Consider the following 57671-nt stretch of genomic DNA (forward strand, 5'->3'; position numbering starts at 1 on the left):
TGGCTATAGCAGCAGTTGGAATAGTATCTACTTCCAGAAATTTTATAAATACAAGTTTTATAGGATTTAACCAGGGGAGACAGCCCATACTATCTTATAACTATGGAGCAAAAAAATTTGACAGGGTGAAGGAAACTTTCATATTATCCACAAAGATCACATTTACAGTGGCCTTAACCCTTGTTTTTATAGTTGTAGGAAATTCAGATACAGTAGCTAGATTTTTTGTGAACGATGAAAAACTTATAGAATTTACAGGTCATGCAATAAGATTGAATCTATTTATGATGGTATCTACAGCTCTCTACCTGTCAGGTACAAATTATTTCCAGGCAGTGGGAAAGGGGAAAAAAACTACTCAGTTATTGACCATAAGGTTAGCGGTACTGACTATACCTCTTATATATATATTACCTGTATTTTGGGGGTTAAATGGTGTTTGGCTTGCATTTCCAATTTCAGATACAATAGCTGCAGTAGTTGCTATGTATTTTATGAGGAAAGAATTTAAGGAAATGAAGAGTAATCCTTCGGTTGAATCGATTTCACTTTAGGATAAAAATTATTTTTAAATAATTATTGATATTATGAGAATTTTGTTTTACCTTGTATTTTTACTAAAAAGTAGTTATAATTATAGATATAAAAATATTAGTTTTTTAAAAATGATTCTTAAAGATAAGAGGATGGTCTGCAATGAAAAAAAAAATTACAACAGATGAAATATATAATATTTTAAAAGATAGAATTATTCAAATTAAATACGAACCTGGAATAGTTTTAAATGAGGTTGACATTGGAAATGAATTTGAAATAAGCAGAACCCCTATAAGAGAGATATTCCAAAGGTTAAACAGTAATAAATTACTTAAAATTATACCAAGGTATGGGGCCCAGGTTTCACATATTGATTTTAAATATATGAAATCAATATTTGAAATAACCAGAGAATTTGACAGCCTTGCCACAAAGCTATGTGTAGATAAAATTTCAGAAGAAGAAATTTCTAAATTAGGAGAAATATATAATAACCTTCTTCAGTATAATATTGAGGAAGATTATCAAAAAGCTATCTCAGAGGATGAAAAATTTCATAAGATAATTTTACATAATTGTGGGAACACATGTCTGGAAGAGATACTTTCAAATTTACATATTCACACTGAACGATTGTGGCACTATTCTGAAGATCATATAGACTCAATGGAAATTTTCACCGAAACATTGGGGAAGATCTTAGATGCCATAAAGGAAAAAGATAAAGAAAAAGCAGAAAAATATGCCCGTGAGCATATAGATGTTTTTGTTGAAAAAATCAAAAAAGAGATGCTTTAAATAAAAATTAATAAAAAAAATCCGAGAATTGTTTCTCGGATTTTTTTTATTATCCTGGGAATTATAAAAAGGTTTAATACATTAAACCTTATAAATACTATGGTTGAAGCCAATATAGGTATTGATTTTATTGACTTTAATTTTGTGAAAAAAAAATCAAAAAAAATTTGGAGAATATAAATTTGTATAGTATACTCCTGTTATAAGAAAGAAATACAACAAGTATACAACAGATAAAAAGAAAGTATTTTAAAAAGAGGGGTGATTCTTTGGGATGCTTAATAGTAAGTAATAATCCAATGGTTAAAGAAAAATTTGATAATGTTTATTTTATTGAAGGCACATCAAGGGAGTTATTGGAAAAGGTAAGAGATTTGGTTCATAGTGGGAGTGAGTTATTGACTCATCCACTGGGAGCCAGCTTGAGAATGATGTTTTCACCATGTTTTTCTGTAGTAGTTAGGGAAAAACAAGGGAGTTTAAATTGTTTTCACGCAGAAATCATTGAATCAAGTATTGAAAAATATAATCAGCATATGGGGGTGAGAGAAGAGGATATTAAAAATTCTAAAGATTATGCAATCGTTGACTATAAGCTTTTAGAATCTGCACTTGGGGAAATTAAATAATAATGCAATGTCTTTTTAAAAAATTTGGAGGTGTCATTTTGAAGTTAGAACATAGAAAAATTAATATTAAGGATATACAGTTTGGGGAAAAAACAGAAGTAGTGAATGGAGTGTTATTTGTAAACAAGGAAGAAGTAGTAGCTGAGTTAAAAACAAATAATAAAATTAAAGAAATAAAAATTGATATAGCAAGACCGGGAGAAAAAGTAAGAATTATTCCTGTAAAAGATGCTATTGAACCAAGGGTAAAAATTGAAGGGGACGGAGATCAATTTCCAGGTGTATTAGCAAAAGTTACCCAGGCAGGAGAGGGAAAAGTCAATATATTAAATGGTGTTGCAGTAGTAACAATAGGAGATATTGTAGGATTCCAGGAAGGTGTAATTGATATGTGGGGGGAAGGTGCCAAATGGACTCCATTTTCTAAAACATTAAACTTAGTAGTAGAAATTATTCCTATCGACGGTTTAGAACCTCATGTTCATGAAGACGTTGTCAGAATGGCAGGATTAAAAGCCGCTGCATTTATTGGAGAAGCAGGAAGAGAGATAGAGCCAGATGAGGTTGAAGTTTATGAAACTGGAAGTATGGCAGAAGAGATAGCAAAATATCCTGACTTACCAAAAGTTTTATATGTAGAGATGCTAATATCTCAAGGATTATTACATGACGGTTATATATATGGGGTAAACAGTCAGCAGATATTGCCGACATTATTACACCCAAATGAAGAGTTGGATGGAGCGGTAATCAGTGGAAACTGTGTAGCAGCCTGCGATAAAATAACAACTTACCAGCATCAAAATAACCCGGTTATGAAAGATTTATATGCAAAACACGGAAAGGAATTAAACTTTTTAGGAGTAATCTTAACTCCAGAATTAACAACTTTAGACGGAAAACTTAGAACATGTGATTACACAGCTAAATTATGTAAGATGGTAGGAGCAGACGGGGTTATTGTATCGGAAGAAGGGTATGGAAATCCAGATACAGACCTATTAATGATCTGTAAAAGATTGGAAGATTCAGGAATAAAAACAGTTTTAATTACTGATGAATGTGCTGGAAGAGACGGAATGTCACAATCACTTGCAGATACAGCAAAAGAAGCAGTTGCGGTAGTTTCAGGAGGAAATGTAAGTCACCTGGTTACTCTACCACCTGCAGACGTAATTTTAGGAAATATGGAAGCCATATCTACATTAGCAGGAGGATGGGAAGGTTCACTTCTAGAAGATGGAAGTTTTCAATGTGAGTTAAACGCAATAATAGGAGCAACATCAGAGATTGGATATCATAATTGTACATCTAAATTATATTAATAACTATGACTGGAGGGGAATATATAATGGAAAAAAAGTTTAAAGTAGTATATTATTTGAATCAGTTTTTTGGTCAAATAGGTGGAGAAGATAAAGCAGGAATGAAGCCTCAATTTATAGAGGGAAATGTAGGACCGGCAACGGCTTTTGATGCTCTATTAAAAGGAGAGGGAGAGGTAGTTGGAACTGTAATTTGTGGAGATAACTATTTCAATGAAAAAAAAGAAGATGCTATGGGAGAGATTAGCAAAATGATAAAAGACGCTAAACCGGACATAGTTGTAACGGGGCCAGCTTTCAATGCAGGAAGATATGGGATGGCATGTGGAGAAGTTGCCAAATATGTGATAGATGAACTGAAAATTCCAGCAATAACAGGAATGTATATTGAAAACCCGGCAGTTGAACTTTGCAAAGCTAAAGTTATAGTTGCTGAAACAGGAGCTTCAGCTGGAAGTATGCGTAAAGCTTTAAGTTCAATGGCAGCAATTGTGAAAAAAATAGTAGCTGGAGAAGAGTTAGGATTACCTAAAGAAGATGGGTATATTCCTCAAGGGAAGAGAAAAACAATCTTTGTGGAGAAAAGAGGATCTGAAAGAGCTGTAGATATGCTTTTAGACAGATTAAATGGAAGAGAATTTACAACAGAACTTCCAATGCCTGTGTTTGATACAGTAGATCCGGCAGATGCGATTAAAGATATAACTAAGGCGACTATTGCTTTAATTACAACTGGTGGAATGGTGCCAAAAGGTAACCCAGACAGGATTCAATCAGCCAGTGCCCAAATATGGGGAAGATATGATATAAATGAATTTGATAGTCTTAAGGAAGCAGGATTTATTACTATTCATGGAGGATTTGACCCTGTGTATGCAAATGAAGATCCAGATAGAGTAGCACCTCTTGCAATGTTAAAAAAACTTGAAGCTGAAGGTCAAATAGGAAAGGTAGAGAAATATTTCTATACGACTACAGGAACAGGAACATCTGTAGGGAATGCCGTTAAGTTTGGAAAAGAGATGGGTGAGTTACTCAAAGCAGACGGTGTGGATGGAGTAATCATGACTTCTACCTGAGGAACTTGTACTCGTTGCGGTGCAACGATCTTGAAAGAAATAGAAAGATTTGGAATAGCGGTAGTTCATATGTCTACAATTACCACTATATCTAAATCAGTAGGTGCAAATAGAATTGTTCCGACTATTGCAATACCACATCCGGTAGGAAACCCAAAACTTTCTTCTAAGGAAGAGGGAGAATTAAAATATAGTCTTGTAAAAAGAGCCGTAGATGCTTTAGCTACAGAGGTTTCTGGTATAACAGAATTTGAATAAATAATTGATTATTTTTTCTTGAGCCCGTGGTAAAGGGCTTGAGAAAAAATATTTTTTTCTCTACTTAAAAATGCCCTACTTAGGAAGACTACACAATTATCGATTATTCCCTTTTAAAATCAGTCTTTCAGAGATTAGGGGTAATAAAGTGTCTTTAAAAAAAAGGAGGTTTGGATGGTAAACGAAAAAATCAATAAAAAAACTGTCATGATGTTTGGTGGAGCTATAATTGCTTTTCTGATAGGTTCAGGATTTGCGACCGGACAAGAGATCTTACAGTATTTTGCCGGTTATGGTTACTTAGGATTAGCGGGTTCTGCTGTTATTTTTATGCTCTTAGTATATGTCTGCTCTAGTTTTTTAGAGGTTGGGCACAGGGAGAAATTTGAAAAAGGTAACGACATCTATAAATACTATTGTGGAGAAAAATTAGGGTTCTTCTTTGATTATTTTTCAACAATATTTTGTTTTATGTCTTTTGTAGTCATGGTAGCAGGTGCATCTGCTACCATGACTCAGCATTATGGGACACCGGCGATAGTTGGTGGACTTTTAATAGTTTCTTTGTCTTTAATCACAGTCCTTAGAGGATTGTCTAGGATAGTTGAAATCGTTGGAAGAGTCGGGCCTATTATAGTTGCTATCGCAATTTGTGTAGGTCTTGTAGCTATCGTCAAGAACTATGCAAACCTAGATCCCAAAACAGTGTCCTTGTCCATAGAATCTTTGAAATCTTCTGAAAAACTGGTGAAGGCATCATCATCATGGTATTTAGCTGCTTTTTCATATGTTGGTTTCTGTATGCTTTGGTTAGCCGGATTCCTGGCTTCTTTAGGAGCCAAAGCTCAAAGTTCTTTAGAGGCTAAATCTGGAGGGATCCTTGGAGGAGCTCTTTTCTCCCTGGCAGTAGTGGTTATCACCTTGGGGCTACTGTCGTCTATCAATACGACAGCCGGTACACAAATTCCAATGCTTTACTTAGCGAACAATATTCATCCACTGTTTTCCAGCATATTTGCTCTAATAATCTTAGCAGGAATTTTCTCCACAGCAGTTCCTTTACTTTGGAGTGTCTCAGCGAGATTTACTGTAGAGGGCACAAAGTCCTTTAAGGTTCTTACATGTTCACTAGCTACTTTAGGTTTCTTTGTTGGAATATGGCTTCCTTTTGATAAACTTGTGAATGTTGTTTATGTTATAAATGGGTATCTTGGTGGTATCCTGTTGGTGATAATGTGTTACAAGAGTATTAGTAGAAGGTTAAAGAAGAAAAGTGTAACCCTTGTCAAGGACACTGAAAAAAGAGTGGGACAATAATTTATGCAACTAAAAGATGATTTCTGTATTCTACAGAAGTCGTCTTTTTTTAGTCCCATTGACACCTATAGTTATAATAATTCATGTATCTTGAGTTTTTTTCTAGCTTCATCTAATGTTTTTAATTGTTTTAGATTCATTTTATCTTTCATATGTCCAAAGAATGATTCTATTGGAGCATTTTTTTATACACTATTTATTTGGAAATTAAAAAAATATCAAGATGAAACAAATATCGGAGCAATTAAATTAAAGGTTTTTAACTGATGGGTTCCATTGGTAAGGCTTGTAATACCAGCTGCCATAACTACAATATTTATAGCAGGGTTATATTAAAGTAAATATAAAAACGGTTGTTGATTTAAAAATAGAAAGGATCAAACCTGTTGAATAAAGATTAGAAGCGGCTATTATTTTTTTAAAATTAATCGCTTTTTCATTTTTCTTGAGTTATACTTGAATTAAGACAGAAAATAAAGGTTAAACATTAGGAGGGAGAGAGATGAAAAGACTAATAATATTAACTATGATATTGGGGACAATGTCTACTATGGCAATGGCAGGTGCGAAGGGCGGCCGGGAAGGGCAGCTTAGTTTTATTCCTAAGATCTCTATGGGGAAAGATGTCGGATCAAATGATATAGATGGAGAATTTAGGGGATTAAATGCAGACATATTATATGGTGTAACTAAGAACTTTGAGATGGGTGTAAATATAGCCTGGGTTCCATATGGTATAGATATAGGAGATACTACAGGGATAAAAAGTTATGACGATACTTTAGATGCCTTTGGGTTGATGGGTGTAATGAGATACAGCTTTAATCAATTGGATCTATTGACTCCCTATGTCAGTGCCAAGGGTGGATGGATGTTCGGGGATGCAAAAATAGTGGGACAAAATAATGTAACTGAAAAAGTAGAAGGAAAGTGGGCAGCAGGAGTAGCAGCAGGGTTAGAATATAAAAATGTTAATCTAGAGATAGGATATCAAATAACAGAGTTTGAAGAATCTATCGAATCTACTTTAGCTGAAGGAACTTTTCAAGAAAAATTGGTTTATGTATCTCTAGGGTATAGGTTTGAATAATAGCTTAAATAAAAAAGGAGAAAATTCAATTGAATTTTCTCCTTTTAATATTAAGAAAGATATAAAGTTATTTAAAATTCAAACTCCACAAAAATCTTAATTGTAATTATTTCCCTTCAAAATGTCTTTCTAATAAACCTTTGAAAGCTTTTCCATGTCTAGCTTCATCTTTAGCCATCTCATGTACTGTATCGTGGATTGCATCAAATCCTAATTGCTTAGCTCTCTTAGCTAATTCAAATTTACCAGATGTAGCACCGTATTCAGCTGCAACTCTTAATCTTAAGTTTTCTTCAGATGAATCTGTTACTACTTCTCCTAATAATTCAGCAAATTTAGCTGCATGTTCTGCTTCTTCAAATGCAATTCTTTTATATGCTTCAGCAACTTCAGGATATCCTTCTCTGTCTGCAACTCTTGACATTGCTAAGTACATCCCAACTTCTGTACATTCTCCTGCAAAGTTAGCTTTTAATCCTTCAATGATCTCTGCATCTCCACAAGCTAATCCTTCTCCTAACTTATGTTCAGTTGCCCACTCTTCAGTAGCGCTCTCATCATAAGCTACGAATTTATCTTTTCCAGCTTTACATACTGGACAGACTTCAACGTTTGAATCTAATACTTCTCCACATACTGTACATCTTACTTTTGCCATCTTTAACCACTCCCTGTATATATTTTTTATTTAAACTTCACAACTTTGTATTGATTACAAAAGTATAATAACTTGTTTACCAGATAATGTCAACAATTATTTTATAGGAATCAAAAGATAGTAGATCGAGTCAGGATTATCTATACCCAGGTATGATTCATCATAGAGTTCAAAGGAATTAATCCCTCTTTCCATATCTGGGGTAATCTCTCCTCCTACCATTGTAAAGGTAAATACATCGGTATAAAATTTTTCTATTGTTTTATCATTCATAATTCCCTTGGAACTAAATTTAGCATATTTTCCACCGGGGATAGTTATTTCTTTTTTTGTGAACTCTTTTAAAATAGGAGTATTTATATCAGCACAAGCTGAATAATCAAACTCCTGGGTAGTTATATCGAAATTTTTAGAGACTCCATAGAGAGCTCCAGCAGCTTTATAATCAATGGATTCAACAAAGGTCATCCATAGGTTATTGATAAGACCTTCTTTTTTATTTGTTGTTGTAATATGCTTTTCAATACCAAAACATTTTTGTTCCTTAAATTCTACATTTTCAAATTTCATCCTGCCTCCTAATTAACTATATATATTAAAATATCTTTCATTATAAATATACTCCCATTTATAAAAAATACCAAGAATAAATATTTTTGACAATTTAAAAGTTAGATGGTAAACTTTTTATATAGGGTATTGGGGTATATTTCTAAAGTGAAAAATTAACCGATTTATATTCCTGCACGATTTTAAATGTTGGTTAGATCTCAAAGGATTAGAACCTTCGTATTAAAAAATGATTTTTTAATTAATTATAAATTATTGATTTTATATTGGGCCAAAAGGTCTTCAAGGAGTGAGGAAGATGAAAACTATGGTACTAAAATTAACAGGCTTAGGGTGTGGAAAGTGTAAGAAGAAAGTGGAAGGAATCGCAAATAATATAGATGGTGTAAGTAAAGGAGTAGTAGATTTAGAAGCATCTGCTCTAACTATTGACTTTGAGAGTGAAATTTTAGTTGATTTTGACCATCTGAAAAAAGAGATAATAAATGCAGGCTATGGAGTTTTGGAACAGGGAAAAAATAAGGAAGAAAATAATGAGTTACATACTATAAAAAATAGTGAGAGTGTTGGGTCTGAAAAAGAGCAATCTATAATAGAAAATAAAGTTTTAGTAACTGAAATTATTGAGATAGGAGGGATTACCTGCCAGGCATGTGTGAGGACTATTGAGACGAAGACAGGAAAGTTAGCCGGAGTAGAAAAGGCAGATATAAATTTTTTAACGAGTAAATTAGAGATAGTTTTTGATTCTACAAAGGTAAATCTGGATACCATAAAGAAAACAATTGAATATGCAGGATATGAGGTTATAGAGGAAGGTTTCATAGAAGATATAACTCTAAAGATCGAAGGGATGACCTGCCAGTCGTGTGTTAGGAGTATAGAGGTAAACCTGGGGAAGGAACAAGGTGTCGATGAAGTTGTAGTAAATTTAACCACAGAAAAAATGAGGATAAAATTTAATAAAAAGGAGATAAAATTATCTCAGATTAGAAAAAAAGTAGAGGCTTTGGGATTTAAAGCCGTAAAGGATGAGAAAGATCCGGGTTTTGATAAGAAAAAATTAGAGTTGAAGAAAAAATGGTATGAATTGATGGGAATGCTTTTTTTTGGAGGGGTAATACTGTATATAGCAATGGGATCTATGTTGGGAGCCTCTCTGCCTGGAATTATTGATCTGGATAAAAACCCAATGAATTTTGCACTTATTCAGCTATTATTTACAATACCGGTAGTTTATTTAGGAAAAAGATTTTATTTGGTAGGATTCAAAGTTTTATTCAGGAACCCCAATATGGACAGCTTGATAGCCATTGGTACAGGAGCAGCTATATTGTACAGTCTATATGGAACCCTTGAAATCTATATGGGGAATCTAACCATGGCTCACCATCTATACTATGAATCAGCAGTGGTGATATTAGCTCTTATCTCTTTGGGAAAATATTTAGAGGATGTAAGTAAGGGTAAAACCTCGGAAGCTATTAAAAAACTAGGAAGTTTAAGACCTAAAATGGCAGCTCTAATGAAAGATGGAGAGATCATAGAGGTAGAAGTAGAAGAGGTAGAAGTAGGGGATATTGTACTGGTTAAACCTGGAGAAAAAATTCCTGTAGATGGGGTTGTTATAAACGGTCAAACCAGTGTAGATGAATCTATGCTGACTGGTGAGAGTATACCTGTGAAAAAAAGGGCAGGAGATAGGGTAGTGGGAGCAAGTATAAATAAAAATGGAAGTATCCAGATAGAAACAAAGGCTACAGGAGAGGATACGACCCTGTCCCATATAATAAAATTAGTAGAGGATGCCCAAGGATCTAAAGCTCCGATTGCCAGAATGGCAGATATAATATCAGGATATTTTGTACCTGTGGTTATAGTAATTGCAATGGTTTCATCAACTCTATGGTATTTAGCAGGAAAATTAGGATGGATAGAGTTAAATAACGATCCAAGTATATTTGCTCTAACTATATTTATAGCGGTATTAGTTATAGCTTGTCCATGTTCTTTAGGACTTGCAACTCCTACAGCTATTATGGTAGGAACTGGTATGGGAGCTAAAAACGGGATACTAATAAAAGGTGGGGAAGCATTGGAAACTACCCATAAGCTGGATTATATAATTTTTGATAAAACAGGAACTATTACCCTTGGAAAGCCTAAAGTAACGGATATAGTGGAATCTGAGAAAGACGGAGTAATAGATAAGCAAAGATTGTTGCAGCTGGCTGGATCTCTTGAAACCCATTCTGAACATCCTCTGGGAGATGCCATAGTAGAGGAAGTAAAGGCAAGAGGGATGAAACTTTTAGAGGTAAGTGGATTTAATTCAGTAACAGGAATGGGAATAGCAGGAGTAGTAGAGGAAAAGGCCATCTTGGTTGGAAATGAAAAATTGATGGTAAAAAATAATATAGAAGTGTCGCCTGAGGATAAAGAGAGGATAGATCAGCTGGCTAAACAAGGGAAGACGCCTATGATGGTTGCTATAGAGGGAAAATTCAGCGGGATAATAGCAGTGGCTGATCCAATAAAGGAAAGCAGCAGAAAAGCTATTCAAAATTTAAAAGATATGGGAATCCAGGTAGCTATGATAACTGGAGATAATAAAAAAACAGCAGATGCAATAGGGGAACAGGTAGGAATAGACATGGTGTTGTCTGAAGTGATGCCAGAGGATAAGATAGAAGAGGTAAAAAAATTACAGGAGCAGGAATATAGAGTAGGGATGGTAGGAGACGGGATAAATGATGCTCCTGCACTAGCTCAGGCAAATATAGGAATAGGAATAGCTTCTGGAACAGATGTGGCTATGGAGTCAGCGGATATAGTACTTATGAAAAGTGACTTAAAGGATGTGGCTGTGGCCATCGAACTCAGTCGTGCTACCATTAAAAATATTAAGCAGAATTTATTTTGGGCATTTGGATATAATACTTTAGGGATACCGGTAGCAGCAGGACTACTCTATATATTTGGCGGACCATTACTAAATCCAATGATAGCAGGAGCAGCCATGGCAATGAGTTCAGTTTCTGTAGTGAGTAATGCACTCCGATTAAAATTGTTTAAAAGTAAATACTAGATTGTGATAAGGGGATATATTTTCTTTGGAAAGGCTAAAGGGCGTTTTTTAGAGGAGATAATAAATTTTAAATGTGAGGGGACCATAAAAGGAGGGGATGAGATGTCAACATGCTGTGCAGATAAGAAGTCACACCATAATGAGGAGTTAAAGAAAAAATTAAAAAATAGATTAAACAGGATCGAGGGGCAGGTCAGAGGGATAAATAAGATGGTAGAAGAGGATATATATTGTGATGATATCTTGACTCAGATATCTTCTATAAGGAGCGCTCTCAGCGGAACGGCCAACCTCTTACTGGAAGCTCATATGAAGTCATGTATGATTGAGCAGCTGTCTGAGGGGAAAACAGAGGTTATAGATGAACTGCTGGTAACTATAAAAAAGATGATGAAATAGGGATAAATATATTGAAAGGCTGAGTAATTAATTTTACTTGGTCTTTTTTATATTATTTAATCCCTTGATAATATTAGGAAATTAACATATAATTTTAGTAATAAACTACAAGCATTTTAGGAGAAATTTATGATATTGATGATAGATAATTATGACTCCTTTACCTATAATCTGGTTCAATATTTAAATGAATTAGGGGAAGAGGTAAGGGTGTATAGAAACGATGAAATAAGTCTGGATAAAGTCAGAGAATTAAACCCTGATATGATAGTGATATCTCCCGGGCCTAAAACACCAGATGAGGCAGGAATAAGTATAGAAGTAATAAAGAAATTCTATAAAACTATACCTATATTAGGAATTTGTCTGGGACACCAATCTTTGATTCAGATATTAGGTGGAGAAATAATAAAAGCTAAAACACCAGTCCATGGGAAGGTAGAAGAGATACCTCATATTGGAAGAGGAGTTTTTAAAGGCCTTAAAAATCCAATAAAGGTGACAAGGTATCACTCCCTTATAGCCGACAGTAATAAATTACCCGAAGAGTTGATGATTACAGCAGAAACTGTAGATGGTGAGATAATGGGAGTAAGGCATAAAAAATATCTTTTGGAGGGAGTGCAGTTCCACCCGGAAGCTCTCTTAACAGAGTGTGGACATGAGATGCTGGCTAATTTTTTGGCAGAAGCAAAAGAGAGGAAGACTTTAAATTAGGAGAATATCGATGAAGAGAGCGAAAATAATAGAGTTTAAAAGTGATTTAACTAGTATGGAGTTATTTGAAGCTGTTAAAAAAAATGGAAACTATCCGTTTTTTTTGGATAGCGGAATGGATAGTAAAAAATTAGGAAGATATTCATTTATAGGTGTAGATCCATTTTTAATGATAAAGTCAGAAGGAAAGAGAGTAAGTTTAGAGGAAGACGGGAAGACAAGAACAATAGATGGGAACCCCCTGGATATTTTACAGGAGAAATTAGACCTGTATAAGATCGAGAGGGAGGAGATCCCCTTTGTAGGTGGAGGAGTAGGTTATTTTTCCTATGAATTATCCCACTTAATGGAAAAACTACCAAATACAGTGAATAAAGAAGTGGATATTCCTGAAATGGTAATGGGTTTTTATGACGGGATCATAATAATAGATCATAAAGATGATAAAAAATATATAGGGGCAATAGGATTTAAAGAAAATATAGAGGAAATAATAAAAAAAACAGAAAATAGTATAAAAGAATATGAAAATAAATCAAAAATAGAAGAAAGAGAAAAAAAGATTCTAAAGAATAGAGAGATAAGTTCTAATATGACAGAGGATTATTATCTGTCATCTATAAAAAAATTAAAGGACTACATCTATTCTGGAGATATCTATCAGGTTAACTTCACCCAGAGATTTGAGTGTGATTTTGAAGGAAATTCCAATGAGTTATATAAAAATTTAAAATCGATAAACCCGGCTCCATTTGCTGCATATTTAGATTTTGGAGAGGGAGAAATAATATCCAGCTCCCCGGAAAGATTTATAAAACTGACTGATAGGACTATAGAAACCAGGCCTATGAAGGGAACTAGACCCCGTGGAAAATCCGAAGCAGAAGATAAAAAATTGAAGGAAGAACTAGTAAACAGTGAAAAAGACAGAGCTGAACTCCTAATGATAGTAGACCTTATGAGAAATGATATCAGCAGGGTGGCTGAAACAGGAAGTGTAAAGGTAACAGAGTTATTTCATCTGGAAGAATATGCCACTGTATTACAGATGGTAGCCACAATACAGGGGAAATTAAAGGATGAATTATCGGCAGTAGACATAATTAAAGCAACATTTCCAGGGGGCTCTATCACAGGCGCTCCTAAAATAAGAGCTATGGAGATAATAGATGAACTGGAAACAACAACCAGGAATATATATACCGGGAGTATCGGATATCTAGGATTTGATGGAAATATGGATCTGAATATTGCCATCAGAACAATAGTTTTAAAGGATAAGAAAGCATATTTTCAAGTAGGAGGAGGGGTCGTCTGGGATTCAGACCCCCACGAAGAATATGAAGAAAGCCTGGTAAAGGGCAGGGCATTGGTGAAGGCATTAAACATAACTTAGGAGTTGAGTATGATGAATTACATAATTTCAAATAATAAATTTATATCATCAGATGAGTTTAAAATGGATATAGAAGATGGTTTGCTATATGGATATGGGGTTTTCGAGACAATTTTATTAAAAGACAAGAAATTAATTTATTTAGAAGAGCACTATAACCGATTGATTAAAGCTGTTAAAAGACTTAAGATAAATATGGATCTTAATTTTGAGAAATTAAGCCTGTATTTAAACCTTTATATCCAAAAAAACTCCTTAGAAAATTCTGTTTTGAGGGTAACTGTCCTTAAAAACTCAGACTCCTTTGATATACTGGTGACTCACAGGGAAAATAAATATAAGAGCTCAAAATATAGAGAGGGATTTAAGATGGAAATATCTGAATTTAAAAGAAATCCCAACTCTATCATATCTGGTATTAAATCTGTTAATTATCTAGAAAATATATATGCCCTTAGGGAAGCTAAAAACATTGGCAGTGATGAAGTGTTATTTTTAGACTGTAAAAACTATATATCTGAAGGGGCAACTTCTAATATATTTTTTATCAAAGATGGAATGATTCATACACCTACAAAGGAATGCGGTCTGTTAAAGGGGATAATCAGGGAAAAACTTATAGAGATTATAGATAAAAATAAACATTTAGAGTTGAAGCAGGGATTTTTTTCACTAAAAAAACTATTGGAAGCAGATGAGGTGTTTTTGACCAATTCTATAATGGGAATTATGCCGGTATCAAAGATAGACCACACAACTTATGATTTAAAAAAATATCGTATAACGGATCTATTGGCAGAGGAACTTAGAAAATATTAAATTTTAAGGAAAAGATAGACTAAAGATGAGAAACTCTGAAAATAAATAAGATACTAGGAGGCATAAGATGAAAATACGTAGAAAAATAACGGTATTAATAGGAATACTGCTTATAGCAATAGTTTCTGTTGCCAGAGTAGACACAGAAAAGAAAGAACAGATGAATAAGGTATTATCGGATATATCTTTTTCTCTGGAAACAACTCACTATAAAGATTTAGATATAGATGATCAATTTTCTAAAAATGTATTAAAAAATTATCTGGATACATTGGATTACAACCATCAATATTTCACCCAGGCTGAGGTCGATGAAATTTATAAAAAATGGGGAAACCAATTAGATGATGACTTTCTAAATGGGAATTCCAGAGCAGCTTTTGAGATCTATGATGTCTATAAAGAGGCTGTAGAAAGGGTAAATAAATATCAGACTAAATTATTGAAAAACCCTAAAAGTTTAGATTTCACTCTGGATGAAAAGTTAGTTTATGACAGGGAAGATGAGCCATATTTTGTGACAAAAAAAGAATATGAAAGCCACTGGAAGAAGATGTTGAAATCATCGATTCTATCTCTAGAGGACTACGAAGAACTGACATATGAAGAGAGTATTGTTAGGATGAAAAGCAGGATGGAGACAAGAAAAAAATTGTTGGAGAAGAAAACTACAGATGATATATATTCATATTTTGTAAATGCTTTTTTAAAGGAATATGATCCTCATACAACCTATCTTTCTGCCAAGGAAATAGTGGATTTTAATATGAGTATGAAGCTGCAGCTTTCAGGGATAGGAGCGGTACTCACTGGGGAAAAGGGATTTATCAAGGTTGTAAAAATTATGCCTGACGGACCTGCTGCAAAGGGAAAGGAACTCCAGCCTGAGGACAAAATAATAGCCGTAGCCACAGATGGGAAGACATTTGAAGATATAATGGACTGGCCCCTGGGAGATGCAGTAAACCTTATTAGAGGGAAAGAGGGAACAACTGTAAAATTAAGGGTAATTCCAAGCGGGAGTAAAACAGCAAAAGAATATACTTTTGTAAGGGAAAATGTGAAATTAGAGGATAAGGGAGCCAGATATTTCATAAAGGAAGCTAAATCCAAGAACTCAAACTATAAGATAGGAGTAATCAATCTGCCTTCATTTTATATGGATTTTGATGCATATAGTAAGGGGGATAAAGATTATAAGAGTACTACCAGAGATGTAAAAAAAATTATTGAAAAATTAAATAAGGAAAATATAGATGGGCTGATCATAGACCTTAGAAATAATGGCGGAGGATCTCTCAGTGAAGTGAATAACCTTATGGGATTATTTATACCCTATGGTCCTGTAGTCCAGGTAAAGGAAGGAGGTCGTGTAAGTTATTTAGGGGACAGCGACATGACAACTTATTTTGATAAACCGGTAGTAGTAATGGTAAACAGACTCAGTGCATCTGCATCTGAAATTTTTGCAGCAGCAATGCAGGATTATGGACGTGGACTAATTGTAGGAACTCCTACTTTTGGAAAGGGAACAGTACAGACTATAAAACAGTTAGATCTTGGAGAGTTAAAATATACAAATGGTAAATTTTATCGTATAGATGGTGGCAGTACACAGCATAAAGGGGTAACGCCGGACATCTTATTTCCTCCTACATATGACAGTGCAGAGGTAGGGGAGAGTTCACTGGATAACCCACTCCCGTGGGATGAGGTAGACTCTCTGATAAATGGAGAAAATAGTAAAAATAACAATAAACTAAAAGAATATTTATCTAAAAAACATAAGGAAAGGATAGCTAGTAATCCCGACTTTATCTATAATATCAAAAGGTATGGTATTATCGAGGAGATAACAAAGGATAAAGAGGTATCTTTGAATAGAACAGTCAGAAAGATGGAAACTAAGGAATTAGAAGATAAATGGCTTAAAATAACTAATGAGAAGATGGTGGCTAAGAATGAACCACAACTTAAGGATTATAAAGCCTTGGAAGATTATAATAGAGGTAGAGCTAAAAAAGATGAACTTGAACTACTAAAAAAAGACGGTGAAATTATAGAAACTGTTAAGATATTAGCAGATGAGTTAGCCATAGGAAGAAAAAAATAAAAATTAAAAGCCTGAGTTTTGTATCTTACAAAACTCAGGCTTTTAAAATAAAAAAATACCAATAAATTACTATACAGTTACCGTTAGAAAAAACTTAGAATAAAATTAAAAAAAACTTAGAATATTTTTTTTAGAACTATTAACTCCAATAAAATAGGGAAGTATACTTAGTTTGTAAGATACAGATGAGGGGGGATTTTATGACAACAGTTACGGGAAAAAAAGAAGGACATCCAAAGGGATTTTGGTTGATGTGTTTCACTATTTTATGGGAAAGATTTAGTTATTATGGAATGACAGCTATATTGGTCTTATTTTTTACAGCAAACTTAACTCAGGGTGGGTTGGGGATGGACGTAAAAACTGCCACATCTCTTTTTGGTTTTTTTACTGGATTTATCTACTTAACACCAATAATTGGAGGGTGGCTGGCAGATAATTATTTAGGACAGCAAAAATGTATATTTATAGGGTGTGTGCTCATAGGAGTAGGAGATCTGATTTTATTTGGAAGTCAGAGCCAGACATCATTATACATTGCTTTGATAACTATAATAATAGGAAATGGTTTTTTTAAAGCCAGCGGAACTAATATTATAGGGAATTTATATCCTAAAGAGGATACAGCCAGGAAAGATGCCGCTTATAGTTTACAATATACGGCAGTTAATTTGGGAGCATTTTTAGCACCTTTAATAATAGGTTTAGTTGCGGATAATTTATTTTCTGTAGTTGGAGCAGATGGAACTATTATATTTTATGGGTATAAAGTAGCTTTTGCATTTTGTGGAGGAGGAATATTACTGGGTGCTTTTGTATTTAAGATGCTGGCTCCAGAATATCTGAAAGAAGTTGGGAGAGATCCTATAGCTCACAGCCATAAAAATAAAGATGGGAAGGTTATTAAGGAACCTTTAACAAAAGGTGAGAAAGATAAAGTATACGCTCTATTAATAATATGTGTTTTTGTGACAGTGTTTTGGACAGCCTTTAACCAATCTTATACCTCTTTTGCCCTTTACGCAAGGGATTTTGTAGACAGAGGTGTTGGAGGGTTCGATATACCTGTACCCTGGTTTACATCACTTAATTCAATTTTATGTGTGACAATAGCTCCTGTATTGGGGATTATTTGGATTAAATTATCCAAAACAAAAAGAGGGGACTTGTCTATTCCAGTAAAGATGTCTCTTGGGATGCTCCTTATGTCTTTAGGTTTTGGAATTATGGTTCTCTCTGTATTATCGACTAATGGAACTTCGGATCCTAGTGTCAAAGCTGGGTTGATATTTATAACAGGAACTTATTTTTTCAATACTGTAGGAGAACTTTGTTTATCTCCAGTAGGAAATGCCATGGTAAATAGGCTGGCTCCGGCTAAATATGCTACTTTATTTATGGGAATGTGGTTTTTAACAAACTTTTTTGCCAGTATATTCTCCGGTATAATAGCAGGATTTACTCAAAATTTTGGATTTTCTACAATATTTAGTGGAATAGGAATTTTGTTATTTATAATGTCAGTTTCATTGTTTAGTTTAAGAAAACCTCTTCTTCGATTGATGGGAGAGGAAAAAAGAGAAGCTGTATTGAAAAAAGCATAAGAAAAAAGGTGTTTTCCTCAAAGTGGGAAAACACCTTTTTTAATTAATAAAATATACCGCTGGAAAGATATCTCTCTCCAGTATCCATAATAAGAGTTAAGATTTTTTTTCCTTTATTCTCAGGACGTTTAGCCAGGTTTAAAGCTGTAGCTAAGTTTGCCCCAGAAGAAACTCCTCCTAAGATTCCCTCCTCCTTTGCTAACCTGTTAGTGATCTCCTGAGCCTCTTCATAGGAGATAGTAGCTATCTCATCCATAACAGAAGAATCAAATGTAGAAGGGATAAATCCGGCACTCATACCCATTCCCTGGATATCATGGGGACCAGTAACTCCTGTAGAGATGAATGGAGCTCTCATAGGTTCCACAGCAACAGTATAAATATCCTTATTTTTTTCCTTTAAATATTTTGAGACACCTGAAAAACTTCCACCGGTTCCTGTCCCACAGACAAAGATGTCCAATTCATCCTTAAAAGTTTCCCAAATCTCAGTTCCAGTAGAGTTGTAGTGTGCCATAGGATTAGCCGGGTTTGAAAATTGATCAGGAGCAAAACTGTTTGGATGTTGTTTCATTAGATCATCGAGTTTGCATAAACAGCCTTTCATCCCTTGAGACCCGTCAGTTAGAACCAATTCAGCACCATAGGCTTTTAAAAGCTGTCTTCTCTCTACACTTACACAGTCAGGCATGACAATGATCAGCTTATATCCTTTTACAGCACAGACCATAGCAAGGCCGATTCCTGTGTTTCCACTAGTTGATTCGATAATTGTATCCCCTTTTTTTAGCTGCCCATTTTTTTCGGCTTCCTCTATCATATTTAGAGCTACTCTATCCTTTACAGAACCGGCAGGGTTAAAAGATTCTAATTTAATATAGATATCTGCATGGGTATCGTTGATATTATTTATTTTTAAAATTGGAGTTCTTCCAACAGTTTCTAAGATGTTATTTAATATTTTCATTTTTATCCACCTCTATTAGTTATTTGATAATTCTCCTAATAGTATAACATCTATATATAGAACATTAAAGCAACAAAAATAATTATTTTTTGTTCCATTGATTCATTGTAAAACCATGTAAATTAGGTTATTATATATTATAAAGTGTTCTAATAAGATGAATTTTAAAAGAGCGGGGGATAAATATGAAAAAAATAAGAGTTACTATCCCAAAGTATATGGGGGATATACTAAAATATGATGCTGTAGAATTTGGTGTAAGTAAAAATTATCTGTTAAATTATTTAGTAAAAAATTACAGCCTGTTAAAGGGGAAAAATATACCTGTATTTGAGGGAGAGAAGGAAATTGTTCAGTTTAATTTAAATAAGGAAAATGAGGATTTTTATACAGAGATATATAACAGAAGTGAATTTGAAACAGAAGCTTCCCTTATAAGGACTTTAATATATGGGTATATATCCCAGTCTAAGGTTATAAGGGAAAGATTTATATTTGAAAAATTAATAGGAAAGATCCAAAGGGGGATAAAAGAGAAAAAAAAGATAAAGATTAAGTTTGAAACAGCTGAAAAAATTGTAAGTCCATATAATGTTTTATATTCTAGTATGGAAGTGAGTAATTATTTATTTTGTTATTCAGAGGAAGACGAAATTTACAGAAACTATAGATTATGTAATATAAAATATGTATATATATTGGATGAAAAGAGACATAAAGGAGATACAGAGTATCTGGGGAAGGTCAGAGGAGATTTTGACCCATTTCTATCCTATGGAATGTCAGTTGTGATAAGATTAAGTGACAGGGGGCAGGAAAAATACGATAGGATAAAAACCAATAGACCTAAATTAATAGAAAAGTTAGATGACAGGTGGATAGTAGAGGGGTCAGAGGAGAAGATAAAGAGATACTTTGCCTATTTCATGAGTGATGTGGAGATAATATCTCCTGGAAGCTTAAGAGAATGGTTTTCTGCTGAAGCTAAAAAGATAGTAAAAATGTATAAAGGTTAAAAGTATGAAGTTGAATTTTTGGTTACTTTTCTACATTCTAATTATTTTTATTTAAGGATAGAAATAAATTAGGAGCTCGTATATCGAAAAAAGTAATAAGAAGTTTTTTATTAGAATTAATTAATGGTAAGATGAAATAAAATAGCGGTAATTATATATTTATAAATTTGAAAGAATAAAATGGAGGAATAAGATGAAATTTGGTAAAAATATGATTGTAGAGATAGTGAATATAGAAAATGGAGTAAAATTAATAGTAGGAGGAGTAAAGAGTGGAATATCCATCACTCCTACAGATTTTGGAATGGATCTTCACAGGAGAAAGATGGAGGGGGTCACTGTTGATCCCAGGGAAGAGATCGATGTATTACAGGGAATAAAGGATGAGGTTACTACAGGAGAGAATATTATTTTTGAATATCTATATGGAGATGAGTTGTCAGCTGTGGTTTTAGCCGGAACCATAGCAAAGAAACATATACCGTATGAATTAAACGCATTAGCTGTAGAAATAGGTGGGATAAATACAGCAGAACAAAATAAGGATTATATAACCATTGCTATCCAAAAAATGTTAGGGACAAATGATTCAATAGGAGGAGTAGTAGAGTGTGTTCTACCTTATAATTTGGATCTTAATCCTATTAAAGGTGAGTTTTCGTGGGTTATCCACAGCCTTATGGAGGAGGTTAGTGCTATTGAATTCGGGAATGGTGTAAAGGACAGCCGGTCAAGTGCAAAGGATTATGAACTGAGTAAAAATAAGATACAGGTAACTTTTGGACCTCACATGAAAAATATGAATAAAATACCATGTTTAGCAGGTGTAAGAGATGTAATAATAGATTCAGTTTTAGCAGTAGTTCTATTATAGAATAAAAAATTCAAAAACAGGTCAACCTATAAGAAAAATGAAAAACAAGTATATATATAATAAATGTTTATCATTAAATAAGGTGGAAAATTAAAACGGCAAAATTGTTGCAATGTGTTTTTTTAGCAAACAAATTGAAATATATGTGGTCAAACAACTGTTGTATTAGAATTGTATTAGAAAATTTAATTTTAATCAAATACCAACCATATACTAAGTGAATAATTAGTATATATTGGTATTTTTTTTTTGAATGTTTTCACATATTGTATTTTTTTTTGAAATTGATTAGAATGGTTTCATAAAGAAGTAAATTAAATAAAACTAAAAACAATTTTTGGAGGTCAAAAATGAAAAATGGAAAGACTATAGTAATCGGAGTAATTGGATCGGACTGTCATGCAGTTGGAAATAAGATCATTGACCATGTATTAACACAACAAGGGTTTAATGTAATCAATGTAGGAGTTATTTCACCACAAGAAGATTTCATAAACGCAGCAGTAGAAACTGATGCAGATGCAATCATCATCTCTTCATTATATGGCCATGGAGAATTAGATTGTCAAGGATTTAAAGAAAAATGTAATGAAGCTGGATTACAAGATGTTAAATTATATGTTGGTGGAAACATCGTAGTAGGAAAGCAAGTTTGGGAAGATGTAAACAAAAGATTCTTAGACATGGGATTCGACAGAGTATACAAACCAGGAACACCTATTGAAGTTACAGCTGAAGATATCAAAAAAGATTTAGGAATGATTAAATAGTAAAATAAGAAAAATGATGCACTATAAAAATTAGGAGTGGTAGAAATGAATGCCTACTTATTGATTGACTTTGGAAGTACCTATACTAAATTAACAGCCGTTGATGTAGAGACTGAAGAGATATTGGCTACTGCTAAAGACATAACTACAATTGAAGATGACATAATGATCGGCTTTGAAAAAGCATATCAAAAACTTAGATTATGTATAGAGGAAAAGAATATAACATTTGAGGATATTAATTTTATAAAAAAAATAGCTTGTTCTTCGGCTGCCGGTGGATTGAAGATGTATGCAATAGGTCTTGTACCTGAGCTTACAGCAGATGCTGCTAAAAAAGCTGCCCTAGGTGCAGGAGCTAGAGTTATGAAAACTTATTCTTATGAATTAAATCATAGTGAAATTAAAGAGATAAAAAATTCAGATGCCGATATATTATTGTTAGCAGGCGGAACAGATGGCGGAAATAAAAAATGTATCATACACAATGCTAAATTAATAGCAGAAGTAAAGATAAAGATACCTGTATTATTAGCTGGAAATAAGAGTGCTAACGACGAAATTATAGAGATATTTGATGATGCAAATATAGATTATATAGTAACAGAAAATGTTATGCCAAAATTAAATAAGATAAATGAAAAACCAACAAGGGAAGCTATAAGAAAGATATTTATGACAAGGATAGTAGAAGCTAAAGGGATGAAAAATGCCGAAGAATTTATATCTGGAATACTTATGCCTACCCCAGCAGCTGTATTAAAAGCTGCAGAAGTACTTGCTCTTGGTAGTGATGATGAAGAAGGGTTAGGAAACTTAATGGTTGTAGATATCGGTGGTGCTACAACAGATATCCATTCATTGGCAGAGGGGGACCCTAGTAATGCAGGTGTAATCCCAAAAGGGCTGGAAGAGCCTTTTGCTAAAAGAACTGTAGAAGGAGATCTCGGTATGAGATACTCTGCACTATCACTATTAGAAGCAGCAGGAACAAAGAAAATAAGAAAATATCTGCATGATGATCATAAAGAAATTGATGTAAAAGCTCACTGTAACCACAGACATGAAAATATTATGATGGTTCCACAAACACCGGAAGAAATATTTTTCGATGAAGGGATGGCAGGAGCAGGAACTGAAATTGCAATGATAAGACACTGTGGATGGTTAGAAAGTGTATTTACTCCAATGGGAGTAATGTACTACCAACATGGAAAAGACCTTTTAGATGTCAAATATGTAATTGGAACAGGTGGAGTATTGGTTCATAGTGAAAACCCTAGAAACATATTGAGAGCAGGGGAGTTTAATAAAGAGCAGCCTATACACCTACTACCTAGATCACCAAATTATTTAATTGACAGCACATATATATTGTCTGCTATGGGACTCCTTGCAGGAGAAAAACCGGATATGGCAGTAAGAATAATGAAAAAATATCTTGAGAGAGTTAATTAGGAGGATAATATTAATGAATATTAAAAATAAAAAGTGGACAGAGGAAGAATTTTTTAAAGTAAGAGAGGAAGTTTTAAAGCAATGGCCTACAGGTGAAGAGGTAGACCTAGCTGAAGGTGTTCAATACTTAAAGGAATTACCTGATCATAAAAACTTCGCTAAAAAGTTATGGACAGCTAAGCAAGAGGGAAAAACATTAGCACAGCCAAGAGCCGGAGTAGCATTATTAAATGAACATATAGAATTATTAAACTTCCTATCTAAAGAAGGTGGAGCAGATTTATTACCATCAACTATAGATTCATACACTAGATTAAACAGATATGAAGAGTGTGAAAGAGGAATTAAAGAGTCAGAAAAAGCAGGAAGATCATTATTAAATGGTTTCCCAGGTGTAAACTATGGAGTGAAAGGTTGTAAAAGAGTATTAGAATCAGTTGACAAGCCTTTACAAGTAAGACACGGAACTCCTGATGCAAGATTATTAGCTGAGATCACAATGTCTTCTGGATGGACTTCATATGAAGGTGGAGGAATTTCTTATAACTTACCATATGCTAAATCAGTATCTATGGAAAGAACAATAAGAGACTGGCAATATATAGATAGATTAGTAGGATGGTATGAAGAGCAAGGAGTTTCTATCAATAGAGAACCTTACGGACCATTAACAGGAACATTAGTTCCAGTATCAATCTCAAATGCAGTACAGTTAATAGAGTGTTTATTAGCAGCAGAACAAGGTGTTAAGAGTATCACTTTAGGATACGGGCAATGTGGAAACTTAGTTCAAGACGTAGCAGCTATCAGAACATTACAAGAGTTAGCTGAAGAATACTGTGAAAAATTAGGATATGAAAATATGCAATTAACTACAGTTTTCCATCAATGGATGGGTGGATTCCCAGAAGATGAATCTAAAGCTTATGGTGTAATCTCAAACGGTGCATGTGCAGCTAGATTATCTGGAGCGACAAAAGTAATCGTAAAGACTACTCATGAAGCTATTGGAATCCCTACAAAGGAAGCTAATGCCAACGCTATAAAAGCAACTAAGATGGTATTAAACTTATTAGATGGTCAAACATTACCTGATTCTGAAGAATTAGATAAAGAGATCAAGCAAGTAAAAGCAGAGATCAAGTGTATCATGGATAAGGTATATGACCTTGGAAATGGAGACTTAGCTCTTGGTACAATCGAAGCAGTTAAACAAGGTGTAATTGATATTCCATTCGCACCAGCTAAGATAAACTTAGGAAAGATGTTACCAGCTAGAGATAATCAAGGTAGAATTAGATATTTAGAGTGTGGAAATATTCCATTCACAGATGAGATCAAAGCGTTCAATAAAGCTGAATTACAAAAAAGAGCAGATTTCGAAGGAAGAGAGATTGGATTCCAAATGACAGTAGATGACATATTTGCAGTAGGAAAAGGAAACTTAATCGGAAGACCGGAAAAAAACTAATAAAAGACCAAATAATAAATAGATAACAAAATTTTTAATGAAAAGGTAGATTTATAGTCTGCCTTTTCTTGAAAAAAAGGGGAGAGTGAAAGTCACAAAAATACACATACATAGAATTAAAAGGGGGAAAAAATGCAAGTATTTCAAATGGACAATATAGCGACATTATTTATGGCCGTTATAGTATTATTAGTAGGTAGATTTGTAAGGAGTAAAGTTGGGGTATTGAGAAGATTCTTTATACCGGTACCAGTTATTGGGGGAGTTATTTTTGCAATACTAACTCTAATTGGTCACTATACGAATACCTTCGAATTTAGCTTTGACGGCACATTAAAAAGCTTATTTATGATAGCGTTCTTTACAACTATTGGATTCATGGCTAGTTTTAAACTGTTAGCTAAGGGTGGAGTACAAGTTGTAATATTCTTAGTAGCAGCGACAACTTTAGTAATTCTTCAAGATATAGTTGGGATATCACTGGCTAAGGTCTTTGGATTACCGCCATTATTTGGTTTAGCAGCAGGATCGATACCGCTTACAGGTGGACATGGAACTTCAGGTGCGTTCGGACCGTTATTAGAACAGGCAGGAGCAGCAGGAGCTACAGCAGTTGCAATAGCATCGGCTACCTATGGTTTAGTTGCAGGATGTCTAATTGGTGGACCAATTGGAAAAAGACTTATGACTAAGTTTAACTTGAAACCAAATGAGGAATTATTAAAGGAAGAACATGCTGACATAACAGATGAAGATCAATCAGTAGATGTTACAGAACATACATTCTTCAATGCAGCTACAGTTATTATTATTTCAATGGGAATAGGATCAGTATTAGTAGGATGGTTAAAGACAGTAGGAATTACTTTACCTATCTATATCGGTCCAATGTTAGTAGCAGCAGTTATCAGAAACATATCAGATTCAATGAAGAAAGAATTAAATCATAAAGAGATCACTATTATTGGAAATACTTCATTATCATTATTCCTGGCTATGGCACTTATGTCTATGAGATTATGGGATTTAGCGGCTTTAGCAGTACCATTAGTAACTATATTATTAGTACAAACTGTATTAATGGGAGCATTTGCATACTTTATTACATTTAATGTAATGGGTAGAGATTATGACGCAGCAGTAATGGCTTGTGGTCATTGTGGATTTGGAATGGGTGCTACACCAAATGCAATAGCAAACATGGAATCATTTACAGCAGCAAACTATCCATCATTTAAAGCGTTCTTCGTAATACCATTAGTAGGGGCATTATTTATTGACTTTGCCAATGCATCGATAATCACTTTCTTCATGAATATGTTTGGATAAACCTATTAAAATTTTATTAAAAATAGTATAATTTTTATACAATAAAAATTATAATATTAGGAGATAGGATTTATGATAGATAAAAGAGCAATAGGGATATTTGATTCTGGGGTAGGAGGACTGACTGTTTTAAAAGAGATAGAAAAAAACTTACCCCATGAAGATTTAATATATTTTGGAGATAATTTAAGAGCTCCTTATGGATCGAGAGATCCTGAAGAAATCTCAAAATTTTGTCTCAACATAGGTAAATTTTTAGAAAGTCTGGATATCAAACTTTTGGTAATAGCCTGTAATACAGCTACAGTAGTGTGTCTAAAGGAATTACAGGAAAAGATATCGGTTCCTACAATAGGAGTAATAGCCTATGGGACAAGAGAGGCACTGGAATTAACCAAAACAAATAAAATAGGTATTCTCTCTACACCGCTTACGGCAGAAGTAGATGCTTATAAAAATGAAGCCCAAAGGATAAACGATGAGGTAGAGGTCTATCAGATCGGGTGTGAACCACTCGTTCCAATGATCGAATCCGGATGGGAAGATACAAAAGAAAATCAAGCATTAATAAGATCCTATGTGGATCTCTTGCCCACGGAAATAGATGTTGTGGTATTTGGATGTACCCACTATCCTATTATAGAGGAATACTTTATAAGGGAACTAAAGGGGAAAAAGATTGTAGATCCAGCCAAAGAAACAGCATTAGAGGTAGAGGAACTCCTAAAAAAGCTAAAACTCTTAAATAAAAGAGATTCAAAAGGGAAAGTTTCTTTTTACACCTCGGGCAACATCAATAAATTTAAAAAGATAGCAGAAAAAATATTGGGGCGGCCCATAGAAAAAATCAAACAGGCATTAAATTAAATTAATCGAATATAAAAGGAGATGTATCACATGAAAATTATTGATATCATTTGTTCAGCAGGAAAGACAGGATTTTATTTTGACGACCAAAGAGCTATAAAAGCAGGAGCAGGTCACGATGGGTTTGATTACGTAGGACAACCAGTTACAGACGGATTTTCAAGAATCAGACAAGCAGGAGAATCTATCTCTGTAATGTTTATCTTAGAAGACGGACAAGTAGCTCATGGAGATTGTGCAGCAGTACAATATTCTGGTGCAGGTGGAAGAGATCCTTTATTCTTAGCATCTGACTTTATCCCAGTTATCAAAAACGAAATCGCTCCAAAATTAATTGGAAGAGATGTAAATGAATTCAGACCATTAGCTGAAGAGATAGATACAATGGAATTAAATGGAAAAAGATTACATACAGCTATCAGATATGGATTAACTCAAGCTATCTTAGATTCAGCTGCTAAAGCAAACAAGATAACTATGGCAGAAGTAGTAAAGAATGAATATACAACTGACGTAGCAATCAAAAGATTACCATTATTCACTCAATCTGGAGACGACAGAAAGAACAATGCAGACAAGATGATCATCAAAGGTGCAGACATCATGCCACATGCATTAATCAACCATGTTGAAACTAAATTAGGTAAAGACGGGTCTATCTTAAAAGATTACGTAAAATGGTTAAGCGACAGAGTATTAAAATTAAGAGAATCTGAAGATTATATGCCTATATTCCACATCGATGTATATGGAACTATCGGAGTAGCATTTAATCAAGATATCCAAAAGCAAGCTGACTACTTAGCTACATTAGAAGAAGCAGCAAAGCCATTCCACTTAAGAATCGAAGGTCCTATGGACGTTGAAGAAAGAGAAGCACAAGTTGAAGCGTTATCAGCTCTAACTGCTGAATTAGACAAAAGAGGAATCAACGTAGAATTAGTTGCTGACGAATGGTGTAACACATTAGAGGATATTAAATTATTCGCTGATAAAAAAGCAGGACATGTAGTACAAATTAAAACTCCAGACTTAGGAGGAGTAAACAATATAGCAGAGGCAGTTTTATACTGTAATGAAAAAGGAATCGGATCTTATGTTGGTGGAACTTGTAACGAAACTAACAGATCAGCTGAAGTAACTACAAATATAGCAATGGCTTGTGGAGCATTACAAGTATTAGCTAAACCAGGAATGGGTGTAGACGAAGGTATCATGATCGTAGGAAACGAGATGAACAGAGTAGAAGCATTAGTTAATAGCAGAAAATAATTAAAAGTTTTAAGATTAAAGGTAGTTTTTAAAACTACCTTTTTCTTAGTTTTTAATAGATGGAGTAAATTACAATTGGATATGAAAATAAAACTTGAAATCCCATTTCTTGGTGATAAAATTTCAGGTATTAAAATATAGAGGTGAAAATAATGAAAATATTAAAACCAGCTAAGGCAGGGACATTAGAATCAAATGATATCTCAATAATGTTGATGCCAGGGACTAATGGTATAGAGATAGAGTTAGAAAGTATTGTAGAAAAACAGTTTGGAACAGAGATAAGAACTTTAATAGAAAACAGTTTAAAGGAATTAGGAGTAGAAGATGCTACGATAAAGGCTATCGACAAGGGAGCTCTTGACTACACAATAAAGGCCAGAATTGAAACAGCAGTAACTAGGGCAGGTGAGATGTAATGTTAAGAAGAAGTATGCTATTTATGCCGGGAAATAACCCAGGGATGTTACAGACAGCTGAAGTTTTTGGATCGGATTCAGTTATATTGGATTTAGAGGATGCTGTATCATTAGGAGAAAAAGACGCAGCCAGGATCTTAATAAAGGGAGCACTGAAGACTTTTAACTATGGAACTACAGAAGTAGTAATAAGAATAAATCCATTTTCAACTCCATATGCACTAGAAGATATAGATGTAATGGCTAGACTTAAGCCAAACGCTATCTTACTGCCTAAGGCAACACCTGAAGATATGAAACTATTAGATGAGATGTTGACAAAGATAGAAAAGGAAGAGGGATTCGAGGAAGGGTCTATCAGAATTCATGCATTGGTTGAGACTACATATGGTGTAGAAACTGTCTATGAAACAATCCAAATGAGTAACAGAGTAGATTCAGTTTGTTTAGGTGGAGAGGACCTGGCAGCTGATTTAGGAGTTGCAAGAACAAAAGATTCAGAAGAATTATTTTATGCTAGAACAAAGGTAGTAAATGCTTGTAAGGCATTAAAAATAGATGCAATAGATACACCATTTACAGACACCAACGATGAAGCAGGTCTATTGGCTGATACAATTCATGCAAAAAAATTAGGATTTACAGGGAAATTATCTATAAATCCTAGACAAATAAATACAATACATAAAGTATATTCTCCTACAGCTGATGAAATTTCATGGGCTAACAGAGTGATGTATGCTAAGGATGAAGCAGAAAAAGAGGGATTAGGAGTATTTTCTTTAGATGGAAAGATGATAGATGCACCTATTATAAGTAGAGCTATGAACACATTGAATACAGCTAGGGTAATAGGATTAATAAAATAAACTCTTCCTTTTTATAGGATTTTCATGATTATCTAATAAATTTTAATATTCGTTAATCGGAAAAGCGACAACGAGGAAAGAGTCTCAAAAGGAGAATTAAATATGAAAAATATCTTAGGTAGAGAAGTACCTGATAACATAAAAGGTTATGGAGAAGTAAAACACTATGATGGATACTTAGCATCTAAAGGAACAAAAACTAAAAGATCAATTAAATTGACTAATGTTTTACCTGGGGATGAAAAATTACACGATAATTTAGATACAGTACTGGATAAATTACCGTTAAAAGACGGAATGGTAGTTTCATTTCATCATCATTTAAGAAATGGAGATTTTGTCTTAAATATGGTAATGGAAAAGATCGCAGCTAGAGGTTATAAAGATATAACGATTGCAGCAAGTTCAATTTTTCCATGTCACGGTGAATTAGTAGAATTGATAGAAAAAAAAGTAGTGACTAGTATATATGCTGCTTATATCTCAGGACCGGTAGCAGAAGCTATCTCAGCCGGGAAATTGGAAAACCCAGCAGTAATGCATACTCATGGTGGAAGAGCCAGAATAATGGAATCAGGAGACCTGAGTATAGATATAGCCTTTATAGCAGCTCCTACATCAGATGACTATGGAAACATAAATGGTGTAGACGGAAAATCAGCTTGTGGAGCATTGGGATATGCATATACAGATGCAGAAACTGCTGATATTACAGTGGCTATCACAGATAACTTGGTAGAATATCCAAATACAACTATTGATATTCCTCAAACACTTATAGATTATGTAGTAGTGGTAGATGCTATAGGAGATCCAAACGGAATCGTATCTGGAACTACTCAAATTACTAAAAATCCAATCGGATTAAAAATAGCAAATATGACTACAGAATTAATTAAAAACTCCGGTTACTTTAAAGATGGAATGAGTTTTCAGACTGGAGCCGGAGGAGTATCTCTAGCAGTAGCAGCAGACATGAAAGCTGAGATGATCGAAAATAATATCAAAGGAAGTTTTGCTTCTGGAGGGATAACAGGTTATATAGTAGACATGTATAAAGAGGGGTTATTCAAATCACTATTTGATGTACAGTGTTTTGACTTGGCAGCTATAAAATCAGCTAAGGAAAATCCGGGACATATGACTATGTCGGCATCTATGTATGCAAATGCAGACAATAAAGGGTCTGTAGTAAATAAATTAGATGTAGTTATCTTAGGAGCTACAGAGATAGATACAGACTTTAATGTAAATGTAACTACTACTTCTGACGGTACTATCATGGGTGGTTCTGGTGGACATGCAGATACATCAGCTGGAGCTAAATTAGCTATAATAGTAACTCAATTAGCTAACTCTAGAATATCTGCTATAAAAGATAGGGTAACAGCTCTGACTACTCCAGGGGAAACTGTAGATGTAATAGTAACTGAAAGAGGGATAGCAATTAATCCTAAAAGAACAGAATTAATAGAAAGATTAAAGGAAACTAACTTACCGATTATGACAATCGATGAGTTAAAAAATATTGCTGAAAATATGACAGGTAAACCAAAGGAAGTGGAATTTACCGATGAGATAGTAGCAGTAATAGAATATAGAGATGGAACTGTATTGGATGTAGTAAGAAAGGCAAAGTAAAATTTTTTAAGATAAATAATGAAACCCTGTGGAAGAGATTCTTTTTTAAGAGTCGTATTCATGGGGTTTTTTAGATAATTTTTATAAAAGTATGAAAATATATGATAGAATTGATTCAATAAAAAAATTAAGGGAGGAGATATAGTGTTAATCGTGAATTTAACTTATAAAAAATCGTTTGAAGAAGTGGGGAAATATCTAGAAGAACACATGGAGTTTGTTAAAAATGAATTCTCAAAAGGTAGTTTTATAGCATCAGGAAAGAAAGTTCCAAGGGATGGAGGAATAATTCTATCAAAAATAAAAGATATTAAAAAATTGGAAAAGATATTAAATGAAGATCCTTTTATAATTAATGATGTTGCGAAATATGAAATTACTGAATTTACACTGAGTACTACAGGTGAAGGATTTGAGAATTTAAAATAATAAAAAAGGATTTGAAACCACATTTTAGGCTCAAATCCTTTTTAATATTAGCTTCCCTTCTTGAAACTTTTAGGTTTTCTGGAAGGACCTTTTTTACCTCTTCTACTCGGTTTCTTTCTCCCTGTAGAAGTTCCTTTAAAGTCATACTTTTTCTTATTTCTTTCCTCTCTGGCTGCCTGTAACTCACCAAAAGAAGGCTTTGCATCTCTAAGGTGGTAAGGGTGATCCTTCTCCACATAGATAGTTCTGTCTATAGTTTTTTGGATAGTTCTAAGGAATCTTTTTTCCTCTACATCACAGAATGAGATTGAAATTCCTTCGCTCCCTGCTCTACCTGTTCTACCGATTCTATGAACATATGTCTCAGGAATACTGGTAAGGTCGTAGTTTATAACATGGGAAAGGTCATCGATATCTAAACCTCTAGAAGCCAGGTCTGTGGCTACTAAGAACTGGATATTTCCCTTCTTTAGATCTCTGATAGTTCTCTGTCTGGCAGACTGAGATCTCTCTCCATGGATAACGTCTGATTTATATCCTGCTTGAAGTAACATCTCATTGATATCGTTGGCTCTAAATTTGGTTCTGGCAAAGATAATTGCAGAACTTATCTTTTGTTTTTTCAAAACATGAAGCAGCAGTGCCGGCTTATCTCCCTTGTCTACTAAATAGATACTCTGGTTAACAGTATCCACAGTAGAAGATGTAGGGGATACAGATATATCCACCGGATCAATCAATGCAGTTTTTACCAGGTCTTTTATCTCGTCTGGCATGGTAGCAGAAAAAAGCATAGTCTGTCTTTCTTCTGGTAGTTTTGAGATGATCTTACGAACTTCGTGGATCATACCCATATCTAACATACGGTCAGCCTCATCGATTACCAATTGGTCTACCAGTTCTAAGTTAAGGTAACCCTTTGAAATTAAATCAAGTAATCTACCAGGGGTAGCTACGATGATATTTGGTCCTGTTTTAAGTTTATGGATCTGCTTTATAGGTGAAACTCCTCCAAAGATTACAGCACTGGTAACTCTGGTATTTTTCCCATATGAATGAACACTTTCCTCTATCTGGAGTGCCAATTCTCTGGTAGGAGCCAAGATCAATGCTGTCAGATCCTTTGTCTTTCCGTCCAGAGCAATTTTTTGCAGTATTGGAAGGGCAAAGGCTGCTGTTTTACCAGTTCCCGTCTGAGAAGATCCTATGATATCTCTTCCATCCATAATAAGTGGAATAGCTTGTTCCTGTATAGGTGTAGCCTCTATATAGCCCTTTTTTTTAATGGCTTCTAATAATGGTTCAACTAAATTTAATTCATTAAATAACATGTTTTTTCTCCTTGATCTATAAAAATTTATTATTCAATATTTTATCATATATACCTTAATAAGACAAAATTAAATAAATAATAATAAACTGACAGCCATGACTCCCATACCGCTTATCAGTCCATAGATAGAGAGATGATGTTCTCCGTATTTTTGTGCTGCCGGAAGAAGTTCATCCAAAGATATAAATACCATTATACCTGCAATTCCTGCAAATATGATTCCAAAAACTGTATCGGATAAAAATGGCATCAAGATCAAATAACCTACCAAAGCTCCTATAGGTTCAGCCAGTCCGGAAAGGAAGGAATAAAAAAACGCTTTCTTTTTATTTCCTGTGGCGAAATAGATAGGAACTGAAACAGCTATTCCCTCTGGTATATTATGGATAGCAATGGCAACAGCAATGGGGACTCCCAATGTTGGGTCTTTCAATGCCGCTACAAAGGTAGCCAGTCCTTCGGGGAAATTATGTATCCCTATGGCAAGAGCAGAGAATACACCCATCCTCATCATGGCGTGGTTAAACTCATGATGTTCTCCTGTACTTTTATGGCCTTTTTCCATCTTACCTAAGTCATCTTCTAATTCTGTGATCTCACTGATCTCCTCAATTTCCTTTAATTCATGGGGGTTTTCAAAGGACGGAACCAATTTATCGATAACGGCTATGAGAAATACTCCTCCAAAGAAAGAAACTACAGTAACCCATGTTCCCTTTACTACCCCTAGGTCTGCGACTAAAAATATCTTGGCCTTGACGAAGATCTCTACAAAGGATACATAGATCATTACCCCGGCAGAAAATCCAAGAGCTAAAGACAGAAATTTTTTATTGGTTTGTTTTGTAAAAAAAGCTAGTGCACTACCTATCCCTGTGGCTAATCCTGCAAACAAGGTGAGGCCGAAAGCTATGTAAAAATTTTCATGCATAAAAAAATCCCCTCCTAATTGATACTGTTATAGTAATACCAATCAAGCGGGGGAAATCCTCTTATATTATATATTTATTTATCCTTCAAATCCTTCATAGATCTCATCGTCAAAAGAAAAGTCTTCTAAGATTTCCTCTATAAATTCCTTACAGTTTTCCAACTTATACTTAGCTGGCAGAGGAACAGAATCTAAAAATTTAAAATTCTCATTCTCTAAGATAGGTAAAAATGCAGCAATAAGGGGTCTGTCAAACTCACTGATATAAGTATGAGAACCAAATTGGCCGCTGTTTTTCATCTTGTTGATCTCTCTGGCATACTTAGTATGGTTAGAACAGTCATGAATCAGCATATCCCAATTTTCTTTTACAGCAGTTTCCATAAATTTAAGGGTTACCTTCCTAGACCAAAGTGGTGAAAGGTATCCGTTTCTATATGTGTAGAAGTTTTCTCCCATATAGTTATTTAGGTTGTCCGTTCCTAAGTGAAGCTCGGCACAGTTCATATAATCCAACCCGATAGAAAGGATCTCCTCCTTTTTAGCCATGAAATCCTCATAGAATTTAGGAGTCATAGGAGTCTCTATCCCTACCCATTTAAAATATTTACGGGCAGTTCTCATAGCTTCTATAACCTGATCACTGGTGTCAGAGGCATTAAGGTTAAATCTGATCTCGTCCAGTCCGGCTTCAGCTAATTTTTTTAAATTATCGTCTGTACAAAGGGTACCATTGGTATACATATGCTGGTGAACGCCTGCATCAGAGAATTTTTTAACTACATCATAGTATTTTTCTATCTCCATAAATGGCTCTAAGTATACATAGGCGATTCCAGATGGTTTCTTCTGAATAGATAACAACAGGTCGATATCTTCAGTCTCATACAGTTCCTCCCCAATATCCCACATATCCTGAGGGATAGGGTCTACTGAATCCAGTGAATCGTGGTAGTAACAGAACTCACAGGTAAGGTTACAGGTATGGGTCTTTCTGATCCCTCCAAGTCCGTCACCGAAGAGGCAAGAAATACATCCTGGAGGAAATTTTTCCTTTTTACCTACATAGTATGTACGTCCTCTCATATCTTTCAATCCATCTATCTTACTCTGGATCTCAGCTATCTCGCTCATATATGATCTCTCGATCTGTCTTTGGGTAGATCTGATTATATCTTCATACTCCTCAAAAACTTCCTTTGCATCTACGGGAATGTCTGCTAAATATTCAAACCATTCCAATGCTTCTTGCTTACTTATTTTCATCTTTACCTCCAATGTGTTGATGCTGTTTTCATTTTTATATTTCATAAACACAATTCTTAAATATTATAATTTTATTTTTACTCTTAATTATATCATAAAATGAAAGATGTTGTTTACTAAAGAACTTGTTTTATCCCCTGGATTTGTTTTTGAAAGATAAATCCAGATCATGATTTGGGAAGTTAATGGGGGATTTTAAAATTTTATGAAAAATAAAAATTTAAGTATTTTTTAATAATTATTTTGAAATTGATTTCAAGGGGGGTATACTCGTAAGTGAAGAAGTAGGTAAGTGCTTCTCTTTTAGTGGTGATTTCAGAATATTATAATTTTAAATCTATGGAAAAAATAAAAGATATATTACAGTTTATTAAAGAGTCTAAATAAAGGGGAAAGAAATTATGAATATCAGACAGATACAAGAAAAAGATGCAGAATTATTTTTAAATTTATTGTTGGAATTAGATAACGAAACTAAGTTTATGATGCTAGAGCCAGGAGAAAGAAAAAATGATCCTGAGGTAACCAGATCAATAATCAAAAGGAACCTTCAAGATTCATTTATGTATGTTGCAGAGGAGGGGGATAAATTAGTCGGGTTTTTAACCGGAGAAAGAGGAAGTGCCAACAGGATAAAACACACCACCTATATAGTTATCGGAATCCTGGGTGGTCATCGTGGGAAAGGGATAGGAAGGAAACTTTTTGAGGAACTGGAAAAATGGTCCAAAGAAAATAATATCAAAAGACTTGAATTGACTGTAATGATCCACAATGAAAAAGCAGTTAACTTATACAAGAAGATGGGGTTTAAAATAGAGGGTGTCAAGGAATACAGTATCTTAGTGGACGGAAAATTTATAGATGAATATTATATGGGGAAAATACTATAAGTAAAGGGGCGGAATATGGAAAATCAAGCTAGGGAAGGTAAATTTGAATTATCTGTTTTAGGAGCTGTATGGATGGTAGTTTTTTATAATTTTATAGTTATGTTTATTATATTGATCCCTTTTCAAATTGTAATTGAGCTTATTTCTTTTAAAGATATTGGAAATGTTAAAGTAATCATGGATTTATTGAGAGGTACTATTATAGACATTATAATAATAGTGCTGGCTTTAAAAAAAGTTAAAAAGGTAAGTAATGGGAATTTTAAGATAAAATTTATGGATAAATTTAACTATAAATTATTGTTTTCTGTTATTTTCTTGATTGGAGGATATTATTTATTGTATGAAAGTTCAATAGGGATAATGATGGAGAAAGTTCCAGTACCTCAATTTATAGAAGAAGGATTTGAAGAAATGTTTCTACATCCTTACTCTGCTTTTATATCTACAGGAATAAGAGCACCTATCTTTGAAGAAATTTTAATGAGAGGAATAATTCTGACAGGCTTATTGAATAGATACAGTCCCAGGAAAGCTATAATTGCCTCTGCACTGATATTTGGAGCATGTCATCTTAATATCCCGCAGTTTGTAGATGCCACATTAGGAGGATTGATTTTAGGAATGATTTATTATAAAACAAATTCTTTGTTTCTTTGTATCGCTGCACATATGACCAACAATATGTTGTGTACGATTATGGAGTATACAGAACATTCATTCAATATGACTACTTTCTTTATAGGTGTTTTAATTTTCCTAGGTTCAACAATGCTGTTCTTTCGATATCTCAAGGAATTGGATGAAAGTTTAAAAGTAGACAGATCATATAAGAATCAGGAGGTACTATGAAGATATATTATTTCAGCGGATCGGGGAACTCCTACTACATAGCCCAGAAGATAGCTAAAAAAACTAAAGGGACATTGGTAGATATAGCAAAATTAGAAGAAAATACAGTTTTAGAGGGGAAGGTAGGAGTCGTAGTTCCATGTTATGCCTTTGGGGTACCAGATAAAGTGATTAAATTTTTAAAAAGAGTTGAAAATAAATCCACATATTCTTTTTTTATCCTCACATATGCCGGTTATTATGGGGGAACATTCAAACAGGTGGATAACCTGATGTCATTTAACTATAACAATGGGATTAAGATGCCGGGGTCGGACACGGTATTTACCAGTAAAAAAAATAGAGATAAGAAAAATGAGGAGATTTATAGTTTAGCAGATGAAGAGATAGGTAAGATAATTAAAGAGATAAAAACGATGAAAGAGAATAAAATAAAGAGGAGTTTTGAATATTATCTGTTACTCCCTGTATATAAATTAGCCATGTGGTATTTCAGGGGAGCCAAAAGAGGATTTAAAACCAGTGAAAAGTGTACCCTGTGCGGGTTCTGTGAAAAGATATGTCCGGTAGAGAATATAAAGGTAGGAGATAAAGTTGTTTGGAAAAATCACTGCGAGGGATGCCTCAGGTGTATCAACTATTGTCCCTTTGAAGCTATAGAATATAAAAAATATACAAAGGGAAAGTTAAGGTTTAAAAATAAAAGGATAGACATAAGTGAAATATAGAGAAGAGAGGAAGAAAACGTAATTTAATGGGGGAAAAATGCTGGGATATAAAGAAATTTTAGAGATACTGGAAGAAGTTGCAAAAAAAAATGAAAATAATTTAAAGATGATTTTAGAAGAGAAATTAAATGAAAGGGAAAAAAAAGTTTTTAGGTGGCTGTTTAAGGAGTATGAGGATCCTTCAAAGAAGCGTTGGTTTGATCCCCATCATATAATATTTTCAACAAATTTTGCCCTAAGTTTAGTCGAGGAAGAAGATCTTGACAGGTTGATAGTAACAGCAATAATATTACATGATATTGGTTATTTTGCTATAGAGGATAAAAAAAATTGGATTAATTCAAATAGCAGAATTATTCATATGCAGGAAGGAGCTGCATTAGCTTCTAAAATTTTATATGAACAGGGTTTTAATCCGAAAGAGGTAGAAAAGGTTGTTGGGATGATAGCTGTTCATGATAATCCATATATTGGTATACCGATTATAGGTGATGACAGACTTGGCCTGAGAGATTGTGACAGGGCCTGGGTAATGCATCCCCTCTCTTTCTATAAAGACCTAAGTGAAACAGGGAGAAGTTATGAAAATCCAAAGGAATTATTGTTAGATAGAATAGTTCAATTTTATGCTCATGAACATCCATTTGACAGATCAAAGTGGAAGATAGATCTGCAGGAATTAAAAGATAATGGAATGTACATTGAGAAACCTGCTTATGAATTTACAAAACAATATATAGAAAAACAATTTAACGGTAGGATAATGGAGAACAAAGACATGGAGTTATTAAGCAATAGAGAGTTGTTCACAAAATATTTAGAAGAAAACATTATAAATTCAATGAAGGGGAAGATATGAATATTAGAAAAGGGACAATAGGTGATGCAGAAGAAGTTTATAAACTATATAAAGAAGTTTCTCAAATAGAAGGGGGAATAGCCAGGTTTGAGGATGAAGTCACCCGAGAATATGTGGAAGGGTTTATAAAGAGTTCATTGAATAATGGTATTTTTATAGTGGCTGAAAAAGACGGGAATATAGTAGGAGAGATCCATGGATATAAGATAGGGATTCGAGTATTTGACCATATATTGTCAAATATAACTATAGTTGTGTCTCCTAATTTTTGGGGAAAAGGGATAGGAAAGAAAATATTTATGAGATTAATAGAGGAAGGTAAAAAGATAGAAGGGATTTCAAGGATAGAATTAGTTGCTATGGGTAGCAATAAAAAAGCTTTAAAATTTTATGAAGGTTTAGGTTTTCAAGTAGAGGGAAAGATGAGGAACAGGATTAAAAACTCCAAGGGGGAGTTTGAAGTTGGAGTTATGATGGGAATGATATTTTAATACAAAATAAAAATAGGGGTTGAAAAACAATGGGAAAGAATCAAAATGTTTATGACAATGAAATATTCTTTGAGGGGTATAAGGGGATCAGAGAACAGGAATATAATTATAATAAATTACAGGAACAGCCTGCAATAAAAAGTCTACTTCCGGATCTAAAAGGAAGACGAGTTTTGGATCTAGGCTGCGGTTATGGGGAAAGCTGCAATTACTTTATACAAAATGGTGCACAGAAGGTTGTAGGAATTGATATCTCCAAAAAAATGCTGGAAGTTGCAAAAAAAGAAAACTCTCACGAGAATATTGAATATTTAGAGATGAGTATGGATGAAATAGATAATGTAACTGGGAAATTTGATCTGGTATATAGTTCCCTGGCACTTCACTATATGGAGGATTTTAAAAAATTATTGACAGATATAAATAGTCTTCTTAGCAAAAATGGATTATTTATATATTCTCAAGAACATCCCTTAAGTACAGCACATGGAAGTGGGCTGAGATGGACAAGGGATGAGAACGGAATGGGAGTCCACTATAACCTAGCTAATTATATGAAAAGCGGTAAGAGGGAAACAACGTGGTTTGTTGATGGTGTCATAAAATATCACAGGACCTTTTCAGAGATCATAAATACAGTGAATGAGTGCGGGTTTCAAATAGAGAAAATTTTGGAACCACTACCCAGTGAAGAGGATATAAAGCTTATTCCAAAGATGGTACAGGATTTTCATAAGCCTAATTTTTTAGTTATAAGGGCAGAGAAAAGATAAATTATCAAGTTTAAATAAAGTTACATAAAAATTTATAAGAAGAGGGTGTAATATGGAAGATCAAGCTAGGGAAAGTAAATTTGAACTATCTGTTTTAGGAGCTGTATGGATGGTAGTATTTTATAGTTTTATTGTCGGGGTAATCATGGGGTTATTATGGATTCCTTTTAGCCTTATAATTGATACTATTTATAGTAAATATTCTTTTGAAAATATTCAAAATATTAAAGCAGTTATGAATTTATTAGGGGAATCTATTTTAGACTTTATAATAATAGTATTGATTATAAAAAAAGCTAAAAAAATGAGTGAGAATAGTTTTAGGATAAAATATATGGGGAAATTAAACTATAAATTGTTGTTATCTGTTATTTGTTTAATGATAGGGTATTACTTTTGGTATCACAGTTCTATCGGGGTAATAACAGATAAGATCCCCCTTCCTGAATGGCTAAAAGAGGCAGAAATGGAGATGGAATTACATCCTTATTCTACATTTTTTTCTATGGGGATAGTGGCTCCTATTTTTGAAGAATTTCTTATGAGGGGAGTCATCCTAGCAGGATTATTAAATAGATATAATCCTAAGAAAGCTATAATTATCTCTGCACTGATCTTTGGGATATGGCATTTTAATATTGTGCAATCTGTTAATGCAACACTGATAGGATTACTCTTAGGAATTATCTATTATAAAAGCAATTCATTGATCCTATGTATTGCTTTACATATGACTAACAATATATTTGCTGGGATTATGGGGGAAGCGAAAGAATATATGGGATATTCTCCTACTATCATTTCATTTTTAGTAGGGGTAATAATATTCATAGGTTCAGCTATGATGTTCTTTCGATATCTCAGGGAATCGGATGAAAAATTAAAATTGAATAAATTATGTGAAAAAGGGGAGGTTTAGATGATAATACCGGAGAAATTAAAATGTAACGATGAGATAAGGATAATAGCTCCAGCAAGGAGTTTAAAGCTGATAAGTGAAGAATGCAGAGACTATGCAGATAGATGTTTTGCTGAGATGGGGTTAAAGGTAACTTTTTCTAGAAATTGTGAGATAAGTGATGATTTTATATCCTCATCTATAGAGGAAAGGATAGAAGATCTCCATGAGGCTTTTGCCGATAAAAATGTAAAGTGTATCCTCACTGTAATAGGGGGATTTAATTCAAACCAGCTGTTGAGATATATAGACTATGATCTCATAAAAGATAACCCTAAGATACTATGTGGTTATTCAGATATAACGGCTCTTTCAAATGCTATTTATAGCAAAACAGATTTAGTTACTTATTCCGGGCCTCATTATTCTACTTTTGGGATGAAAAAAGGGATTGATTATACCATTGAATATTTTAAAAAGTGTTTATTTTCAAAGGATGAATATAAGATAGGACCTTCAAAGGTGTGGAGTGATGACCTCTGGTTTTTGGAGCAGGAGGAGAGAGTATTTTATGAGAACAACGGTTATAAATCATTGGGAAGTGGAAATGCAGAGGGGAAAATAATCGGCGGAAATCTATGTACTTTTAACCTCCTCCAGGGAACAGAATTTATGCCGGATTTAACAGATACACTTCTATTTATAGAGGACGACGGGATGACTTCACCTGAAACATTTGACAGAGATCTCCAGTCTCTGATCCACCAGCCAAATTTTGAAAAGGTTAAGGGAATAGTATTCGGGAGATTTCAAATAGAATCGAAGATGGAAGAAGATTTGTTTGAAAAAATAATAAGTACAAAGGCGGAATTAAAAAATATGCCTATTATCTATAATGTTGATTTTGGGCATACTACCCCGCATATTACTTTTCCTATAGGAGGTTATGGAGAGATCTCATCAGGTGAAAAGATAGAGATAATAATTAAAAGACATTAGATAAAGGAGTTAATGTTTTAACGGATATAAAAATAAGAAATACAATAGGGGAGGGGAGAATGCTAAATATTAAATTAATTAAACCAAATGAACATTATAGGATTTCATTTTTAAACTATATTAAAGAAATAAAAAAAAGTGGTTCAGAAACATATGAATTATATAAGGATGCAGAAGAAGATTTTAAATTATATATAGAAAAATTAAAAAAGATAGAATTAGGAGTTGGTTTGCCAAAAGGGTGGGTTCCTTCTAGTAGCTACTGGCTTATTGACTCAAGGTGTGAAGTCCTTGGTGTGATAAGAATCCGTCATAGAGTAGATAATGATTACCTGAAAACCATCGGTCATATAGGTTATGAAATTAAAATGACTCGAAGAAAAAAAGGGAATGGAAGTCAAATTTTAAAGATGGGGTTATTAGAAGCTAGGAAGCTGGGAATGACTAATATATTGATAACTTGTGATGAGAAAAATATTGGTTCTGTCCGAATAATTAAAAAAAATAAGGGTAAATTAAAATCCTCATTTATAGATGAAGATACAGGTGAGAAAGTATTGCAATATATTATTGAATTATAGGATAGAGTAGAGAAAATCTTTAAAATACTGTTATAAAAGTTTATACAATGGTTAAAGGGAGGGGTTAATGAAGTATAAATATATTTTATTTGATCTGGATGGGACTCTTACAGATCCGGGAGTGGGGATAACAAAAGCAGTACAATATGCATTGAAAAAAAATAATATAGTTGAGGAATCATTGGATATTCTGGAAAAATTTATAGGGCCTCCATTAAAAGATTCCTTTGTGGAGTTTTATTCATTCGATGAAAAGATGGTTTCAGACTCAATCCAATATTTCAGGGAATATTTCAGAAAAAATGGGATATTTGAAAATGAAGTGTATTCCGGTATCCTGGATCTGTTGGGGGAATTGAAAAACAGGGATTGTAAAATTGCAGTTGCAACGTCTAAGCCTACAGTGTTTGCAAACAGTGTTTTAAAGCATTTTGGAATGAGGGAATATTTTGACCTGGTAGTGGGGAGTAACTTAGATGGAACCCTTGGGAATAAGGCAGAGATAATTAACTGTGTAATTGAGAATTTGAAAATAAAAAACTTGAAAGAAACCATTATGATAGGTGACAGAAAATATGATGTTATTGGAGCAGAAAAAAATAATATAGACTCAATTGGAGTCCTATACGGCTATGGAAGTCTGGAAGAATTAGAAGCTGCCAGCCCGACCTATATTGTAGATTCTATAAATCAGTTGTATAAACTGCTGACCTAGATTATATAAAAAATTTGAGGAGTAAAAAAATATGAAAAAAATAGGAATAATTGGTGCTATGGAGGTAGAGATTAAACTACTGCTGGATAATATAAAATCCCTGAAAACAGAAAAAGCAGGGGGATTTTTATACTATATGGGAAAATTATATGGAAAAGATGTGGTTATAACATCCTGCGGGGTAGGGAAAGTAAATGCAGCTGCCTGTACCCAGACATTGATCAATAAATTTGAAGTGGATGGGATTATAAATACAGGTATTGCAGGAGGATTACATAAAGATGTAGAAGTCTGTGATGTGGTTATCTCCAGCGATGTCACCCATCATGATGTACGAAAAAAACAGATGAAAAACTGGTTTCCTCATCAGGAATATTTTGAAGGGGACAGAAAGTTAATTGCAGCTGCTGAGAAGGCGTTTAAAAATAGTGAGGTTATAGACAGTTCTTGTCATCTGGGAAGGGTTGTAACCGGAGAATGTTTTGTAGATGATAGTAGGTTAAAAGAACAGATTATAAAAGAATACTCGCCTCACTGTGTAGAGATGGAAGGAGCAGCCATAGGGCATGTGGCACATATAAATGATGTGCCCTTCGTTGTGATAAGAAGTATCTCAGATGAGGCAGATGGAGAAGCAAATATGAGTTATGAAAAATTTGAAAAAATCACAGCCCAAAATGCAGCAACGATAGTTATGAATATGATGAAAATACTGTAAAGATAAATTTTTTGGGAGGAGAAAATCATGATAAAAAATATAGTTTTTGATTTGGGAATGGTATTGATTAAATTTAATCCAAAAGAATTTTTAGAGATAAATAACTATGAGAAAAAAGAAAAAATTATGGAGTATATATTCGGACATGAGGATTGGTTAAAACTAGACAGGGGGACTCTGACAGAAAAAGAACTGGCAGAAAAATTAGATGAAAGTGGAAACCTTACCTACGATGAGGTAATGGATATTATGAAAGTAAGAAAGGATATTATGGTTCCCTTTGATTTTAATAAGGAGATCCCTAAAAAGTTGAAAGAAAAGGGGTACCACCTTTATATATTGTCAAATTTTCCAAAAGTTCCATTTGAGGAGATAAGGGAAAGGGATGAATTTTTTAGATATTTCGATGGAGGAGTTGTCTCTGCCTATGTAAAACATCTAAAACCTGAAAAAGCTATTTATGAAAACCTTCTGACAGATTATTCTTTAAATCCAGAAGAGACAATTTTTATAGATGACAAGATGGATAATATAATAGCGGCTGAAGAACTTGGAATATCTGGGGTGCATTTAAAAACTCCGGAGTCTTTAAAAGAAAAACTTAAAGAATTAAAATTATTGTAAAAATAAATAGCATATAAAAAATTATTGAGGAGAGGGGATAATTATGGTTGAAATTTTTGATATTTCTTATGCAGATGTTGAAGTAATTAGGGATCTTTGGGAAAAAAATAGACAGTATCATGAAGATAGTTCGGAGTATTTTAAGGAATCATATGGTTCTATTAAATTTGATGAAAGGATAAAGGTTTTCAGTGAATACAGCGGGGACGCTATAAAAATAAGTGTTGTCAGGGATAAAGACAAATATATTGGGTATTGTATATCGGTGATAGATGGAAGCAAGGGGGAACTAGAGACTCTCCATATAGATGAAACTGCGAGAGGAAATGGAGTCGGGAAGAGACTTGTAGGAAAACACCTAGAGTGGATGAATGAAAAAAAATGTGAAGAAATTGGGGTGACAGTATCCCAGGAAAATAACCTTGCCATAGGGTTTTATAAAAAACTAGGATTCTATCCAAATACCCTCTATATGGAGAAGAAATAGAGAAGTTAAAGGTGGGACAGACGTCATCACCTTAGATACAAAATTAGTCTGTTCTATCTTAATAAAGGAGAAAATAATGAAAAATATAACTATTGAGATAATATCCAAATCACATGCAAAGGAGTTGTTGAAGTTTGAGAAGGAAAATAGAGAATTTTTTGAAGAAAATATCCTCCCTAGAGCAGATGAATATTACTCATTAAAAAATATTGAGAAAGTTTTAGATGAAATTGTAATGGAGCAGGAAAACGGACTATGTTATATGTATTTAATTAGAAATAAATCTAAAGAGATCGTGGGGAGAGTAAATCTATATTCAATTGTAAGGGGATTATTTCAAAAAGCAGAGATAGGATACAGGATTGGAAAAAAATATAATGGATGCGGATATGCAACTAAAGCAGTTAAATTAGCTATTGAGGAAGCTTTCAATAAATATAATTTACATAGAATTGAAGCCGGAACATCACAAAGCAATATTGGTTCACAGATAGTTTTGGTTAAAAACGGATTTGAATTTATTGGAAGGACAAGACAGGTTATTAAAATAAATGGAGAATGGAAAGATGGAATAATTTTTGAAAAAATTAAGGGATAAATAAAACAGGTCAAAGTCTTATTGAATATAAGATTTTGACCTGTTTTAATTGTATTAGTCATTTAGATTCATAAGGTAGGTGCCGTTTTTTAATTTATCTAAAACGACTTCTAATCTTTCCGGTTTACCGAAATAATATCCCTGGAAAATATTAACTCCCATTGCCCTTAAGAAATCTACCTCTTTCTTTTCCTCGACCCCCTCTACGACCACTTTTAAATCTAAATTTTTCCCCAATTCAATAATAGTTTTTATAATTTTCATATTTTCAGGACTCTTGAACATATTAACTATAAATGAACGGTCAATTTTTAAAGTGGTTACCGGCAACTTTGATAAATAGGAAAGGGAAGAATATCCAGTCCCGAAATCATCGATCAAACAATTTATTCCTATTTTTTTTAAGGATTTTATTTTTTTTACGGATTTTTCTATGTTTGTTATAAAATTTTCCTCTGTTAATTCAAATTCTATATTGTGTAGATCATCATATTTATTAATCATCTCATCTAAGAAGAATTCTTTGTTGAAATGATTAGGAGATATATTTAAAGAAACCTTTGTTTTAATCGCTTTAATATCTTTTTTTACCTGCTTGATTAAAAATTCAGTCAGTGAAATTATCAAGGAAGAATTTTCAGCTATATGAATGAACACCTCTGGTGAGATCATACCTTTTTCTTTATGATTCCATCTCATAAGGGCTTCGAATTCTATATTTTTACTTATGATATCTACCTTTGGCTGATAGTATATTTCAAATTCATTTTCGCGTAATCCCCTCTGGATATCAAGTTCTATAATAGCGATCTCTTTTTTATCGTTACCTTTTTCAAACCTGAGTTTTTCAAATAAAACTCTTAACATGGAATTTAAATTTATTTCATTATTCCATTCTAAAAATACTTTTCGTACACTCATGTGGAGTTTTCTTTTTCTCTCAAAATCATATTTTTTTAGAAACACATCAAATCTATTTTCTAACCCTTTTATATTCTGACCATCTAGAGGTTCTATAATAGCAACTAAAAATTGATCTCCATTTAATCTTATTATCTTATCGGTTTCTCTAAAAGTCAGCTTTAATATTTCGGCCAATTTTTTTATCATATTATCGCCTACTGGTGTTCCAAACTCCTCATTGACATAGGTCATATCCATGATATCAAACAAGCCCAAAAACAATTTTTTATTTTCCATGGGAAGTTGTTTTATTATCTTATCTATCTGATCCATTCCATTTTCTCTCTTTAAAACACCGGTAAGTTTATCAAAATTTATATTTTTAATTAAGATCTCTTGGAGTTTTTTTTGTTTTTTTATATTAGTTAAGATAATAGATAGAGATACTACCAATACTAATGAAATTAATAAAGCATATATTGTCAGAGTAAAGAGTCCATTGATTATGGATTTTTTCAGATTGGGAACAGTTGTATCAGCACCTGCTATATATCTCCGGCCGTCCTTTGAAGTCAGCATAAGATATACGGATCTGTAGCTGCCAATATCATCGGAACTGTCGATATAATAAATATCTTTATTATTAAATGCTTCCACGGTCTCATCGATGGAATCATCTTCTACATCTTCAAAAGTCAGCCAGTAAAGTTTGTCTATATTTTTATTTTCGATATATTCATGGTATTCATAGCCGCCACCAATGGAGGTGTAGGTAGGCATACCATCTTCAATTATTATAGTATAGAGGAAATCAACGTTATTTATCTCTGCTAATCTCGTAATTTTTTTTGAAGTTTCTAAAATTTCTTCATGGGTATATGAAGTTTTATTCATTCCATAGAAGTTATATTCCTCCTTTAACAGATACTCCAAATTTTTAGCAGATCTATAAAGGTTATCATCTATTTTTTTTATCTCATCTTTATATATTGAGTTGCCCTTATAAAATAAGAATGAAAATATTACAATAAATAAAAATAAGTATATATATTTAATTTTAAATTCTTTAAACTTCATAAGCTGACTCTCCTCGATAAGATATAGATGCTTTTCCTGTTTATATTTACTGAAATTTCAAGGATTTCCTTTTTCTGTAGATTAAATAATATTAAAGGTTCTAAAATTTAATTAAGACGTATTTAATTTTTCTATTATTTTGAATTTTTATTTTTGGAGGGGTATACTATAGAAAGAAAACAGTAGTTTGATTAGGAGGGTGGTAGTTATGGAGAGTTTAAAACTTCTTTCACAGATAGCATTAACTTTTATAAAATCTGATAATTTTGATTTTAAAATAAAAAATTCCCTGGATAAAATTGGGAATTATTTTAAAGTTTCAAGGATATATATTTTTTTAGATAACGAAGATGGGACAACTACCAGCAATATATATGAATGGTGTAATGACGGGATCATACCTCAAATTAATGAATTACAGGATATTCCCTATGAGAGTGTCCCCTCATGGAAAAATTTTTTTTTAAAAGAAGGGGATATCTACTATGAGAATGTAGAAGACCTGCCTTCGGATATTGCAGATATACTGACCCCCCAGAGAATTCTTTCTATAATTGTTAAACCTCTTTATATTGGCGGGGGAAAATATGGATTTATAGGATTTGATGAATGTGAGGAGAAACAAAAGTGGTCTGAAAAAGACAAAAGACTTCTGGAAACAATTTTAAATATAATTGCAGCTGCGTATAAAGATCATTTTTTTCAGAAGAAGATCAATGCAGAAAATAATAATTTTGAATCGCTATTTAATACCATAGAGGACTTGGTGGTAATAGCTGATAAGCAGCAAGGGAAGATTCTCTATGCAAATGATGCAGTAACAAATAAACTTGGATATTCCTCTAAGGAGTTATATAAAATGAATATGACTGAACTTCATCCACTGGAGAAGAGAGAGGAAGCTGATAATTTTTTTAAATTAAGACCTTTTCATGATGAGAACTATTGTTCCATTGAACTACAAAGTAAAAATAAAGAATATATTTCTGTGGAAACAAGAATATGGCTTGGAAAGTGGGATAATCAGGAGTGTTTATTCTGCCTGTCAAAGGATCTCAGAGAGGAGCAGGAGGCATTACAAAAGTTTGTGAAATTATTTGAAAATAACCCTGTTTTAATGATAATTAGTGATTTAAAAAATAGAAAGGTTATGAAAATTAATAGAGCAGTGATAGATAAACTTGGATATTCGAGAGATGAGCTTATTGGGAAAAAGAATAAGGAACTAAAAATTATTATAGATTCTAAAAAGCAACAACAAATTATTAAAAAACTGAATATTTCAGGGAGAGTAAAGGACTTTGAAGTTCAAGTAAGGTGTAAAGATGGAAATATATTAGATGGACTGCTTTCAGGACAGATAATTGAAATCCAAGGGAAAAAGTTCTCTTTAATAGTTATTGCTGATATAAGTGAACAGATATTGCTGACAAAAAAAATAGAAGAACAAAAAAATAAATTACAAAATGTTATTGAGGGGAGCAGATTGGGAACATGGGAGTGGGAATTAAAAAGTGGTGAATTTGTCGTTAATGAAAGATTCACAGAGATTTTTGGATATACAAAGGAGGAATTGATGCCTATACATATAGAAACATGGATAAGACATACTCATTTGGAGGATCTAAAAAAATCCTATGATTCATTAAAAAGGCATTTTAGTAAAGTATCGAAATATTATAGTGCTGAATTCAGGATGAAACATAAAAATGGAGACTGGATGTGGGTTCTTTCCAAGGGTAAGGTTATTGAATGGGATGAAGAGGGGCAGCCTGTTAAAATGTTTGGGACACACTCTGATATAACAGAAAAAAAACAACTGGAGGAAAAAATAAAAGAGATCTCTATACGGGACCCCCTTACTAATATATATAATAGAAGGTATATTTTTAAACAATTAGAATTTTTATTTTTAGAATTTATTAGAACAGAGAGAAACTTTACAGTTTCTATAATAGATATAGATTATTTTAAGAGTGTAAATGACAGATATGGTCATCAGGCAGGAGACTTTACACTCAGAGAATTTGCTCAAATTATAAAGAAAAATATAAGACCTTATGATTTGTTTGGTCGTTATGGAGGGGAGGAGTTTATTATTATTTCAAAAAATATAAGTAAAGATGAAACCATATTAACGATTGAACGAATTTTAGATATTATCAGGGATCATGAATTTATATATTATGAAAATAAAATAAGGTTGGCATTTAGTTGCGGCATTTCAGAGTGTAAAGAAATAGAAAAAGACAAAATATCTGTTGAAAAGATAATTGAAAAAGCAGATGAGAGACTTTATATGGCAAAAAATAATGGAAGAAACAGGGTGGTTAATTCTGATTAATATTGCAACTTATAGTAGAGATGAAAAAAATGGATTAAATATTATTATAAATTAGCCGAATAAGCTCTTGAAGGATATCTAGTAGGGATTAGATATGTATAGGCAGAGGTATATTATAATAAGCATCAGCGATTTAATCCGCTGATGCTTATTATAAATTATTCATTATATTTTCTGCCCATTTTCTTGCTTTCTCAATATTTTCATCGGTGTTATGTTTTAGCGGATCTCGAAAATCGATCTCTCCTAAGATCTGATTGTCTTTTAACGCATCTTTCATATGGTCAAATATTTTTCCCTTGCCGCCACCGTGGCAGCAGAACAATGCTATTTTTTTACCCGATAATAGGTGGGCAGAAAAAAAAGTATTTAATGCTGGAGCATATGTCCAAGCCCACACAGGTGTACCGATAAATAAAATGTCATAACTGCTGATATCTTTATCTAGAGGAAGCAGTTCTGGCTGTTCGTGCATCATAGCCGCTTTCCCGCCCCGTAGATATTTCATAAATCCTTTCGACTTTAAATCTTCTTTTGGCTTTAATTCCAAAATATCTGCATCTATAGTTTTGGCTATATTTTCAGCTATCATTTTTGTATCACCTTCAAAAGAATAAAAAATCACAATTTTTTTCATAGATCTTCCTCCTCATATTATAAATTATTTTATATACTTGATTATTAAAGGGCTTATAATAAATTCTTCATTATAAATTTAACCTTGTCAACTAAATTTATAAAATTTATATGGACTATGAGGAGGGAGCTGGATATTTACCTTATTAATTCTTTTGGATTATTATTTTCAACAGGGTATACTGTTAGATGAGGAAGGCTTAAATTTTTTCTAAAATATATTTAGGTTATTTTATTAGGAATAGGAGTTGATAAAGGTGGGTCAGATACTGAAAAAATTAAAGGGAGGCGACTTAAGATCTATAGGTAAATCAGATGAAGTAGTTCGAGAAATTTTAGACAATCCCTCCTTGTTCAGAGAAGTTTTTGAAGGGATGTTAAATAATGATCCGATTATTAGGATGAGATCTGCTGATGTTTCTGAAAAGGTATCTGCAAGACATCCAGAATATCTTCAGCCTTTTAAATATGAATTAATTAATGAAATTTCAAAGATAAAACAGCAGGAAGTTCAGTGGCATACAGCTCAAATGTTTTCCTATATAAAAATTGACAGAAAAGAGCGGGATAAAATCATAAAGATATTATTATCTTATATAAGGATGACTGACAGTAATATTGTGAAGGTTTTTTCGATGCAGACACTGGCTGATTTTGCTGAAAGAGATCAACAGCTTAAATCCCAAATAATAAAACTAATTGAAGAAATGATGGAACAGGGGGCTCCCTCATTAATAAGCAGGGGAAAAAAACTAATTAAGAGGTTGAAGAGGGAGGAATAATATGAAAATGATAACTATCGATAAAAATAATATAGACTGTGAACATATCTGCTGTGCCATTGGAAATGATAAAAAAAATAAAAACAGGGCTCAGTCGAAAAAAGAATGGATGAAAAAAAGATTTGACGAAGGGTTAGTCTTTAAAAGGTCCGATGAAAGAGGTAAGGTTTTTATTGAGTATATGCCCATTGAAAAAGTATGGAAACCCATAAGGGGAAAGAATTTTATGGTTATCAACTGTTTATGGGTTTCGGGGAAGTTTAAGGGCAAGGGAGCGGCGACAGCCTTATTGAATGAATGTATAAAAACTGCAAAAACAAAAAAAATGGATGGAGTTGCTGTGGTTACCAGTGCAAAGGTAAAACCGTATTTAACTGACAAAAATTTCTATTTAAAACACGGTTTTGAATTGGTCGATTCAGCTGCTCCTTATTTTGAATTACTGGCATTAAAGTTCAATAAGAAAGGAGAGAATCCAGTATTTTCAGACAGTGTAAAAAATAATTGTTATCCAGATAAAAAAGGATTTACTTATATCTATTCAAATCAATGTCCCTTCATGGAAGAATACGCAGGATTACTTGCTGAAATTTCTATGAGAAGTGAAATTCCCTTTAATGTTAAAAAGTTAAAAAGCTATGAGGAAGCCCAGGAAACCGGGAGTGCCTTTGGAACCCTTGGGATTTATTATAATGGAGAATTTATAACTCATGAATTAATGTCTGAAAAAAAGTTTGAGAAATTTATAGAAAAATTAAAAGGGGTGAAAAAATATGAATGGATATGATGATATATTGCTGGAGCTGGTAGATGATTTTTCAAAACATGAGTCGGTAGAGGCCGTTCTTTTATCGGGATCGAGGACTACTTCTAATTTTGATAGTGATTCGGACTATGATTTATATATATATTCTAAAGGGGAAATACCACTGGAATTCAGGGAAAAGATAGCGGATAAGTATTTTAATTATGCTGAATTAAACAATACAACCTGGGAGCAGGAAGACCAGGGATTTTTCAAGGATATCAATGTTCAGGTGGATATTGTATATAGAGATATAGAATTTATAGAAAGGGTATTGGAAGAGATAGTTGTGAAATGCAAAGCTTCAACAGGTTACAGTACCTGTTTTTGGGCCAATCTTATAAAATCAGATATTCTCTATGATAGAAATGGAAAATTAAATCAGCTGCAAAAAAAGTTTGATGTTGATTACCCGGAACAATTGAAAAGAAATATAGTTTCAAAAAATTTCCCTCTTTTAAATAAGATAATACCTGCTTATACCAACCAAATAAAAAAGGCTTTAAAAAGGGGTGACTTTATAAGTGTTAACCACAGAATAAGTGCATTTTTTGAAAGTTATTTTGATATTATTTTTGCAATAAACATGAAACTCCATCCTGGAGAGAAAAAATTGCTTAAAATTAGTGGAGAACAGCTGGACTATCTTCCGGAAAATATGGACAAAGATATAAGGGAACTGTTTGAAAATCTTCATAGGAAGGAGTTTGATATTATAGATAAACTAGATATAATTACCGATAGACTGGAAAAATTATTGAGGAAAATGGATTTGATGGTGGATTAAAGTAATATTGTAAATTATTGATAGAGGGGAGACCATATGAAACTAAATTATGTTGTGTTCATTTTGTTTATATCTTTTTTATTTTCAGCCTGTAATTCAGAAAAAAATCGATTGCCAGAAAATGGTATGGATAAATTTTTAGGAAAATATGTCTCTGAAGGTTATTTTAGGCATTCAGATGGTTATGACTGGATAAGTGTTTTAATTAGTAAAAAAGATGATAATACTGTTTATATTAGTGTTAAATCTCGTTCAGATAAAAAAAAGCCGACCTGTACCTTTGATGGAGAGGGAATTATGGTAGAGCGCAATACTTTAAAATCAGTATTTAATGAGAAAGTTATTTTATTTGATTTAGAAGATGAAATTTTAAAAGTTTTTATGGAAAAGGAAAAAGACGGAAATCTGCTTTATTTTTTCTGCTCCGGAGGTGCTACTTTAGAGGGGAGGTATAAAAAGATAGATGAGAAATAATTAAAAATGGAGCAGATAGATATCTGCTTCCTTTTTTAAATTGCAGAATTTATATTATCTATTAATATAGATATTGATTTTTTTTTAATAATATACAGGGGGATAAGATGAAAAGATGTGATTGGTGTATAGGAGATGAACTCTATGAAAAATATCATGACGAGGAGTGGGGTAAAATAGTCTATGATGACAAAACCTTATTTGAATTTCTTGTCTTGGAATCAGCCCAGGCAGGACTGAATTGGTTGACTATATTGAAGAAAAGAGAAAATTATAGAAAAGCCTACGATGATTTTGACTATAATATAGTAGCTGAATACGATGAAGAAAAATTTGAAGAGCTGATGGGGAATAAGGGGATAGTAAGAAATAAATTAAAGATAAGAGCTTCTATAAACAATGCCATTAAGTTTATAGAAATACAGGGTGAGTGGGGCAGTTTTTATAACTATCTGTGGAATTTTACAGATAAAACTCAGATAGTAAATAGGGTAAAAAATATAAAAGAAGTCCCGGCAAAAACTGATTTATCTGATATAATAAGTAAAGATATGAAAAAAAGAGGATTTAAATTTATTGGTACTACAATTATCTATGCATATCTGCAGGCAGTAGGAGTAGTAGATGATCATGTGGATGGATGTTTTTTTAAAAAAAGCTAAAGATTTGTAATAAAAAGGTCAGATATAGGAGGAAATATGAAACTAAAAATTACAGAATTAAAAAAAGAAAAAGATAGATATTTAGCGGTGGTCGAATACTTAGATGGAGGTATAGAATTTTATCCTGATGGTAAGGGTGGCCAGTTAGGAGACAGAGGGAATGTAGGAGAAGCTCATGTATTGGAAGTGGATAGGGACGGCAATCTCTTTTTGGATATGGAATTAGAATTAGGAGAGTATGAGTACCTTATAGATATGGACAGACGGTGTGAGATAGGGAAAAATCATACAACACAGCATATAGTATCGGCATATTTAAAGAAAAAATACGACTATGATACTGTAGGATTTCGTATGGGAGAGGAATATTCTACTGTAGATTTCCCTAGTCTAGACCTTATAGACAGTGAAAAAATAAAGGATTTAGAGGAAGAGGTAAACAGGATAATCGGAAAAGACATGAAGATAGAGGTATTAGAACTTTCAAGGGAGGAAGCCAGCCAGATAGAATCCCTCAGGAAATCTATAAGTGATAAGATAGTAGGGAAAATAAAGGTTGTAAAAATAGAAGATTTCGATATGAATGCCTGCGGCGGATTTCATACCCAGAAAACAAGTGAGATCGGATTATTTAAAGTTATAAATTATGAGAAAGTAAAGAAAACTATAACTCGTGTCTATTATAAAGCAGGGAAATCAGCCTATGAAGATTATTATGAAAAACATAATATAATAAAAAAATCTACTACTCAACTGAGCTCTACTGTGGAAGAGATAAATGATAAGATAGATTGTTTGTTGGAAGAAAATAAATCTAAAGCTAAGGAACTGAATAGTCTGTATCACGACTACAGTGAATTGTTGTGTGAAAAATTAAAGGTTAATGCAAAAATTCAAGGTGAAAATAAAATAATTATCTATAAAAAAAATGATGCGGTAACTAAATTTTTTCCTAAGTTTATAGGGAATGAAAAATACTCTGTTATACATGGCGAAGATGGCAATTTTACTGTGATGAGTAGGGCTATAAACTGTGGTGAATTGAAGAATAATTTAGAAAAGCTAGGGTATATTGTAAAAGGTGGCGGGAATTCCGCAAGAATTAATTTGAGAATAGATATAAATATAGAAAAAATAGTTGATATTTTTATGAAATTACTTTAAAATTAAGAGTAAAATTAAATTTTTTATAATATTTCAAAAAAATGAAATTTTGAAATAAAAATATAGAATAATATGGAAGTTAGTAAGTAGGTAAAAAAAGCGTGTAACTATATGAAAATTTAATTGAAATTATGAATATAAAGATTGTGGAGGAGAAAAATGAATAAGATAAACTTATTAGAGTTAGAGTACGATGAATTAGAAGGTGTTGTAATAGATTTAGGAATGAAAAAATTTAATGCAAAACAAATATATGAGTGGCTACATGTAAAAATTGCCAGAAAGATAGAGGATATGACAAATATATCTAAAAAAAATAGGGAATTATTGGAAGAAAAAACTTATATACCTTATTTAAACCTATTAGATCACCAAGTATCTAAAAAAGACGGGACAGAGAAGTTTTTATTTAAATTAGAAGATGGAACTAGTATTGAGACTGTATTGTTAAAACATAAAGATAGAAATACAGTGTGTCTTTCAAGTCAGGTAGGATGTCCTGTAAAATGTAGTTTCTGTGCAACAGGTCAAGGTGGATATACTAGAGACTTATTCAACCATGAGATTGTAAACCAGGTATATACTATCCATAGGAGATTAGTTAAAAAAGGTGAAGGAGTAAATAACTTAGTATTTATGGGAATGGGAGAGCCATTATTAAACATAAATAACACTATAAAATCTATAAGAATGTTATCTGATGAAAAAGGACTTAATATTTCAAAGAGAAGAATAACAGTATCTACTTCTGGAATTGTACCAGGAATTGAAAAGTTATTACAAGAGAAGATGCCTATAGGATTAGCTGTTTCACTTCATGCAGTAACTGACGAAAAGAGAAATGAGATCATCCCTATCAACAGAAGATATCCATTACAGGATCTATATACAACTTTACAACAATATCAAATGTATACAAAGAGAAGACTTACTTTTGAATATATCTTAATAGATGAATTCAACTGTTCAATGAGAGATGCTGATATGCTGGCTGAATTTATGTATGGGTTTGATCATATAGTAAACTTGATCCCTTACAATGAAGTAGAGGGGACAGACTATAAGAGACCTGATAAGGAGAAAATTGAAAAGTTCTACAATCAATTGAAGGAAGTAAGAAAGATCAATGTAACTTTTAGAGGAGAAAAAGGTTCTGACATAGATGGAGCTTGTGGACAACTAAGACAAAAAAACAAAAGGTAGGATACTATGAAAAAATTATTTCGTAATATATTATTTATATTTATAGGATTATTCATATTAGGGGGAGTAGGAGCGACAGTTCTTATTGTGAAAGCATATAGGGAACTGCCGGACCTGGGACAGTTAATAGAAGGGTATAACCCAGTAGTACCAAGTAAAATATATGATGCAAATGGTGAAGTAATAGATATTCTTTATAAGGAAATCAGAGAAACTGCAACTATAGAGGAGATGCCAAAATCTCTTAAAGATGCTTATGTGGCTATAGAGGACAGGAGATTTTATAGTCATCATGGGTTTGATGTTTTGGGAATGGGAAGAGCTATGGTAGTAAATGTAGTTACTATGAGTAAAGCCCAGGGAGCCAGTTCGATAACCCAGCAGCTGGCTAAAAACGCCTTTCTTACCAATGAGAAAAGGATCATGAGAAAGGTAAAAGAAGCTATAATTACAGTGGAATTGGAAAGAGGATATACCAAAGATGAGATCCTGGAAAAATATATGAATGAGATATATTTTGGGTCAGGGGCCTACGGAGTAAAAACAGCAGCCAGGGCATTTTATGGTAAATCTGTGGGAGATATAAATATAGCTGAATCTGCACTTTTAGCCGGGGTACCTAACAGGCCTAATAAATATAACCCTAGAAGGCATCTAAATAATGCAGTAGCTAGAGGAAAATTAGTTCTGGTTCAAATGAAAAGATATAACCTCATAGATGAAGAAGAATATCAAAAAGCACTGTCCCATAAATTTTATAATGAAGGGCAGCTGCCAGATGAGTTGAAAGACTTGTCTATAGAGGAATTATCCAAATTAAATGTTACTGTAATAAAGAGTGTGAGTAAAAAAAGGAGCTATAATACTCCTGATTTTACCAATATAGTAGAAAAAAAATTATTTGAATTATTTACAGAAAAGCAAATATACGAAGAGGGATTAGAAGTCTATACGACCTTGGATATAGGGATGCAGAAGGCAGCTAAATTAACATTTGAAAATTATGAGCCATTAAAAGAAAAAAAAGGTTTAGATGGCGGAATGGTCACTATAGAAGCTGATACAGGTTATGTAAGAGCAGTTATAGGCGGAAAAGGTTTTAAATCTGGAGATTACAACAGAGCTATCTATGCCAAAAGGCAGCCAGGATCAGCCTTTAAACCATTTGTATATTTCACAGCTTTGAGACTTGGTTATCCTATGAATACGGTGATTGAAGATACTCCGCTGGAATTTGGGGAGTGGAAACCAAGAAACTATGGGGGGAATTTCAGAAAAAATTTCACCCTCTTAGAAGGAATGGAAAGGT

General features: G+C 33.2%; 57 protein-coding genes and 1 pseudogene (2 of these 58 running past the window's edge). 49 read left to right on the forward strand and 9 right to left on the reverse strand.

From position 1 onward, the window contains the following. The 6 genes from NRK67_10885 to NRK67_10910 form a co-directional block, all read left to right on the forward strand. Positions 1–554, forward strand: the 3' portion of a protein-coding gene (locus NRK67_10885; GenBank protein UUV17794.1) for an MATE family efflux transporter. The gene continues 799 nt to the left of window position 1, outside the view; 554 of the gene's 1353 nt are visible here — the last part of the coding sequence; its start codon lies off the left edge, out of view; its stop codon occupies positions 552–554. Between the two features lie 142 nt (positions 555–696). Beyond that, positions 697–1335: a GntR family transcriptional regulator gene (locus tag NRK67_10890; protein ID UUV17795.1), complete on the forward strand. Its 639-nt coding sequence runs from the start codon at positions 697–699 to the stop codon at positions 1333–1335. Between the two features lie 269 nt (positions 1336–1604). Next, the gene (locus tag NRK67_10895; GenBank protein ID UUV17796.1) at positions 1605–1964 is read left to right on the forward strand and encodes a GrdX family protein; all 360 of its coding nucleotides are present in this window, start codon (positions 1605–1607) and stop codon (positions 1962–1964) included. Positions 1965–2002: 38 nt separating this feature from the next. Beyond that, on the forward strand, positions 2003–3289 hold the full coding sequence (locus NRK67_10900) for a glycine/sarcosine/betaine reductase component B subunit (GenBank protein ID UUV17797.1): 1287 nt from the start codon (positions 2003–2005) through the stop codon (positions 3287–3289). A 26-nt stretch (positions 3290–3315) separates the two neighbouring features. Further along, positions 3316–4626, forward strand: a complete 1311-nt coding sequence (locus NRK67_10905) for a glycine/betaine/sarcosine/D-proline family reductase selenoprotein B (protein ID UUV17798.1) — start codon at positions 3316–3318, stop codon at positions 4624–4626. Positions 4627–4800: 174 nt separating this feature from the next. Then, positions 4801–5943 (forward strand): hypothetical protein, encoded by a 1143-nt coding sequence (locus NRK67_10910; GenBank protein ID UUV17799.1) that lies wholly within the window; start codon positions 4801–4803, stop codon positions 5941–5943. A gap of 49 nt (positions 5944–5992) precedes the next feature. Here the strand turns inward: NRK67_10910 and NRK67_10915 are convergent. Continuing rightward, a pseudogene (locus tag NRK67_10915) lies at positions 5993–6125 on the reverse strand (IS3 family transposase). Positions 6126–6445: 320 nt separating this feature from the next. Between NRK67_10915 and NRK67_10920 the strand changes: the two are divergent. Then, positions 6446–7033, forward strand: coding sequence for a porin family protein (locus NRK67_10920; GenBank protein ID UUV17800.1), 588 nt, complete (start codon positions 6446–6448; stop codon positions 7031–7033). A gap of 106 nt (positions 7034–7139) precedes the next feature. Here the strand turns inward: NRK67_10920 and NRK67_10925 are convergent, their stop codons facing one another. Together NRK67_10925 and NRK67_10930 are read right to left on the reverse strand one after the other, a co-directional pair. Further along, positions 7140–7691 carry an NADH peroxidase gene (locus tag NRK67_10925; GenBank protein ID UUV17801.1) on the reverse strand — a complete coding sequence of 184 codons (552 nt, stop codon included), beginning with the start codon at positions 7689–7691 and terminating at the stop codon, positions 7140–7142. Between the two features lie 96 nt (positions 7692–7787). Further along, complete coding sequence (locus NRK67_10930) at positions 7788–8261, reverse strand: GyrI-like domain-containing protein (protein ID UUV17802.1); 474 nt, start codon at positions 8259–8261, stop codon at positions 7788–7790. Positions 8262–8559: 298 nt separating this feature from the next. Here NRK67_10930 and NRK67_10935 point away from each other — a divergent pair, with 298 nt between their 5' ends. The 7 genes from NRK67_10935 (at position 8560) to NRK67_10965 (ending at position 18397) form a co-directional block, all read left to right on the forward strand. Continuing rightward, positions 8560–11349: a heavy metal translocating P-type ATPase gene (locus tag NRK67_10935; GenBank protein UUV17803.1), complete on the forward strand. Its 2790-nt coding sequence runs from the start codon at positions 8560–8562 to the stop codon at positions 11347–11349. Between the two features lie 102 nt (positions 11350–11451). Beyond that, on the forward strand, positions 11452–11748 hold the full coding sequence (locus NRK67_10940; GenBank protein UUV17804.1) for a metal-sensitive transcriptional regulator: 297 nt from the start codon (positions 11452–11454) through the stop codon (positions 11746–11748). Positions 11749–11877: 129 nt separating this feature from the next. Further along, a complete protein-coding gene (locus NRK67_10945; protein UUV17805.1) occupies positions 11878–12465 on the forward strand; it encodes an aminodeoxychorismate/anthranilate synthase component II in 588 nt (195 codons plus the stop codon). Positions 12466–12475: 10 nt separating this feature from the next. Further along, positions 12476–13861, forward strand: coding sequence for an aminodeoxychorismate synthase component I (gene pabB, locus NRK67_10950; GenBank protein UUV17806.1), 1386 nt, complete (start codon positions 12476–12478; stop codon positions 13859–13861). Between the two features lie 9 nt (positions 13862–13870). Beyond that, positions 13871–14680: an aminotransferase class IV gene (locus tag NRK67_10955; protein ID UUV17807.1), complete on the forward strand. Its 810-nt coding sequence runs from the start codon at positions 13871–13873 to the stop codon at positions 14678–14680. Between the two features lie 67 nt (positions 14681–14747). Then, complete coding sequence (locus NRK67_10960) at positions 14748–16793, forward strand: carboxy terminal-processing peptidase (GenBank protein ID UUV17808.1); 2046 nt, start codon at positions 14748–14750, stop codon at positions 16791–16793. A gap of 200 nt (positions 16794–16993) precedes the next feature. Continuing rightward, positions 16994–18397 (forward strand): peptide MFS transporter, encoded by a 1404-nt coding sequence (locus tag NRK67_10965; protein ID UUV17809.1) that lies wholly within the window; start codon positions 16994–16996, stop codon positions 18395–18397. Positions 18398–18440: 43 nt separating this feature from the next. On the opposite strand, the gene cysK is transcribed toward NRK67_10965, so the two are convergent. Further along, positions 18441–19364 (reverse strand): cysteine synthase A, encoded by a 924-nt coding sequence (gene cysK, locus NRK67_10970; protein UUV17810.1) that lies wholly within the window; start codon positions 19362–19364, stop codon positions 18441–18443. Between the two features lie 185 nt (positions 19365–19549). On the opposite strand from cysK, the gene NRK67_10975 reads away from it, so the two are divergent. The 12 genes from NRK67_10975 to NRK67_11030 all read left to right on the forward strand — a co-directional run bounded on the left by NRK67_10975 (position 19550) and on the right by NRK67_11030 (position 31779). Beyond that, positions 19550–20380: a WYL domain-containing protein gene (locus tag NRK67_10975; GenBank protein ID UUV17811.1), complete on the forward strand. Its 831-nt coding sequence runs from the start codon at positions 19550–19552 to the stop codon at positions 20378–20380. Between the two features lie 193 nt (positions 20381–20573). Continuing rightward, the gene (locus tag NRK67_10980) at positions 20574–21254 is read left to right on the forward strand and encodes a hypothetical protein (GenBank protein UUV17812.1); all 681 of its coding nucleotides are present in this window, start codon (positions 20574–20576) and stop codon (positions 21252–21254) included. A 350-nt stretch (positions 21255–21604) separates the two neighbouring features. Further along, on the forward strand, positions 21605–22024 hold the full coding sequence (glmS, locus tag NRK67_10985; protein UUV17813.1) for a methylaspartate mutase subunit S: 420 nt from the start codon (positions 21605–21607) through the stop codon (positions 22022–22024). A 45-nt stretch (positions 22025–22069) separates the two neighbouring features. Beyond that, positions 22070–23482: a methylaspartate mutase accessory protein GlmL gene (glmL, locus tag NRK67_10990; protein UUV17814.1), complete on the forward strand. Its 1413-nt coding sequence runs from the start codon at positions 22070–22072 to the stop codon at positions 23480–23482. Positions 23483–23495: 13 nt separating this feature from the next. Then, entirely contained in the window at positions 23496–24953 is a 1458-nt protein-coding gene (locus NRK67_10995; protein ID UUV17815.1) for a methylaspartate mutase subunit E, read from the forward strand. A gap of 132 nt (positions 24954–25085) precedes the next feature. Continuing rightward, a complete protein-coding gene (gene gltS / locus NRK67_11000; protein UUV17816.1) occupies positions 25086–26282 on the forward strand; it encodes a sodium/glutamate symporter in 1197 nt (398 codons plus the stop codon). A gap of 72 nt (positions 26283–26354) precedes the next feature. Further along, entirely contained in the window at positions 26355–27149 is a 795-nt protein-coding gene (gene murI, locus NRK67_11005; GenBank protein UUV17817.1) for a glutamate racemase, read from the forward strand. 30 nt (positions 27150–27179) lie between these two features. Beyond that, the gene (locus tag NRK67_11010) at positions 27180–28421 is read left to right on the forward strand and encodes a methylaspartate ammonia-lyase (protein ID UUV17818.1); all 1242 of its coding nucleotides are present in this window, start codon (positions 27180–27182) and stop codon (positions 28419–28421) included. A gap of 152 nt (positions 28422–28573) precedes the next feature. Further along, complete coding sequence (gene citD / locus NRK67_11015; GenBank protein ID UUV17819.1) at positions 28574–28840, forward strand: citrate lyase acyl carrier protein; 267 nt, start codon at positions 28574–28576, stop codon at positions 28838–28840. Continuing rightward, on the forward strand, positions 28840–29709 hold the full coding sequence (locus tag NRK67_11020; protein UUV17820.1) for a CoA ester lyase: 870 nt from the start codon (positions 28840–28842) through the stop codon (positions 29707–29709). The genes citD and NRK67_11020 overlap by 1 nt, the downstream gene beginning before the upstream one ends. A 102-nt stretch (positions 29710–29811) precedes the next feature. Further along, positions 29812–31350 carry a citrate lyase subunit alpha gene (citF, locus tag NRK67_11025; GenBank protein UUV17821.1) on the forward strand — a complete coding sequence of 513 codons (1539 nt, stop codon included), beginning with the start codon at positions 29812–29814 and terminating at the stop codon, positions 31348–31350. A gap of 144 nt (positions 31351–31494) precedes the next feature. Beyond that, a complete protein-coding gene (locus tag NRK67_11030; protein ID UUV17822.1) occupies positions 31495–31779 on the forward strand; it encodes a YciI family protein in 285 nt (94 codons plus the stop codon). 47 nt (positions 31780–31826) lie between these two features. Here NRK67_11030 and NRK67_11035 read toward each other — a convergent pair whose 3' ends face one another. The 3 genes from NRK67_11035 to NRK67_11045 form a co-directional block, all read right to left on the reverse strand. After that, a complete protein-coding gene (locus NRK67_11035) occupies positions 31827–33110 on the reverse strand; it encodes a DEAD/DEAH box helicase (GenBank protein ID UUV17823.1) in 1284 nt (427 codons plus the stop codon). A gap of 69 nt (positions 33111–33179) precedes the next feature. Then, positions 33180–34043, reverse strand: a complete 864-nt coding sequence (gene zupT, locus NRK67_11040; GenBank protein ID UUV17824.1) for a zinc transporter ZupT — start codon at positions 34041–34043, stop codon at positions 33180–33182. A gap of 78 nt (positions 34044–34121) precedes the next feature. Further along, a complete protein-coding gene (locus NRK67_11045) occupies positions 34122–35309 on the reverse strand; it encodes a radical SAM protein (protein UUV17825.1) in 1188 nt (395 codons plus the stop codon). Between the two features lie 401 nt (positions 35310–35710). Between NRK67_11045 and NRK67_11050 the strand changes: the two genes are divergently transcribed. The 14 genes from NRK67_11050 to NRK67_11115 all read left to right on the forward strand — a co-directional run bounded on the left by NRK67_11050 (position 35711) and on the right by NRK67_11115 (position 45525). Next, positions 35711–36202 (forward strand): GNAT family N-acetyltransferase, encoded by a 492-nt coding sequence (locus NRK67_11050; protein ID UUV17826.1) that lies wholly within the window; start codon positions 35711–35713, stop codon positions 36200–36202. A 15-nt stretch (positions 36203–36217) separates the two neighbouring features. Continuing rightward, entirely contained in the window at positions 36218–37054 is an 837-nt protein-coding gene (locus NRK67_11055; protein ID UUV17827.1) for a CPBP family intramembrane metalloprotease, read from the forward strand. Further along, a complete protein-coding gene (locus tag NRK67_11060; protein ID UUV17828.1) occupies positions 37051–37782 on the forward strand; it encodes an EFR1 family ferrodoxin in 732 nt (243 codons plus the stop codon). Before NRK67_11055 ends, NRK67_11060 begins: the two co-directional genes overlap by 4 nt. Positions 37783–37819: 37 nt before the next feature. Next, positions 37820–38641, forward strand: coding sequence for an HD domain-containing protein (locus tag NRK67_11065; GenBank protein UUV17829.1), 822 nt, complete (start codon positions 37820–37822; stop codon positions 38639–38641). Beyond that, positions 38638–39132 (forward strand): GNAT family N-acetyltransferase, encoded by a 495-nt coding sequence (locus tag NRK67_11070; protein ID UUV17830.1) that lies wholly within the window; start codon positions 38638–38640, stop codon positions 39130–39132. Before NRK67_11065 ends, NRK67_11070 begins: the two co-directional genes overlap by 4 nt. Positions 39133–39161: 29 nt before the next feature. Then, a complete protein-coding gene (locus tag NRK67_11075) occupies positions 39162–39905 on the forward strand; it encodes a methyltransferase domain-containing protein (GenBank protein UUV17831.1) in 744 nt (247 codons plus the stop codon). Positions 39906–39957: 52 nt separating this feature from the next. Then, complete coding sequence (locus NRK67_11080; protein ID UUV17832.1) at positions 39958–40824, forward strand: CPBP family intramembrane metalloprotease; 867 nt, start codon at positions 39958–39960, stop codon at positions 40822–40824. 3 nt (positions 40825–40827) lie between these two features. Continuing rightward, on the forward strand, positions 40828–41802 hold the full coding sequence (locus NRK67_11085; protein UUV19926.1) for an LD-carboxypeptidase: 975 nt from the start codon (positions 40828–40830) through the stop codon (positions 41800–41802). Between the two features lie 59 nt (positions 41803–41861). After that, on the forward strand, positions 41862–42383 hold the full coding sequence (locus NRK67_11090; protein ID UUV17833.1) for a GNAT family N-acetyltransferase: 522 nt from the start codon (positions 41862–41864) through the stop codon (positions 42381–42383). 67 nt (positions 42384–42450) lie between these two features. After that, positions 42451–43098: an HAD family hydrolase gene (locus NRK67_11095; GenBank protein UUV17834.1), complete on the forward strand. Its 648-nt coding sequence runs from the start codon at positions 42451–42453 to the stop codon at positions 43096–43098. Positions 43099–43129: 31 nt separating this feature from the next. Further along, on the forward strand, positions 43130–43816 hold the full coding sequence (locus NRK67_11100; GenBank protein UUV17835.1) for a 5'-methylthioadenosine/adenosylhomocysteine nucleosidase: 687 nt from the start codon (positions 43130–43132) through the stop codon (positions 43814–43816). 27 nt (positions 43817–43843) lie between these two features. Next, entirely contained in the window at positions 43844–44440 is a 597-nt protein-coding gene (locus NRK67_11105) for an HAD family phosphatase (protein UUV17836.1), read from the forward strand. A 43-nt stretch (positions 44441–44483) separates the two neighbouring features. Next, on the forward strand, positions 44484–44927 hold the full coding sequence (locus NRK67_11110) for a GNAT family N-acetyltransferase (GenBank protein UUV17837.1): 444 nt from the start codon (positions 44484–44486) through the stop codon (positions 44925–44927). 76 nt (positions 44928–45003) lie between these two features. Continuing rightward, the gene (locus tag NRK67_11115; GenBank protein ID UUV17838.1) at positions 45004–45525 is read left to right on the forward strand and encodes a GNAT family N-acetyltransferase; all 522 of its coding nucleotides are present in this window, start codon (positions 45004–45006) and stop codon (positions 45523–45525) included. 54 nt (positions 45526–45579) lie between these two features. Here NRK67_11115 and NRK67_11120 read toward each other — a convergent pair whose 3' ends face one another. Then, on the reverse strand, positions 45580–47505 hold the full coding sequence (locus NRK67_11120; protein ID UUV17839.1) for a GGDEF domain-containing phosphodiesterase: 1926 nt from the start codon (positions 47503–47505) through the stop codon (positions 45580–45582). Positions 47506–47713: 208 nt separating this feature from the next. Here NRK67_11120 and NRK67_11125 point away from each other — a divergent pair, with 208 nt between their 5' ends. Further along, positions 47714–49849, forward strand: a complete 2136-nt coding sequence (locus NRK67_11125) for a diguanylate cyclase (GenBank protein UUV17840.1) — start codon at positions 47714–47716, stop codon at positions 49847–49849. A gap of 151 nt (positions 49850–50000) precedes the next feature. Here the strand turns inward: NRK67_11125 and NRK67_11130 are convergent, their stop codons facing one another. Continuing rightward, positions 50001–50486: an NAD(P)H-dependent oxidoreductase gene (locus tag NRK67_11130; protein UUV17841.1), complete on the reverse strand. Its 486-nt coding sequence runs from the start codon at positions 50484–50486 to the stop codon at positions 50001–50003. A gap of 256 nt (positions 50487–50742) precedes the next feature. Here NRK67_11130 and NRK67_11135 point away from each other — a divergent pair, with 256 nt between their 5' ends. The 8 genes from NRK67_11135 to NRK67_11170 form a co-directional block, all read left to right on the forward strand. Continuing rightward, entirely contained in the window at positions 50743–51267 is a 525-nt protein-coding gene (locus NRK67_11135; protein ID UUV17842.1) for a hypothetical protein, read from the forward strand. A gap of 1 nt (position 51268) precedes the next feature. Beyond that, complete coding sequence (locus NRK67_11140; GenBank protein UUV17843.1) at positions 51269–52054, forward strand: GNAT family N-acetyltransferase; 786 nt, start codon at positions 51269–51271, stop codon at positions 52052–52054. Further along, positions 52041–52859, forward strand: a complete 819-nt coding sequence (locus NRK67_11145; protein ID UUV17844.1) for a DUF4037 domain-containing protein — start codon at positions 52041–52043, stop codon at positions 52857–52859. Before NRK67_11140 ends, NRK67_11145 begins: the two co-directional genes overlap by 14 nt. A 36-nt stretch (positions 52860–52895) precedes the next feature. Next, a complete protein-coding gene (locus tag NRK67_11150; GenBank protein UUV17845.1) occupies positions 52896–53333 on the forward strand; it encodes a hypothetical protein in 438 nt (145 codons plus the stop codon). Positions 53334–53440: 107 nt separating this feature from the next. Further along, on the forward strand, positions 53441–53995 hold the full coding sequence (locus NRK67_11155; protein ID UUV17846.1) for a DNA-3-methyladenine glycosylase I: 555 nt from the start codon (positions 53441–53443) through the stop codon (positions 53993–53995). 36 nt (positions 53996–54031) lie between these two features. Beyond that, positions 54032–55159, forward strand: a complete 1128-nt coding sequence (locus tag NRK67_11160; protein UUV17847.1) for an alanyl-tRNA editing protein — start codon at positions 54032–54034, stop codon at positions 55157–55159. Positions 55160–55318: 159 nt separating this feature from the next. After that, positions 55319–56362 (forward strand): 23S rRNA (adenine(2503)-C(2))-methyltransferase RlmN, encoded by a 1044-nt coding sequence (rlmN, locus tag NRK67_11165; protein UUV17848.1) that lies wholly within the window; start codon positions 55319–55321, stop codon positions 56360–56362. Between the two features lie 6 nt (positions 56363–56368). Further along, positions 56369–57671 carry the 5' portion of a PBP1A family penicillin-binding protein gene (locus tag NRK67_11170; protein ID UUV17849.1) on the forward strand. Its footprint extends 881 nt past the window's final position, so 1303 of the gene's 2184 nt are visible here — the first part of the coding sequence; its start codon is at positions 56369–56371; its stop codon lies off the right edge, out of view.

The sequence above is a fragment of the Fusobacteria bacterium ZRK30 genome, from assembly GCA_024628785.1.
GTDB lineage: Bacteria > Fusobacteriota > Fusobacteriia > Fusobacteriales > Fusobacteriaceae > Psychrilyobacter.

Coding starts and splice junctions, on each gene's coding strand:
- rlmN (UUV17848.1), top strand. CDS start 55,319: ATGAATAAGATAAACTTATTAGAGTTAGAGTACGATGAATTAGAAGGT.
- NRK67_11065 (UUV17829.1), top strand. CDS start 37,820: ATGCTGGGATATAAAGAAATTTTAGAGATACTGGAAGAAGTTGCAAAA.
- NRK67_11035 (UUV17823.1), bottom strand. CDS start 33,110: ATGTTATTTAATGAATTAAATTTAGTTGAACCATTATTAGAAGCCATT.
- glmS (UUV17813.1), top strand. CDS start 21,605: ATGAAAAATGGAAAGACTATAGTAATCGGAGTAATTGGATCGGACTGT.
- zupT (UUV17824.1), bottom strand. CDS start 34,043: ATGCATGAAAATTTTTACATAGCTTTCGGCCTCACCTTGTTTGCAGGA.
- NRK67_11110 (UUV17837.1), top strand. CDS start 44,484: ATGGTTGAAATTTTTGATATTTCTTATGCAGATGTTGAAGTAATTAGG.
- NRK67_11095 (UUV17834.1), top strand. CDS start 42,451: ATGAAGTATAAATATATTTTATTTGATCTGGATGGGACTCTTACAGAT.
- NRK67_11045 (UUV17825.1), bottom strand. CDS start 35,309: ATGAAAATAAGTAAGCAAGAAGCATTGGAATGGTTTGAATATTTAGCA.
- glmL (UUV17814.1), top strand. CDS start 22,070: ATGAATGCCTACTTATTGATTGACTTTGGAAGTACCTATACTAAATTA.
- pabB (UUV17806.1), top strand. CDS start 12,476: ATGAAGAGAGCGAAAATAATAGAGTTTAAAAGTGATTTAACTAGTATG.
- NRK67_11155 (UUV17846.1), top strand. CDS start 53,441: ATGAAAAGATGTGATTGGTGTATAGGAGATGAACTCTATGAAAAATAT.
- NRK67_11120 (UUV17839.1), bottom strand. CDS start 47,505: ATGAAGTTTAAAGAATTTAAAATTAAATATATATACTTATTTTTATTT.
- NRK67_11090 (UUV17833.1), top strand. CDS start 41,862: ATGCTAAATATTAAATTAATTAAACCAAATGAACATTATAGGATTTCA.
- NRK67_11070 (UUV17830.1), top strand. CDS start 38,638: ATGAATATTAGAAAAGGGACAATAGGTGATGCAGAAGAAGTTTATAAA.
- NRK67_11125 (UUV17840.1), top strand. CDS start 47,714: ATGGAGAGTTTAAAACTTCTTTCACAGATAGCATTAACTTTTATAAAA.
- NRK67_10980 (UUV17812.1), top strand. CDS start 20,574: ATGAAATTTGGTAAAAATATGATTGTAGAGATAGTGAATATAGAAAAT.
- NRK67_10965 (UUV17809.1), top strand. CDS start 16,994: ATGACAACAGTTACGGGAAAAAAAGAAGGACATCCAAAGGGATTTTGG.
- NRK67_10955 (UUV17807.1), top strand. CDS start 13,871: ATGATGAATTACATAATTTCAAATAATAAATTTATATCATCAGATGAG.
- NRK67_10995 (UUV17815.1), top strand. CDS start 23,496: ATGAATATTAAAAATAAAAAGTGGACAGAGGAAGAATTTTTTAAAGTA.
- cysK (UUV17810.1), bottom strand. CDS start 19,364: ATGAAAATATTAAATAACATCTTAGAAACTGTTGGAAGAACTCCAATT.
- NRK67_10945 (UUV17805.1), top strand. CDS start 11,878: ATGATATTGATGATAGATAATTATGACTCCTTTACCTATAATCTGGTT.
- NRK67_11060 (UUV17828.1), top strand. CDS start 37,051: ATGAAGATATATTATTTCAGCGGATCGGGGAACTCCTACTACATAGCC.
- NRK67_11010 (UUV17818.1), top strand. CDS start 27,180: ATGAAAATTATTGATATCATTTGTTCAGCAGGAAAGACAGGATTTTAT.
- NRK67_10935 (UUV17803.1), top strand. CDS start 8,560: ATGAAAACTATGGTACTAAAATTAACAGGCTTAGGGTGTGGAAAGTGT.
- NRK67_11130 (UUV17841.1), bottom strand. CDS start 50,486: ATGAAAAAAATTGTGATTTTTTATTCTTTTGAAGGTGATACAAAAATG.
- citF (UUV17821.1), top strand. CDS start 29,812: ATGAAAAATATCTTAGGTAGAGAAGTACCTGATAACATAAAAGGTTAT.
- NRK67_11150 (UUV17845.1), top strand. CDS start 52,896: ATGAAACTAAATTATGTTGTGTTCATTTTGTTTATATCTTTTTTATTT.
- murI (UUV17817.1), top strand. CDS start 26,355: ATGATAGATAAAAGAGCAATAGGGATATTTGATTCTGGGGTAGGAGGA.
- NRK67_11075 (UUV17831.1), top strand. CDS start 39,162: ATGGGAAAGAATCAAAATGTTTATGACAATGAAATATTCTTTGAGGGG.
- NRK67_11115 (UUV17838.1), top strand. CDS start 45,004: ATGAAAAATATAACTATTGAGATAATATCCAAATCACATGCAAAGGAG.
- NRK67_11160 (UUV17847.1), top strand. CDS start 54,032: ATGAAACTAAAAATTACAGAATTAAAAAAAGAAAAAGATAGATATTTA.
- NRK67_11100 (UUV17835.1), top strand. CDS start 43,130: ATGAAAAAAATAGGAATAATTGGTGCTATGGAGGTAGAGATTAAACTA.
- gltS (UUV17816.1), top strand. CDS start 25,086: ATGCAAGTATTTCAAATGGACAATATAGCGACATTATTTATGGCCGTT.
- NRK67_10890 (UUV17795.1), top strand. CDS start 697: ATGAAAAAAAAAATTACAACAGATGAAATATATAATATTTTAAAAGAT.
- NRK67_11105 (UUV17836.1), top strand. CDS start 43,844: ATGATAAAAAATATAGTTTTTGATTTGGGAATGGTATTGATTAAATTT.
- NRK67_11050 (UUV17826.1), top strand. CDS start 35,711: ATGAATATCAGACAGATACAAGAAAAAGATGCAGAATTATTTTTAAAT.
- NRK67_10930 (UUV17802.1), bottom strand. CDS start 8,261: ATGAAATTTGAAAATGTAGAATTTAAGGAACAAAAATGTTTTGGTATT.
- NRK67_10925 (UUV17801.1), bottom strand. CDS start 7,691: ATGGCAAAAGTAAGATGTACAGTATGTGGAGAAGTATTAGATTCAAAC.
- NRK67_10910 (UUV17799.1), top strand. CDS start 4,801: ATGGTAAACGAAAAAATCAATAAAAAAACTGTCATGATGTTTGGTGGA.
- NRK67_11140 (UUV17843.1), top strand. CDS start 51,269: ATGAAAATGATAACTATCGATAAAAATAATATAGACTGTGAACATATC.
- NRK67_11020 (UUV17820.1), top strand. CDS start 28,840: ATGTTAAGAAGAAGTATGCTATTTATGCCGGGAAATAACCCAGGGATG.
- citD (UUV17819.1), top strand. CDS start 28,574: ATGAAAATATTAAAACCAGCTAAGGCAGGGACATTAGAATCAAATGAT.
- NRK67_11055 (UUV17827.1), top strand. CDS start 36,218: ATGGAAAATCAAGCTAGGGAAGGTAAATTTGAATTATCTGTTTTAGGA.
- NRK67_10975 (UUV17811.1), top strand. CDS start 19,550: ATGAAAAAAATAAGAGTTACTATCCCAAAGTATATGGGGGATATACTA.
- NRK67_11145 (UUV17844.1), top strand. CDS start 52,041: ATGAATGGATATGATGATATATTGCTGGAGCTGGTAGATGATTTTTCA.
- NRK67_10920 (UUV17800.1), top strand. CDS start 6,446: ATGAAAAGACTAATAATATTAACTATGATATTGGGGACAATGTCTACT.
- NRK67_10960 (UUV17808.1), top strand. CDS start 14,748: ATGAAAATACGTAGAAAAATAACGGTATTAATAGGAATACTGCTTATA.
- NRK67_10940 (UUV17804.1), top strand. CDS start 11,452: ATGTCAACATGCTGTGCAGATAAGAAGTCACACCATAATGAGGAGTTA.
- NRK67_11080 (UUV17832.1), top strand. CDS start 39,958: ATGGAAGATCAAGCTAGGGAAAGTAAATTTGAACTATCTGTTTTAGGA.